Origin of the sequence: Arcticibacter svalbardensis MN12-7, assembly GCF_000403135.1 — a bacterium.
GTDB classification, from domain to species: domain Bacteria; phylum Bacteroidota; class Bacteroidia; order Sphingobacteriales; family Sphingobacteriaceae; genus Arcticibacter; species Arcticibacter svalbardensis.
The window spans coordinates 1-41676 of sequence record NZ_AQPN01000047.1 but is presented as its reverse complement, the minus strand read 5'-3'; the positions used below and the strand labels follow the sequence as shown (position 1 = coordinate 41676).

Below are 41676 nucleotides of genomic sequence, written 5' to 3'. Positions count from 1 at the left end.
GTCAGGAGTTTGTTAATCAACATGGCCGTTTAGGACGCAGTTTAGGTTGTCCTGCTTTACCAGAAGCATTGACACCTGCTATTATCAATACGATTAAGAATAGAACAACTCTTTATATTAGTGGCCCTGCATCTACAAACTATGCTTCAGACTATTTAAATGAAGAATCTGCTCTTCATCAGTTTCTTCCGAGTGAAGAGCAGATTCTTGCAGCAGGCGTTTAACCTCTTTTTTACCCTCTTTTTGCCCGCTCATACTGTTCAGGCCACTTAATGGTGTCACCCAGTATTTGGGCTGCATGCATTGGAAAGTAAGGATCCCTTAACATTTCCCTGGCGAGTAAGATAAAATCAGCCTGTCCCTTTTGCAAAATTTCTTCTGCCTGTTCAGGCTTGGTGATAATACCAACAGCGCCGGTTATGATATCTGCCTCTTTTTTTATTTTTTCGGCAAATAACACCTGGTAATTAGGTCCTGTTGGAATAACAGCATCGGGCACATTTCCGCCAGATGAACAGTCGATAACATCAACTCCTTTTTCTTTCAGTATACGGGAGAGCTTGACAGAATCATCCACATTCCAACCACCTTCTACCCAATCTGTAGAGGAGATCCGCACAAATAGGGGGTATTCTTCGGGCCATGCCTGACGAACGCCTTCAACCACTTCAATCAAGAGACGAATTCTATTTTCAAACGATCCTCCATAATTGTCAGTTCTGAAGTTTGACAGCGGAGAGAAAAACTCGTGTAAAAGATATCCATGTGCGGCATGAATTTCCAGCACTTTAAACCCTGCTTTTACGGCACGTTTTGTGGCGGCATGGAAGTCAATAATGATATTTTCAATTCCCGTTGGACTTAATGCATGGGGTAATTCATCGTCTTTTGAGAAAGGAAGAGCTGAGGGACCTACCGTTTTCCAGCCCTGTTCATGTTCAGATAAAAAAGTCCCGCCTTTCCATGGGGCAAGCCGACTTGCTTTTCTGCCGGCATGAGCCAATTGAATTCCTGCTACTGCACCTTGCTCATGAATGAAGTCAGTAATTCGTTTGAGTTGATCAATGTGTTCGTCGGACCAAATACCAAGGTCGCCAGGAGAAATCCGGCCTTCAGGAGATACTGCCGTAGCTTCTGTGATAATCAATCCTGCACCACCTACAGCTCTGCTGCCTAAATGAACGAGGTGCCAATCATTTGCGAAACCATCTTCTGCCGAATATTGACACATGGGCGAGACGACTATCCGATTACGAAAGGTGATCTCTCTTAATTTTATAGATTGAAATAAAAGTGACATGTTTGTTTTATTTTAAGAACAGTGCTAAGGTACATGTGTTTGTTTTATCCTGGTCAAATAGCTGTCAATAGAGTGCCATGATTGTTTTTTTAAGTCAAATTACATTTTATAAAGGAGACATTTGCAGGATGGATCAACCCATAAAGTTAAGTGTACTGGATCAATCGCCAGTTAGGAAAGGCGGTAGCCCATATGAAGCCTTGCAAGAGTCAGTTGCATTAGCCAAACGGGCAGATGAGCTTGGTTATCATCGATACTGGTTATCGGAACATCATAATACAGGAAGCCTGGCGGGATCGTCACCCGAAGTGCTGATTGCTCATCTGGCAGGACAAACTAAAAATATCCGTTTGGGTTCAGGAGGCATTATGCTTCCTAATCATAGCTCCCTTAAAGTAGCTGAAAGTTTCAGAACGTTGGAAACACTATTTCCGGGGAGAATAGATCTGGGGATCGGAAGAGCACCAGGTGGTGACAGGATAACTTCTATGATTTTGAACCCATCCAATTCGTTCAGTGAGGAGGATTTTGTACAGCAGCTTATAGACTTGCAGCATTACCTTGACTTACCGAATGAGTATGAGAAGCAGTATCCTAAAGTGCAGGCCATACCATTGGCCGATACGGCTCCTGATCTTTGGATCCTGAGTTCAAGTGGACAAAGTGGTGTGTTTGCGGCACATTTGGGTATGGGTTTAGCTTTTGCTCATTTCATTAATCCAACGGGTGGACCAGAAGCTGTAGCGCTATATCGGTCGCGCTTTAAGCCCTCTGAAACGTTAAAGGAACCACAGGTATCTGTTGGCGTGTTTGTGCTCTGTGCGGATACAGAAGAAAAAGCGTTGGAATTGCAAAAAGTTATGGATTTCCAGATGCTCAAGATAGAACGTGGAATATCTGAGGGAACGAGTTCTTATGAAGAAATAAAAGACTTCCATTATAATGAAGCTGAAGAACAACGCATTGCCTATAATCGTCAGCGCATGATTTATGGTAATCCAGAGCAGGTAAAAACAAAGTTAACTGCCCTGGCTAATCGTTATCAGGTAAATGAGATTATGGCGGCTACCATAACCTATGATTTTAAAGACAGGATTCACTCTTATGAGTTACTGGCTAAAGAGTTTGGACTTTAAAGTCCAAACTTTACCCAACCCTCACCTTCGTATCCGAAGGTAAATTGCTTAGAGTTTAGTATTTCAGCAATCATTTCTATTGTATCAACTACTCCGTTTTCAGATCCATTGAAGTAACGTGATGCATCTGCGATATACAGATTTCCGCTTTTAATAGCGTCAAGCTCGCTGCAACCGGGAAAATCAAGCAACAGGTTGATCTTTCGTAGTGTTTGTTCAATGGTACATCCCTTTAAGGCTACAATGATATAAGCAGGATTCGATAAAGTTAAATCCGTTTGCACAACTGCAGTACCACCGGCAATTGTGATTAATTCAGGCATCCAGTTCCCTGCTAGTTGTATAGGGTCTAGATCTTCCAGGCAAGCCACTGTTGGCTTTAGTTCAACAAACATTAATTTATGTCTCACTATATCAATACGATCCTGGAGTTCTTCCAATTCAGACTCATTTGATGCAGGTAAATACGACAGGATGTTTTGCTCAGCCATTAGAAATTATTTTTTGCAAAGGTACAAAAAATCAATTCCCTGTACCTTGCTGACCTGAATCTTGCTTTAAATCATCATTGTTAACCCCTATTTTTTTCCTGGGTTGCAGGCTGATAATTGGCTTAACTTAAAAAAAGGCTGCTGACATGAATGAATGATCAGCAGCCTGTATAGCTATTACACTACAATATTTACAATTCTTCCCTTAACCACAATCACCTTTTTAGGGGTTTTGCCGGCTAAGTATTTTTGTACATCAGCATTTTCTAAAACCAACCGTTCTATATCAGCAGGTTCTAATGACAACGGAAACGTGAGGTTCATTCTCATTTTACCATTCACGGAAACCGGATAAGCAAACTCATCCTCTACCAGGTAGGCGGGAACAAATTCAGGGAATTTAGCAAACGAAAGCGTTCCTTCTGCATTGCCCAGTAAGGTCCAAAGCTCTTCCGTAATATGAGGGGCATAAGAAGTTAGCACGACAACAAGGTCCTGCAAGATGCTCCTTTTATTACATTTAAGATCGGTAAGTTCATTTACGCAGATCATAAAGCTGGATACGGAGGTATTGAAGGAGAAACGTTCTACATCATCCTCCACCTTACGGATTATTTTATGCAAGGCCTTGAGCTCCGCTTTGGTAGGTGCTTCATCAGATACCTGAAACTCAAACTGATCATTATGATATAACTTCCAATACTTACGGAGAAACTTAAATACACCTTCTATTCCATTGGTATTCCATGGTTTGCTTTGTTCAAGCGGGCCGAGGAACATTTCATACAGGCGAAGTGTATCTGCTCCGTAGCGCTCTATAATATCATCCGGGTTCACTACATTGAACTTAGACTTAGACATTTTCTCCACCTCAACACCACAACTATATTTACCATTTTCAAGGATAAATTCAGCCGCTCCGTATTCTGCTCTGGATGTTTTAAACTTTTCCAGATCAAGCAGATCGTTCTCCACAATATTCACGTCAACGTGTAAGGCTTTAGTTTTATACTGCTCTATCAGACCATGGGAGACAAAAGTGTCGGTATCTCCACCGTCTTCATTTAATACGCGATAAATAAAGTTAGACCGTCCCTGGATCATACCCTGATTAATCAGTTTTTTAAAGGGTTCTTCCTCGTTTACATAACCAAGATCTTTTAGAAATTTGTTCCAAAAGCGGCTGTATAAAAGATGGCCGGTAGCATGTTCAGAGCCTCCGATATATAAATCGACATCTTTCCAATATTCAATGGCTTGTTTAGGGGCAAAAACAGATTCCTTTCTATCTTCCGGAGAGGCCATATAACGGTACCAATACCAGCTGGATCCTGCCCATCCTGGCATGGTGCTCAGTTCATAGGCATACGTTCCTTTATATTTCCAGTCTGTTGCTCTTCCTAATGGTGGGTCTCCTGCTTCTGTAGGCAGGTATTTATCAATTTCGGGTAATACAAGGGGAAGTTCCGATTCGTCAATTAAATACGGTAATCCGTCTTTAAAATAAACGGGAACCGGCTCTCCCCAATAGCGTTGACGACCAAAAATAGCATCGCGCATCCGGTATTGTACCTTCGCTTTTCCTGCATTCAGTTCCTCGAGCTTTTTAACCAGAACGGGAACTGCTTCAGCATAGGTCAGCCCATTGATAATGCCTGAATTGATATATAAACCTTCCTTGGTAGCATCGGCTTCTTTTTCTATATCTTTTTGTCCGTCTAAGATCTGAATAATAGGCAAACCATATTGCTTGGCAAAAAGCCAGTCACGCTGATCTCCTGAAGGCACAGCCATTACAGCACCGGTTCCATATCCTGCAAGAACATAATCGGCAATCCAAACAGGGATCTTTTCTCCATTCAGTGGATTTAAAGCATAGGTTCCGGTGAATGCGCCAGATACGGTTTTAATATCTGACATGCGGTCTAGTTCCGACTTCTTCTTCGTTTTAGCTATATAATCATCAATATCAGCCTTTTGTGCTGGAGTAGTAAGGGCAGATACGAGCTCATGTTCAGGAGCAATAACTACAAAACTCACTCCATATAGGGTATCTGCACGGGTGGTAAACACTTCAATGATCTCCTCCCGGTTTTCTACGTTAAACTTAATGGATGCTCCGACGCTTTTACCAATCCAGTTGCGCTGCATTTCTTTAAGCGGATCGGGCCAGTCTACTACATCGAGACCTTTCAACAGGCGATCGGCATAAGCGGTGATGCGCATACTCCATTGCCACATTTTCTTCTGCTCTACCGGATAACCGCCGCGTTCGGATAAACCTTCTTTTACCTCATCGTTAGCCAATACGGTACCCATTGCTGCGCACCAGTTAACGGTACTCTCTTTTAGGAAAGTTAAACGGTATTTTAAAAGTTCTTCTTGTTGAGTTTGTTCGGACATATTCGTCCATTCCTCAGCAGTAAACATATTAATATCTTCATCGCAGACTGCAAAAACACCTGCACTTCCTTGTGTTTTGAAATGGTTTATTAGTTTTTCAATAGGTTGCGCTTTATCTAATTTCTTGCAATACCAGGAATTGAACAATTGCATAAAGATCCACTGTGTCCATTTATAATATTCGGGATCACTGGTACGCACTTCTCTGCTCCAGTCAAATGAAAAACCGATCTGATCTAACTGACGACGGTAGGTTGCAATGTTATCTACCGTTGTAATAGCAGGATGTTGGCCGGTTTGAATGGCATACTGTTCGGCAGGAAGTCCAAAAGAATCATATCCCATGGGATGTAATACATTGAACCCATGTAATCTTTTAAACCTGGCATAAATATCAGATGCGATGTAACCAAGCGGGTGGCCTACATGTAGCCCTGCTCCCGAAGGATAAGGAAACATATCCAATACATAATATTTGGGTTTATCAGACGTATTATCTACTTTATAGGTTTGATTTTTTGCCCAGAACTGCTGCCACTTATTTTCAATGTCTCTAAACTGGTAATCCATGTGATTTAAATTCTTTGGATTGCGAAAATAGCAAAATTGGTTTACAGTCGTGCGTGCAATGCTTCCATACTACCAAACTATTTCCTATTTTCGCATATCTTTAAAAAGCATTATGGAAGAATTTGAAAGCAGCGCTTATTCGAAAAAGACAAAGCCTGTATATATATCTACAGTAATCAGCATCGCTTTGGTGTTGTTAATGATTGGTCTTTTGGGACTTATTCTTGTTCATGCCCGCAATTTGTCTAATTACGTCAAAGAGAATATTGTACTGAATATCATTGTAAATGATGGTGCAAAAGAGGTTGATATTCTTGCATTACAGAAGCAACTTGATGTAAATCCGTTTGTTTTAAAAACGCAATACGTCAGCAAAGAACTAGCAGCCAGAAACTTACAGAAGGATTTGGGCGAAGAGTTCGTTCAATTTTTAGGCTATAACCCTTTGTTGTCCTCTATAGATGTTTACATGAAAGCGGATTACGCCAACAATGCAAGTATTGAGAAATTAAGCGGACAACTATCAAAAAATACGCTTGTTAAAGAAGTGATCTATCAGAAGTCGTTAATAGATATGGTAAATCAGAATTTAAAAGTGATTGGCTTCGTTATATTAGCATTTGCTGCAATTTTGATGATTATTGCGGTAGCACTTATTAATAATACCATACGTTTAGTAATTTATTCGCAACGTTTTTTAATCAAAAGCATGCAATTAGTTGGGGCAACAAAAGGATTTATACGAAAACCTTTTATTGGATATGGCCTTTTACATGGGTTTATAGGAGGTTTGATTGCTGTCATTCTGCTTCTTTTAACACTTTATGTGGCGCAGCAACAAATACCGGAGCTCGTTATTTTAACGAACTGGTTTGAGTTTGGCATCGTATTCCTGATCGTTATTGGTGCAGGTATGTTAATATCAACAATGAGTACTTGGTTTGCAGTGAGCAAATATTTGGGTTTAAAAATTTACGATCTTTATAAATAATGGCAAAGAAAACTATACTGGAAACTTCGGAAAACAAACAGGCACAGTTTATTTTCGACAAAAGTAATTACCGTCTGCTTATTTTAAGCATTGTAGTAGTAGCATTTGGCTTTCTACTCATGAGTGGTACTACTGATATTTACGACTTTCGCAAAATAGTTGTAGCCCCTATCGTAGTGATTATCGGTTTTGTAATTGGTTTTTTTGCCATTTTAAAAAAGCGTAAATAAGCATAGATGAAACTTATTGAAGCAATCATCCTGGCTGTCATAGAGGGCCTGACGGAGTTTTTGCCTGTATCATCCACAGGGCACATGATTATAGGTTCTTCCTTAATGGGAATTGAACACGATGAGTTTGTTAAATTATTCACTATTGTGATTCAATTAGGAACAATTTTATCGGTAATCGTACTTTATTTCAAAAGGTTCTTTCAAAGCTTTGACTTTTATTTTAAATTGATTGTGGCTTTTATACCGGCTGTTATTTTCGGCTTATTGCTGAGTGATACGATTGATAAATTGCTTGAAAGTCCAATGACTGTAGCTGTATCTCTGGTAGTGGGAGGTGTGATTTTGTTATTTGCGGACAAATGGTTCAATAACCCTACCATCGATTCATCAAATGACATCAGTTATACTACAGCCTTAAAAATTGGTTTATTCCAATGTCTGGCAATGATTCCGGGAGTTTCCCGTTCAGGCGCAAGCATTGTAGGAGGTATGTCTCAGAAGTTATCACGGAAAGCCGCTGCAGAGTTTTCTTTTTTCCTTGCGGTACCGACCATGTTTGGTGCTACAGCAAAGAAGCTTTATGATTTTTATAAAGGTGGATACCATCTTAGTTCAGATGAAATCAATCTGCTTCTTATTGGAAATATCATAGGGTTTATTGTGGCGATTATCGCCATTAAAAGCTTTATTGGCTTTGTTACCAAACATGGTTTCCGTGCATTTGGGTGGTATAGAATTGTAGTTGGCGGGATTATTGTAATTTTGCTACTCGCAGGTATCGACCTGCAAGTGATGTAATGGATATAATAGAAGAAAAGAAAACGGAATTCCCTGCCTTCAACTTTATTGATGGTGAGTTACTCCTGGTGAACAAACCTTATCGCTGGACCAGCTTTGATGTGGTGAGTAAAATAAGGAATTCCTTAAAACCACTGAAGTTAAAAGTGGGTCATGCAGGTACATTAGATCCATTGGCAACCGGGTTACTCATAATCTGTACCGGAAAACTGACCAAGAAAATTGACGACTATCAGGCACAGGAAAAAGAATATACAGGCACCATGGTGTTGGGTGCTACCACTCCATCTTATGATCTGGAAACAGAAGTAAATGAAACTTTCGATATAAGTGCAATAACAGAATCTGCTATTTACCTGGCCTGTGCGGATTTTATTGGCGAAATAGCTCAATTTCCGCCTGCATTCTCCGCGTTAAGAGTGGATGGAGAAAGGGTTTACCATAAAGCAAGAAGAGGTGAAGCAGTAGAACTAAAAGCAAGGGACATTACCATTACCTCTTTTGAAATTACCCGAATCGAATTGCCTGAATTAGACTTTAAAGTAGTTTGCAGTAAAGGGACCTATATCAGGTCGCTGGTGTATGATTTTGGTAGAAAATTGAATAACGGGGCTTATTTATCCAGACTAAGAAGAACAAGAAGCGGCGATTTTTGTATTGAAAAAGCATTTGAAGTAATGGAGCTTTCCGGACATATCAAAAGCCTGCGGGATAATGAAAGTTTATAGACATATTGATGAGTTTGTTAAGCTTGATAATGCCATTGTTACCATAGGGACATTTGATGGCGTTCATTTAGGACACCGTAAAATTATTTCCCGATTGGTGGAAGAGGCAAAACGTCTGAATGGTCAAAGTGTGATTCTTACATTTTTCCCTCATCCACGAATGATTCTGCATCCTGAAGATCAAAGTCTGAAGCTGATCACTACGATTGATGAGAAGATTCAGCAGATGGAAAAACTGGGTGTAGACCACCTGATCATCACTCCATTTACACGTGATTTTTCTAATCTGTCGCCCGACGAGTATATCCATCAAATCCTGGTTGATAAGATTGGAACAAAAAAAATCATTATTGGTTATGATCATCACTTTGGGAAAGACCGCCAGGGAAACTTTTTAAAACTAGAGGAATGCGCACCGTTATATCATTTCAGTGTAGAAGAGATTACTGAACAGGATATACATGATGTTGCAGTAAGCTCGACAAAAGTAAGACAAGCACTTACAGCAGGTGACGTTAAAACAGCCGAAGAATTTCTGGGATATGCATTTCAGTTAACCGGTCAGGTGATTAAAGGAGATCAAATAGGCAGAACCATTGGTTTTCCAACTGCAAATTTATATGTGGAAGAAACGTATAAATTGATTCCTGCAGATGGAATTTATGCGGTTTTAATCGAATTTCCAGAAGAAGGAACTATACTTCAGGGAATGGGATATATTGGCAACAGGCCTACTATAAATGGCATGAGTCGAAATATAGAAGTAAATATCTTTGACTTTAATAAAGATATCTATGGGAAGAAGATCCGTATTCATTTTTTACACTTTATTCGGGGAGACTTAAAATTTCATTCGCTGCAGAAACTAACGGAGCAAATTAAACAAGATCAAATCACAGCTCTTCAATTATTAAATTAACCCAAACTGCTGGTTATCAAATAAAATCTTCGGTTTACGACACCCAATAAACCTAAGAGGATGCTTACAAAAGATAAAATTACAGGGATATTTTGTTGTATATGAAGAACCTAAATGTGGACAAACAGGAGGCTCAATTTCTTGATGAAACCATCAGCTATTGGGAAAAAGAGGGCCTGATTGATCAGGAGAAAGCAGCCGGGTTACGATCGTCCTATGAAGTTAAACAATTTGATTGGCGCAGACTGGCACAATATTCTTTCTGGATTGCGTTGGCTTGCGGATTGATTGCTGTGGCTTCATTGGTTATTAATGACGCCATTATCAACCTTTTGCAAAGCCTTTACAATACGCCTGATGTATTAATCAGCGCAATAGCAGCAGGGATAGCCGTATGGATGTATTACTACGGTCAAAGGCAAAAAAGAAAATATCCAGAACGATTGTTTAGCAATGAAGCCACTTTATTTTCAGGTGTACTTTTTACAGCCATTAGCATTGCGTTTTTAGGAAAAGCACTGGACAATGGTTCGGGCCATTTTTCTACTTTATTTTTACTCTCCGTTTTTATATATGGGATTCTTGCCTGGAAGTTTCAATCGAAGCTGATCTGGGCCTTTGCACTGATTTCATTAGGAAGCTGGTTTGGAACGGAAACCGGGTATCAGACTAATTGGAGCAACTATTTCCTGGGACTTAATTATCCGCTCCGCTTTGTGGTTTTTGGTGCGGTGCTTACTGCTGTAGGGCTAATACTCGAAAAACTAAAAAAGCTGGAGGGTTTTAATACACTGACGTATATAATGGGCTTGTTCTATTTTTTCATCTCCATATGGATCCTCTCGATCTTTGGGAATCTGGGGACTATTGAAGATTGGTTAAAAACCAGTCAGATATCACTGGTGTATTGGGGAATATTATCATCAGGTGCAGCACTTTTGGTTATGCTGTATGGATTAAAGCAGAAAGATGAAATAGCCCGTGAATTTGGGATCACCTTTCTGCTGATTAATATCTATACCCGATATTTTGAATATATGTGGGACCGAACTGATAAAGCTATATTCTTTGGCATATTAGCCGTATCGTTTTGGCTTATCGGACGTAAGGCCGAAAAAATATGGAACGTAAAATAAGGTTATTCGATATTGATCGTATAGCTGATTTTCACTCCACCTGCTGCCAGCATATCGTGCACTGAACAGTATTTTTTCACTGCTAGTTCTGCTGCTTTCTCTGCTTTTGCAGGATCTATATTACCTTTCAGGTTGAATGTCATACGGATAGCGGTAAATACCGCCGGTACAGCATCTGTACGGTCAGCTTCCACTGATATAGAGATATCCTGAATATCCTGACGTTGCTTTTTTAATATAGAGATGAGATCTAAAGAACTGCAAGAGCCTAAGGCCATTAAAACTAATTCCATCGGACGGACGCCTAATCCCTGACCACCAATTTCGGGTGATCCATCAATATGAACTTTTACAGTAGATGAAGGTGCCGATGCTTCGAAATGCACGGCATCATTTACCCGGTTTATTTCTATCTTCATTGTGTTATTTTGAACGCTCTAAAGCTTGTTTTACATCATTAAGAATATCGTCTACATCTTCTAGTCCTACGGAAATACGAATAGAGCCGGGGTAAATACCTATGGCTTGTCTTTCCTGCTCGGTTAATTTAGAATGAGTGGTAGAGGCCGGATGTGTACCTATTGTACGGGAATCGCCAAGATTTGAAGTAATCAGGATCATTTCCAGTGCATCAAGGAATTTCTTAGCACGTTCAAAACCTCCTTTAACGATAAAGGTCACGACTCCTCCGCCTTGCTTCATCTGCCGTTTTGCTAATTCGTATTGCGGATGTGAGGGTAAATGTGGATACCGTACTACTTCAATTTCTTCGTGAACATCCAGTAACTCTGCCAGTTTAAGTGCTGAACTGCAATGCCTATCCATACGAATAGGTAATGTTTCGAGACTTTTTGAAAAGATCCAGGCGTTGAATGCAGACATGGCAGGACCTGTATGCCTGATGAAAAACATAAGTTCTTTAATGAGATCGGCTCTTCCAGCAACTAATCCGCCAAGAACACGACCTTGTCCATCCATATATTTGGTAGCAGAATGAGATACAAGATCAATACCATACTTCAGCGGCTTTTGCAGGTAGGGTGTGGCAAAGCAATTATCAACGTTTAGGATAATATGGGGATATTTCTTCTTAAGTCCTCCGAGCCATTCCAGATCAACTAGTTCAAGTCCGGGATTAGAAGGAGTTTCCAAAAAGATCATTTTGGTTTCGGGACGTATTGCGGCTTCCCATGTTTCAGGTTCCAAAGCATCCACATACGAACTGGTAATTCCCCAACGAGGTAAGAGTTGCGTCAGTAACTGATGCGTAGACCCAAAAATAGAGCGGCATGCGAGCACATGGTCGCCACTTCTAAGTAATCCGGCAAGGGATGCAAAAACAGCAGCCATCCCTGATGAAAAGGCTAAACCAGCTTCTGCCCCTTCGAGCATACATACTTTGTCAATAAATTCGGTGGTATTCGGATTGGAGTAGCGGGAATAAATGATTCCTTCTTCTTCATCAGCGAATACTGCTCTTCCTTGTTCTGCATCATCAAATACAAAGCTAGATGTAAGATATAAAGGAACAGAATGTTCTCTGTTTTGGCTACGTTCAGCCTGGATACGAATTAATTTAGATTGTTCGTTCATTTCAAATTTGTCGATCATTAAAATAAGATTCTGATTAAATCGCTCAGAAATCCAACAATACTTTTAAGTGAAGCCAATATAACGATTATTCCAACAGCTACCATAATGGTCTTGGCTGATATTCGGTTGGCCACTCGGGCAGCAATAGGGGAGGCAATAGCACTTCCTAAAACTAATCCTCCAATGGCTTCCCAATGAAGTCCATTTAACATAGTTACAAACGTAAGTGAGCTCATAAAGGCAATAAAAAAGCGGGAGAACTTTACGGCACCGAGGGAGAAACGGGCATTGCGACCTCCTGCAATGAGTGTTGACAGCACAATTGAGCCCCAGCCTCCTCCACCTACAGCATCAATAAAACCGCCAAAGAGGCCAAGTGTCCGGATACTTTTAATCTTTTTAGGTTTTGCGTCCTTATTATTTTTACGGGAAATAGTAAATGATTTTTTCAGAATTACGATCCCCAATATTAATGTATAGAGCGATATAAAGGGTTTGGTATAATGACTGTAATGTTCCAGAGAGGAGAGCAAATAAGCCCCTGTTACAGAACCGATTATACCAGGGACAACGAGCAATCTGAATAACTTCATATTGACATTACCCATTTTGTAATGCATTACGCCTGCGATCCCATTACTTAGAATTTCAGATAAATGCACAGCAGTACTTGCAGATGCGGGAGGAATGCCCATAGCCATACTAAAGGTTGTTGAAGTAACCCCATAAGACATCCCTATTGCTCCATCAATCATGGCAAAGATGAATCCTGCCAGTAAAAAATAATAGAAAGTAACCGGAATTTCTTCGAAGCTGGCCTTAAAAGCAGGTACATAATGCCATAGTAAGAAGAAACTAATTGTTATGATAGGAAGTGAAAACAGCCAGTATAACCACTTTAAAGAGGTATTTTCTTTAGGAGGACTATCCAGTGTATTTAATTCGTCGGCAAAATCCTCCTCTTCTGTCTGTAAGTTCATTTATGAATGTATCAAATAAGAAAATGCAAATATACCAATACTCTATCAAATCTATCTATTTTAAAACACCTTTTAAAAAGGCTCCGGTATAGGATTCTTTTACCTGTGATAAATCTTCGGGTGTGCCCTCAAATACGAGGTTGCCTCCCCTGTCTCCTCCCTCGGGACCGATATCGATGACCCAATCGGCACATTTAATCACATCCACATTATGTTCAATGACAAGGATGGTATTTCCCTGGTCTAAAAGCGCATTGAACGACTTTAAAAGTTTTTTGATATCATGAAAATGAAGACCTGTAGTAGGTTCATCAAATACAAAGAGTGTACTACTTCTATTGTTTCCTTTGATAAGAAATGAGGCCAGTTTGATTCGTTGCGCTTCACCACCGGATAACGTGTTGGAAGACTGACCCAGATGAACATAGCCAAGACCCACATCCATTAGCGGTTGTAGTTTGGCAGCGATTTTAGGTTCATCTTTGAAGAATTCCAAAGCCTCTTCAATGGTTAGAGCAAGAATGTCTGAGATATTCTTCTCCTTGTATTCAATATCAAGGATGTCCTGTTTGAAACGTTTACCCTGACAGGCTTCACAAGGCAAAAAGATATCAGCCATAAACTGCATTTCTATTTTAACCTCACCTTCACCCTGACAAACATCACAACGTCCACCTTCCACATTGAAGGAAAAAGCAGAAGGTTTTAGACCTGTAGCTTTAGCTGCAGACTGAGAGGCAAACAGATTGCGTATATCATCGTAGGCTTTAACATAAGTCACTGGATTTGAACGGGAAGAACGTCCAATTGGATTTTGATCTACGAGTTCGACATGTTCTATTTTATCGAAACTACCCTCTAGAGAATCATAGGCCCCTGTTTGTTCACCAGAATAATTTCCGATGACTTTTTGTAGTGCAGGTTGAAGAATTCGTTTAACGAGAGAGGTTTTACCTGATCCGGATACACCTGTTACACAGGTAAACACATTTAAAGGAAATTTAACATCAATACCTTTCAGGTTATTTTCACGGGCTCCTTTAATTTCAATAAAGTCTGTCCATTTCCTTCTGCTGGTGGGTACTTCTATTTTCTCTTTACCGCTTAGATATTTTCCGGTAAGGCTATTTTCGTCTTTAAGTATTTGTTGATAATTGCCTGCGAATACCAGGTTTCCTCCATGCGTTCCAGCTTCGGGACCTATATCGATAAGGTAATCGGCAGCCTTCATCATTTCTTCTTCGTGTTCGACTACGAGCACGGTGTTTCCAACATCCCTTAATGACTTAAGCACACCAATAAGGCGATGCGTATCTCTGGGGTGAAGTCCTATGCTGGGTTCATCCAACACATAAACAGAACCAACAAGAGAGCTTCCTAAAGAGGTGGCCAAATTTATACGTTGAGATTCGCCTCCTGATAATGTATTGGACAAGCGATTGAGTGTAAGATAACCTAAGCCTACTTCATTTAAAAAGCTAATGCGACTTGTTATTTCGGCAAGTAACCGTTTTGCGATTGTTGCTTCATTGCCTTCAAGATGCAGCATATTAAAAAACACAAGGGCTTCATCCAGGGGAATTAATACCAGGTCAGTGATCGACCTGTCGGCGACTTTAACGTAGGTTGCATCTTTCCGAAGCCGGCTTCCCTTACATTCAGGACAGTTTGTTTTTCCTCTGTAACGGGAAAGCATCACGCGGTATTGTATTTTATAAGACTGCGATTCTAACTCTTTAAAAAAGTCATTCAGACCTTGAAAATACTTATTGCCTTTCCAGATTAAATCGCGCTCTTGATCAGTAAGCTGATTGAAGGAGCGATGAACAGGAAAATCAAACTTTAACGCATTTTTAAGAAAGGTTTGTAACCAGGTACCCATCTTCTCTCCTCTCCATGGAGCTATAGCGCCGTCGTAAATGGACTTTCCTTTATCGGGAATAACAAGATCTTCATCAATTCCTATTACTTTTCCAAATCCTTCACAACGTTTACAAGCTCCATAAGGGTTATTAAAGCTAAAAAAATTGGGTGTAGGTTCTTCAAATCGGATCCCATCTAATTCAAAACGATCGCAAAAGAAGTGAAGCACATCCTGATGCTCAACAAAACAATCACCCTTACCTTCAAAAAATGCAGTTTGAATGGAATCGCCCAAGCGACTCAATGTTTCCTCTTCCTGGTTGACGGTTATGCGGTCAATGACAATCTTTACCAGATCGCTATCGTTTAGCTTTTCATTTTTAACAGTAGGATCTGCTAGTATATCTTCGATTTTGAAAAGTGCATTATCTTTAAATACCCGCACAAAACCTTTTTGTAGTAATACAGCAAGTTCTTCTTTTAGCGTACGGTTATTATGGGGATGGAGGGGACATAAAATGGTAATCTGGTCACCTTCAGGCAGCTTTGTAATAAAATCTATGACAGTGGTTACCGAATCACGTTTAACTTCCTGACCGGAAACAGGCGAGATCGTTTTACCAACTCTGGAAAACAGCAGTTTTAGGTAGTCGTAAATCTCCGTTGAAGTACCCACTGTAGACCTTGGATTACTTGAAATAACCTTTTGCTCGATGGCTATCGCAGGGGCAATTCCTTTGATATAATCTACATCGGGCTTATTCATTCGTCCCATAAATTGACGCGCATAGGAAGAAAGGCTTTCAACATATCGGCGTTGACCTTCAGCATAAAGTGTATCAAATGCCAGGGAAGACTTACCGGAACCTGATAGTCCCGTAATTACCACTAATTTATTTTTAGGAATATTAACGTCTATATTCTTTAAGTTATGTACCCGGGCACCCTTAATTATTATGTTATTTTTAGGGTCCTGTTCTGATTCAATATTCATGAAACCGATTATCGTTTAAAACACAAAGGTAAGGCTTAATAATTCAACGTTAAATCAGGAATTTAACATAAATTAACACTTTAATTAAAACCGGGTATGAATTATGTGCGTATATTTATAAAATAACTAATCGTTAAGCTGATTACATAGAAGCATGTAATTATTAAACTAGTTTGTTACATTATTATTGTTATTATTCGAATAATATTTATTTATATTTGACATTAATAAGGTTGAGAAGCATTTAAACACACATAAACAAAGATAATTTGGTAATACTCTACTCTACTATTTAGTATTTATTTAAATCAAAATTAAGAGGGAGTCCTATGAAGCTTCAAGAGAAAAGTGACCAAGAACTGATACATTTGTATATAGAAGGTCAAGAGACGGGTTTGGAAGAATTAGTGAGCAGACACAAATCCAAAATTTACACATCTATTTATATGCTGGTTAAGGACCAGTATTTGGCTGAAGATATTTTTCAAGATACCTTTATCAAGGTAATTAATACACTTAAAACTGGTAAATACAACGAAGAAGGTAAGTTTCTGCCTTGGGTGTTGAGAATTGCCCATAACCTGGTAATAGATTATTTTCGTAAAGAAAAGCGTACCCCGGTTATTACAAACGGCGATGGTTTCGATATATTTGACGTATTAGGATTCTATGATGAGAGCATTGAGGATCAAATGGTGAGAGAGCAAACTCATCAGGATTTACGTAAAATGATACAGCTTTTACCTTCGGAACAAAAAGAGGTCTTAATTATGCGCCATTATGGCGATATGAGTTTTAAAGAGATTGCAGATATCACCAATGTGAGCATTAATACGGCTTTAGGACGCATGCGCTATGCTTTGAACAATCTTAGAAAAATGTTTGAAACTAAGGAAATGAGCATTAAATTGCTCTAATCAAAATAAAGTTTTAATTCCTTAAAATAATACATCAATCCAAACCGTTAGTTTACAATAATAACTAATGGTTTGGCTTATGATACAATTTTCTACCCTTTCATCCGGCTTATATGCAGCCGAGGACTTCAAAAACGAAGTGTCTGAAACTTTTAATGAAACAGACCTATTCTTCTATCAGATGATTAAAAAAAATCTAAACAAAGAACTGAAGGAACCTTCTCCTGAATCAATCCTTTTCATAAAAGCTTATTCATTAACATTAAGAGCTTAAATCAGTATTTTCTTATTTTTGTACATGCTGAAAAAAGATCGGTTCAAAGCGTTTGTTGAATATTTTTCATCACATCAACCTGACGCTAAGACAGAACTTCATTATTCAAATTCATACGAGCTGCTTGTAGCGGTTATTTTATCAGCACAATGCACAGATAAGCGGATCAATTTGATAACACCTGCTCTATTTGAGCGGTTTCCAGATGCTTATGCACTTGCGATATCTACAGCTGATGAGATATACAACTATATCAGAACAGTCAGTTATCCTAATAATAAGGCTAAACACTTACTCGGTATGGCCAAAATGCTTGTTTCTGATTTTAGAGGAGTGATTCCATCGGATATAGTAGAACTCCAAAAGCTTCCTGGAGTAGGACGAAAAACAGCTAATGTGATAGCCTCTGTTGTTTATGCCACGCCTGCAATTGCTGTCGACACGCATGTATTTAGAGTAGCGAATCGATTAGGTCTTACTAATAAGGCCACTACTCCTCTTGCTGTTGAAAAACAATTAGTTCAGTTTTTACCTAAATATACATTAGCTATTGCTCATCATTGGCTCATTTTACATGGTAGATATATTTGTATAGCCAGAAATCCAAAATGTGGCATCTGTCCACTGACATCTTTTTGTAAGTATTACGAGCAAAAAAATCGCATTCAACAAAAAATCGCAGCATTGTAATTAATTACACGTTATGTGAATTCATTTACAGATACTTGTATGACCATTACATGATCTAAACAGTTATCCGTTAATGATAACTTATTGATAATATTTTTAGCATTAAAATATTTTATTATCTTTGATACACTATATAAAACTAAATAAATGAGCAACGTAGATAAGTTGAAGGCACTTCAGTTAACCCTTGATAAACTTGAGAAGTCTTATGGAAAAGGCACGATAATGAAATTGGGGGACAAAGCGGTTGAATCAGTTGAAACCATATCAACTGGTTCAATTGGATTGGACATTGCTTTAGGCATTGGAGGACTTCCTAAAGGCCGTGTTATTGAAATATATGGTCCAGAATCATCAGGTAAAACAACGTTAGCAATACATGCAATAGCTGAAAGTCAAAAAAAGGGTGGCATTGCAGCTTTTATTGATGCTGAGCATGCATTTGATAAATTTTACGCCCAGAAACTAGGTGTAGATGTAGAGAATTTATTGATATCTCAACCGGACAATGGCGAGCAAGCATTAGAAATAGCCGATAACCTAATACGTTCAGGTGCTATTGATATTATCGTCATTGATTCTGTAGCTGCTTTGGTTCCTAAAGCAGAGATAGAAGGTGAAATGGGTGAGTCAAAAATGGGATTACAGGCCCGGTTAATGTCGCAGGCTTTAAGAAAACTAACTGGTACCATCTCCAAAACAGGATGTTGTTGCATTTTCATCAATCAGCTACGTGAAAAGATTGGTGTGATGTTTGGAAATCCAGAAACAACAACAGGTGGCAATGCCCTTAAGTTTTATGCTTCAATACGTTTAGATGTGCGACGTATTTCTCAAATTAAAGATTCTGATGAAGTATCTGGAAACAGGACAAAAGTTAAAATCGTAAAAAACAAAGTTGCTCCCCCTTTCCGTATTGCGGAATTTGATATCATGTTTGGATTAGGTATTTCAAAAATAGGGGAAATAATAGATCTAGGAGTTGAATATGAAATTATCAAAAAGTCTGGATCTTGGTTTAGCTACAAAGACACCAAATTAGGACAAGGAAGAGATGCTGTTAAACAGTTATTAACAGATAATGTTGAGTTAGCTGACGAACTTGAAGCACTAATTAGAGAAGCTGTATCTGGTGTTACCGCTTAATTAAAAATAAAAATTCTGTATTAGTATAATTTCATGCAGTATGACATGTTGTTACTAATACAGAATTTTTTTTTAAGATATTAATAAAGCTGAAATGGGATCGAAATTGTATCTACTTGCCATTCATCATTAAGATCCAGCCCAATACCCACTGCCATCAGATCCGTCAAATTTGCACTTATAGACCTCATCTTGTTTCTTTCCATTTTTATGCTACCAATAGTTTTACTTTTAATGACACCCCCGGCAGCATCCAATGTACTTATTTGTATGGAAAGAAGCTGTTGATCATTCATGATATATTTCCCTATACTAAAATTAGACCGATTCGCGGTGGTCACATCTTTAATAACGGTTGACTTTTCTATTATATTTAAATCAACAACTTCAGTGGCACACCAAAAATAAGGGGCCTCATTAATAACAGAAAATGAAATTTTCGATACAGTACTAGCAATTGCAGATGTGCTTTTTAATTCCAGGTAACTCACAGGCCTTTTCAAAAATAACTTTTGAATCAAACCTTCGGAGGTAACAGTAATATCACTTTTAATAAAAAAAATATCACCGCTCGCTGAGATAGCTTTAAACTTTGTAACGGAAAGTGTAAGTGGAGCATTTGAAATTAAAATTTCTCCAGTACTCGCAGTTACAACAATTGTGTACTTTCCAACTTTAAGCTGATCAGAAAAGACACCGAAATTAGGAGACGCTCTTAACTGTTCTACTTGATGTAAAAATTTACCTGTCTCATCAAAAACTGAAAAATATAAAACGCCTAGTTTATTTAGCGCTGTATCGGCAGTAGAAGAAGTTATTGTCCCTGGGCTACCCATATCTTTGAAAGGACTCACATCAAGAGCCACTTGAACCTGTACAGGATAAAGAATATCAGGCTTATCAATATTACTTTTATTACATGCAAAGAGAAAAAAAACCATACTGGTTAGAAGCAATATATTTTTCATAATTATTAAAATTGGTTGAACAAATCTTAACATATGAAACCGAAAAGTAAATTTATTTCTTATTAAATGACGAAGATCATTATTTAGCGTAACCTAAGGTAAATGTAATACCATACTTATAATTCCTAAACCGTATTACTATCTGATTAATTATGAACAAAAAAGGGGGCACACCATTAGTATACCCCCTTTTTGAATTAATTATATAGTTTTATTGACCTATTGAAGCACAAGCTTGTTTCAACATATCAAGATTATTTACTGAATCATATTGTCCAAGATTCTCTCCTACACCATCACCTACAGTTGTAGAATTGTTAGCAACTATTGCCTTATCACCTACAGTTTTAGGTGTACTTTCCCAAATACCTCTAAAGTCATATCTTTTTGTTACATCTAAACTAGTAGTTGAAATGTAACCTTTTACAACTTCACCCAAAGGAAGGAAAGATGCGTTCGATCCTGTCAAGCGATAATACAACTGGAATGTTGGCAAAGCGGATACTGTAACCGTTTGACCGGGACACCTAACAAACAACTGCATAGTTACTATCGGTTGCTGCGCAACAGAGGTTAATGTAGCGGAAATCACTGAACCACAGTTAACAGTTACAGAGCCATTAAAAAGGACTGCTCCTGTAGAAGAATGTGTAATAATTAAGGTTGAAGTTCCAGTAGGCACAACCGGTAGAGGAATTAGTGTGTTAGTACTCGAAACATTCAATATCTGATCCTGAATGACCTGATTCTGAGCATTCATAAATTTAATATTTAATGGATAGGATACTCCTTGAGTCATCCAGGTAGCATTCAGCTGAAGGCTGGAGCTTGAACAAGCACCCTCAACATACCCTGCTATATAAGCGGTTAAGTGATTTATTGGATAAGTGACAGCTAATTTGCCATTATTGTGACTAATAACAGAAGCTGTTCTTTCAAACTTAAAAATACCAGTTGTAACTTCATAACTGAATATTTCTAAAAGATCACCAACCTTTACTATGGCACCTGTTTTAGGATTAATGTAAGATGGATTAATATCCTGAATCATCATTACATCTTTACTAAAGCCTTTAACTTCGAGGTCATTAACATAAAATTCTATATCAGTTATAGCAGCTGGCACAAATGTACCTGATATAGTTTGACCTGCAGCATTCACAATAGCTTCACTTGTCAAACTTCCACCAGGAAAGAGAGCAATACCAGCTTGGGTACTAGGATCCAAATTAACCAAAACTGAAGTAAATCTATCACCAGACAATACTTGTCCTGCCGCATTTAAAAACTGAGTCCCGGTATAAATGTTCATAGTAGATACCAAAGACGACGTTGTTGTATTTGTACTAATTGTAACATCCTGTGTAGCAAGAGTAGCTACACTAAACGATGGTTTATTTACCGATGCTCCAGAAGGCGGATTATTTATATTAAGGATTTTAATAGGTTTTAACTGATATCCCTGGCCGGCAGTAATAGTAAATGGAATATTTACATTCAGAATTGCATCCCCACTAACTTTTACATTGAATTCTAATGGGGAACCACTTGTAGGATCCTTATGAGGATCGATACCCATGTAAATATAGCCATCCTGAACAGTAAAGCTTTTATTCCCTGCTGGTGTATAAACCGCACCTGCATCCGGACCTGCAATCTCTATCACAAGATTTGAGGGTAGAGCATTTCCTGCCGCATCATCTACTTTGATCGCAGTCGTGTAATTGAAAACATTAGGAGTGATTATAATTCTTATATCATCCGCCGGATTTTTACAAGCAGTAAAAACACTTATAAAAGTCATTATTGATAGGTAAAATATTTTTTTCATAACAAAAGGTATTAATAATTATAAGCGAATTTAATTTCGAACTTAGGAAGCCACTTGTAATCTTTAAGATTTCTTCTTAGAATAGGTTCATTAACCTCAGGATTTGAAGAAAGCCAATTTGTTGCTGTCATTTTAACATCCGGATCTCCAATATAATAAGCACCTAAGTTAACTCCCATATTAAAATCTCCAGCTAATACAAGATTATGCCAACCTAAACCTGCGTAAGGAGCCCAGCCTTTCCAGTCTACAGTAGTGTTTAAAACGCCAACCTCTTCTGGTGAAAATGCAATATCACCAACATAGTAAGGTTCGTTTAACATAACTTTGGCATTACCACCACCTTTAAAAAAGTAAGCCCCACCTGCGCTTAAAGCAAATTTACGAAACAAGACTCCGGCGTTTGGAAAGGGTTGCCAATCAATAAAACCACTGAAGTTCATAAACTCAACCTTAAAATCAGCCTTATAATCAAAGTTACTGTTGAATTTCTTTACAACATCACCTTTATAAGGAAGCAAGGTTGTGGACAACCTTAGATTAAATCGGGTGGATAAAGGTGTACCAACCTCTACTCCGACTCCTTGAGTACCCACAGTAAATCCTACTGAGTTTGTAAATGCGGGATGACCAAGTGTCCCATCTGGCAGCCATTCCTGTTGAGCGTAAGTTGCAGTGCTAGCCAGCATTCCGCAGCTTGTCAAAACCATTAAGAGCGTTGATTTCATATAATTTATTTTAAAGTTTGAAGATGTATGGAATTTCAATACAATAATAATGTGTAAGAAATCGTACAAATATATGATATAAAGCACGTTATAACAAGTAATATATCACAAAATATCATGTTTTATTGCACATGTGAAATTTCTAGTGATTATTTATCTATTCAATATTTAAACGCTTGTGGGCCCACTTTACTAAAAGTATAGAATCAAGGTATACTTTTTCACATTAGTAGATTTAGTTTCCTTTTGAAAAAAAATACCACCCCAAAACATTTTCATTAAGATCACATAAAATAACTAAAAAACTTACTCTAATTTGCCAATTTGCTCTATCAGGATATATCCTTAAGGAAAAGTAGTTGATAAAACATATCTGTTATTTATTGTTAATGGGATAGAGCATTAAATTTTCATCAGTTTGCAACATTATATGTACGTGAAACAGATATAACAATACCTGCTATTTCCTGCGAAGTAATAAAATTAACATCCACTCTCAGGGCATAAAAATCCAATCCAATAATTCGGGATATTTATAATTGAAAACATTCAGACTATAAGGTTATGCATTCTTGACAAAAGAAACAGCGAGAGCAGTTGAGAATACTGGCATACATTCTAAAAAAATCCCTTATACAAAAAAAATCTTATAAATTAATCCTAGGGTTAATTTATAAGATTCCTATAAGTAATGCCTCTATAAATGGAGCAAACACTTTAACATATAATATTAATAAGCGTTATCCTCGCCTTTAAACATATTAATAACCGTCATAAAAATTATCTTAACATCTAGCATTGAGCTCCAGTTCTCCATATACCATATATCATGCTCAACACGCTTTTCCATTAAACGGGGATCTTCAGTTTCACCCCTAAAACCATTAACCTGTGCCCAACCACTGATACCTGGTTTCAAAAATTGCCTAACCATATAACGGTCAATAATGGCACTATACTGTTCTGTATGTTTAATCATATGAGGTCGCGGACCTATTATACTCATATTCCCAAGCAAAACATTGAAAAATTGAGGGAATTCATCCAAGCTGCTTTTCCTAAGAAACTTCCCAATTGGAGTAATCCGATCATCGTCTTTACTAGCTTGTTTCTTGTCGCTATCATTATTCATCTTCATACTCCGGAATTTATAACACCAGAATGGCTCATTATTCCTTCCACTACGCAATTGCCTGAAGAATATTGGACCTCTACTTTGACTTTTTATAATGATTCCAATAATGGGAACCAACCAGCTCATTACAAAAATCACCACTAATGAACTAAAAATAATATCAAAGACTCGCTTCTTAAAACGATTTTGCATATTTTCCAAAGGCTCATGGCGTAAACTTATAACGGGAAATTCACCCATGTAGCTCATTGTAAAAGGAGCAGTCAGCGAACCTGTTAAATCGGGCACAAATTTAAGTCTCACACATTGACGCTCTGCTTCCTCTAACAGATACTTCGCTTCAACCATCCTATCAGGAGTCAACGACACATAAACATCCTTAATACCCCGACTAGCAGCGTCGGCAATATGCTTACAAGTCGATGGCAATAAAGACCCATCCTCTTTAACAAAAAGTGTATCTTCCTCATCATTATGAAGAAACCCTTCAAATTTAAAGTTTTGACTTTTCTCCAGATAACCTGCAAGACGTAGTCCAGTATTGTTTTTACCTAAAACAGCAACAGGTTTACTTACTTTAAAGTGCCTGTATAACACAAATTCAAAAAATGTTCCAGCAAAACGGCTTAATAAAAAAGCAACGCTGATTGCCAGGTAAAGTGTTATTATAAAGGCCCTTGAAATGGTATAATTATCTGAGAATGTCAGATAAAAAACAAAAAGTACAGCATGGAAGGCAACTGCTCTCCAGCTAGCTCTATAAATACTTACAATTTCAGCTAATGATTCATTACGGTATAGTCCGCATACGTTAGATGAGAAAAACCATATCAGATTACAAACAAGCAGATAATTCTTATATGACCCTTCCAACGGTGATGCTTGTATGCCAAATACGGCATAGAATGCCAAAAAGAATGATGCGTTTATTAAGATTATATCCGTAGCTAAAAGCACAAAACGCAATAAATATAAGTATCGTGTTTGCATAAATCCCCAATTAATGTTACAACAAATATAAAAATAAAATCATTTAATTAAAACATTAACAATAATTTAACACAATCAAAGCAAATATTATAATCATATTTAAAAACATAACACATGATAATTAGTATAGTTTTTTATATATTATCATACTGATGTATAGCTACTTACCATTCCGTTTTGTATCCCTCTATTAAATTGCCATCCAATCTGGTTTTATCTATCAAATATGTTGGTATTTATGGACAATTAGACTTCAAAACACATCAGATATTTAAGTATACGTAATAAAACATGCCTTGGTTCTATTTATTAATCCATGAAGAGTCAAAAGATTATTTCTTGAAGAAAACTACTTTCTTATTTCAGTCATATCTCAAGATATAACTGAAATAGTGTTTTAATAAATTTCATATATATTCCTTCCGGAGCTTTATCTGGAACATAATTTTCACTTCCTACATAGTCAAACGCGCCAAAAAGCATTTAATCTTAGGCGTTAACTTGAAATAAACTCATTACCTACATAGTCATAAACATCTAAAACATTTAATCCTATACTTTAACTTGAAAATCAACTCATTGCCTACTTATTTATAAGCGCCAAAAAACATTAATCATGCACTTTGACTTGAAAATCATTCAATTACCCAAATAGTTACATGCATCGAAAAACATTCATTCCTATGCTATAAATTAAAAATCAGCCCATTTCCTATATAGGCATAAACATTGAAAAATTTAATCCTGCGCTTCAAATTAAAACCCCAATCAACCAACTCCCCTTACTTCAAAATTGAATTGATCAAAGCAAGCTCCTCCTCGCTAAAAGCAGTATTACCTAGTGCCAGTAATGAATCGGTAATTTGCTCTGGCCGACTCGCTCCTATTAATACGGATGTAATCCGCTCATCCTTTAATAACCAGGCCAAAGTCATATGCGCAAGTTTTTGTCCCCTTGACTGTGCAACTTCATTTAACTGCCTAATCACTACTCGAACCTCTTCAGTAATATTACTCTCTTTCAAAAACACCCCACTAGTAGCAACTCTTGAGTCTTGAGGAATTCCATTCAGATATTTATCAGTAAGCAGACCTTGAGCCAAAGGCGAAAAAGCAATACAGCCCAAGCCTTTATCTTCCAGCAAATCTAGAAGCCCATCTTCCGCCCATCGTTCAAACATTGAATATTTGGCTTGATGAATCAGACAAGGAGTACCCAATTCTTTTAAAATTAATATGGCCTTTTCTGCTTCCTCAGGCTTATAATTTGAAATTCCCACATAAAGCGCTTTACCCTGACGTACGATATGATCCAGCGCCCCCATAGTCTCTTCTAAAGGCGTATCCGGATCAGGCCGATGAGAATAAAAAATATCCACATAGTCCAGATTCATTCTTTTCAAACTCTGATCTAAACTCGATATCAAATACTTACGTGAACCCCATTCTCCATAAGGTCCGTCCCACATATTGTATCCGGCTTTAGAAGATATAACCAGCTCATCACGACAACCACTCAGATCAGTATGTACTATTTTACCAAAACGCGTTTCCGCAGATCCCGGAGGAGGTCCATAGTTGTTAGCCAGATCAAAATGCGTAATTCCAGCATCAAATGCTGTTGTAATCAGATTGCGACTGTTTGTCTTATCTGAAGCATGGCCGAAATTATGCCACAAGCCTAGCGACATAGCAGGGAGTTTTAACCCACTGTTTCCGCAGCGGCGGTATTCCATATTTGAATACCGGGAAGAAGAAGGAATATATACCATTAGTTTCTATATATTGAAAATAGTAAGAACTTTGAGGTCATAAAACGAGAATGATTACATACGATCTGTTTATCTACATCACGAATCAGTAAGAACTTTGAGTTTATAATAGGCGAAGAATCATACCATATACTTTGTAAATATGAAATACCGCAGAATACAAAAACGCGTATCACCTTTTATCCTGGTGAAATTAGTAAAAATTCCATTCTTTAAGCAATTACCCTTACAATCAGCCAAATTTTGTATTTTGCATCAGGCTATTTAAAATTTACATGAGATAACTTATATAGCCTATATTGAAAAATCATATTTTTACATCACATACACGAGAAAATCGTATATCAAATTTAATACTATACTACAGATGATTAATCAAACACAAAACAGCAATTACTATGCTGTTATTATGGCAGGGGGAGTGGGAAGCCGTTTTTGGCCTGTTAGTCGCACCGCATATCCTAAACAATTTATTGACATTGCGGGTACAGGCATGAGTCTCATCCAAGCAACCTATGAGCGTTTCAAAGATATCGTTCCAACACAAAACATATATATATTAACAAACGACAAATACAGGGACCTCGTCAAAGAACAGTTAAAAGGAATTCAGGACTACCAGATTCTTTGCGAACCAGTTATGCGTAATACAGCTCCATGTATCGCCTATGCCTGTCACAAAATCAGCGAACTCAATCCTAAGGCATCAATTGTAGTCGCACCTTCTGATCACTTAATCTTAAATACACGTCAATTTACACTGGATGTCAGCAATGCTTTGCAAACTGCCGAAAGCAACCCTTGTTTGATTACGCTTGGCATACAGCCATCCAGACCCGATACCGGCTATGGGTACATCCGTTACTCCAATCAGGAATTAGGTAATGGCTTTAAAAAAGTAGCTCAGTTTACCGAAAAACCCGACAAAGAGCACGCGGAAAGCTTTTTAAAGAGTGGTGATTATTTATGGAATGCAGGGATTTTCATATGGAGTGCTGCAGAAGTATTAAAAGCCTTTGAAACACAATTACCCGAAATGAATAAGCTATTTCTTCAGGGAAGAAACGTTTACAATACCGGAAATGAATCCACATTTTTAAAAGAGAACTATCCAAACTGCCAGAATATCTCAATTGATTATGGAATAATGGAGAACGCTGAAAATGTATTCGTTTTACCCGTAGAATTTGGATGGTCTGATTTAGGAACATGGGCATCCTTATATTCCCTGGCTGAGAAGGATGAAAACCAAAATGTAGTTATTCCTTCCGAGGGAACAATTCTGCACGACACTTCCGGCTGTATGATCAACATTCCTGAAGGCAAAAAATTAGTGATCAAAGGATTGCACGACTATATAATTGCTGAAGCAAACGATACGCTGATGATTATCCCCCGCGAAAGCGAACAGGAAGTAAAACAGATCGTTGCCGATGTAAAAACCAAGTATGGCGAAAACTTTGTATAATCAAAGCTACGATTTTAATAATCCAGGAAAATAAATTATAATACTTTAGGGGTGCCCATAGGCTGAGATCAAGACCCTTTGAACCTGATGCTGCTCGTACAGCCGAAGGGAAAAGTTATATATAATTATTCCGGAATGCCTAACATTCTAGCAGAGGAGCCAGAAAAAAAGCTTCTCTTCATTTTAAACAGGATGCCGATTCTGCAACTATCTCCGAACACTAAACAAAATAAAACTAGCTTAAAATTAAAAAGTTAAAAACTAACCAATTAAATTAAACACTTCCAAAAACAAGCCAATTAAATCAAACAGTTCAAAACAAATATTCTATCTGCTTTTTCTACTTGCCGCTACAAAAACCCAATGCTTTTGAAGAACATAGTTGAATAATAGCGAGACGATCAAATCTACAACAAGCCGACTGATCCTATAGTCCAGTCGTAGTAGTTCAGTCAATGAATAAGTACCTGAAATTTTCAAGCAAATACTACCACATACAACCAAACAAAATCTGAATAACTGGGCATTAATCGATTTTTGATCTTCATTATTAACTTTGAAAGTCCAGTATCTGTTAATGGTAAAATTAACAACGGCTCCTATAGTTCCACCAATAAATATAGAAAGGGTATAATGAAACCCGACGACTTCAGTAAAAAAAATCATAGTCAGGTAATCAGCTATGCCTCCTGTAAAGGCGGAGAACTGAGCCCTAATAAAAATCTTTAATGAAGACCGATTGATCATTTATTATTTTTATTGGCGGCTTTATCCTCAAGGTCACGCTGATCCCCCAGAGCCAATAGATCCTTGGTATCAATCAAATTAATAATAAACAAAGCAAAACACATCATCATGGCAAGCCAGTCAATAGAGCCTGCAAAGAAAATTTCACTAATCAGAAGGGCACAAATAAGAAGGCGAACTTCTGTAGGGCCAAATATCCCTGAATCAATAGTATATTTATCTGTGATTTTATACCGAAGTTGAGAAATAATCATTGCCCAGCCATAAAAAGCCACAAAAAGAAAAGCAACAATTTCAAAGTCCCCTTTAATGTAAACTAAAAAGCCCAGGCCCATCAGAATCGTACTGATCCAATCCATAATGATATCCAGTGAAAACCCATACCACTTCCTTGGAATATTTCTGTAATAGGCAATTCTACCATCCAACGAATCGCCCAACCAGTTTATAGCAAGTCCCGCTACCCCAACCAAAAGATAGGATACATGAAAATGAGCGGCTAAAAGAAACCCTACAAGAACAAGAAAACTCCCAAACATTCCGAGTCCTGTAAGCATGTCAGGAGAAATAAAAGCCGGCATTTTACTCACCAGCCATCCAATTGCATTTTGTTCGGTACTCTTTAATATATTAGTTCGCTTTCTATCCTTAAATGTTCGTTTTCTATCCTCGTTTTTCTTAATCAATATAGAGGAGGAAAGGGTATCTTTATCCATGCGTTACAGCCTTATCTTAAAAAAGGTGTGCAAAAGTAAGAATAATAGGGTTAAAATTAACAGCGTGTTATCTTAATGTCAATTAATTAACAAATCATCGAGTTTTATTAAAAAACAGCCCTTTAAACCTAAGATCCGGAACCTTTGAAAGTAATTTTCGTACAACCAAGCTAATATGCAACCGTGCAGAGCATTAAGGATTTTATAAGTATCAATTGGGTTAAGCTTATTGGAAGTAAAGAACACTTCTCATTGGAACAGCGCATCTTTCATGCGGCTTGCATTCTTCCATTATTGATTTGCCTTTTAAATATATTCGTAAACCTGTATTTGCAACTTTATAACCTTGCAGCCTTAATGTTTGCTCTTCACCTGATCATGTTGTTCCTGTATTACATTTCCAGGGTCAAAATGAAGACGGGAACAAGCATTACTGTCTATTGTATCCTTGGTAATGCAATGTTTGCTATTAACTTCTATTTTAATTCAGGAAGTAATGGACCAACAACCATACTATTTTTAATTCTATTCTTAATAACAATCATCATTGCACAAAAAAATCAAGCTAGGCTGTGGATAATCCTAAATCTTTTAACCATTGTGGCTCTACTGCTTTTTGAAAATTATTATCCCAATCTGATAGAATATACCTATAAAACCCGAAATGATCGCTACGCCGATATTATTTACACCTATATTGCTGCCATCTTTATCATGTCCTTCATAATAAAATACATGCTGGATAGCTATAAATCCGAACATAATAAAGTAAAACAAAAAGCCATTGAACTAGATCTGGCCAATAACACTAAAAATAAATTATTCTCTATCCTCGCTCATGACCTCCGGTCTCCTTTGAATAACATCCATAGTTATCTCGAAATAATTTCCCAAATACAGCTGCCTGGTGATGAAAGGCAAACGTTAGAAAATGACCTGTTAAAAACCACAGAAAACACGCAGCAAATGTTATCTAATTTACTATCCTGGAGCAGTTCTCAGTTGGAAGGGTTTAATGTAAAACTACAGAACACACGGCTTAATGACGCATTATCCACCACATTTAAAGTTCAAAAAAATATAGCTTCTCAAAAGAAAATAGATCTGGATATTCAACTGGATCCTGATGCGTGTATTTTGGCTGATCCAAATATGCTGGAAGTTATTGTCCGCAACATTATTAATAATGCTATTAAGTTCACCCCCTCTCCAGGTAAAATAACCATTCAAACCATTGAAAATCCATTAGAATGGATCATAAAGATAGCAGACAATGGCATAGGAATTAAAATTGATCGCCAGCACACTCTTTTCACATTAGAAGGAGAGACTACCTATGGAACAAACAATGAAAAAGGTGCGGGATTAGGATTAGTTTTATGTAGGGATTTTGCCAAACTTCAGAAAGCTAAAATCTGGTTTGAAAGTATTCCAAATGAAGGAAATACTTTTTACGTAAGCTTCAATAAGTGTCAGAATTCATCAGATTCAGTAGATAAAAACGCTCCTTTTTACTAAACAATTCCACTTTTTAAAGGTTAACCTAATACATTTTATCAACCTTTAAAAACAATTTACCATGGCAACTACGTCAAAAACAAGCACTAAGGATGCATCCAAAAAACCAACAGGCCTTACAGGAAAAATGGAAGACTCTGAATTCCACAAATTCTTTGTAGACGAATTGAAGGACATCTATTGGGCCGAAAAACATTTAGTAAAAGCCCTTCCTAAAATGAAAAAAGCAGCTACCAGTACGGAACTTGCTTCTGCATTTGAAAAACACGCATTAGAAACACAAGAGCACATTACCAAACTCGAAGAAGTATTCGCTTTAGTAGAAGAAAAAGCATCAGCAAAAAAATGCGATGCAATGGAAGGTTTGTTATCTGAAGCAGACGGCATCATTGAGGATACAGAAAAAGGAACTATGGTACGTGATGCTGGATTAATACTTGCTGCTCAAAAAGTAGAGCATTACGAAATTGCTACCTATGGCACGCTAAAAACCTTTGCCGAAAACATGGGACATAGTGATGTCGTAGCCATCTTAGAACAAATCCTTGAAAATGAAAAAGCTACCGATGTTGCTTTAACTCAAGTTGCAGAAAGCTTTGTGAACGAACAAGCTTCTCAGGAATAATCAACACCGTTATAAGAGGCTCTATTCTGAATTGAAATTCTACATCATAATGAATTCAAATTAGTCTCTAACGCTAAAAAAAGTTAATAAAAAAGCGGCAGTTCTCAAATAGAGAATTGCCGCTTTTTTTAGGAACTTTTGGACACTATATCTAAAGCAAAAAACCTTTTAACATATTCTTCGCCTGCGGTCCCCATCGTTCAATAATGTCATTTAATTTTGCATTTAACGCTTTATTATTTACAGGTTTACCTTTCACAGGGGCCTTCAACACCGTCTTATCTATTGTTTTGTCAGATACCAAGGTGGCAAACCAAGTCATGTTCTCATGTGGAAGAGCGACTCCAAGAATCATTCCCGGCAAACCGCTAAATGACTCCGGTCCACCTGATACCAGGATCTCATCTGTATAAAAAGCAACCACATAGATCGAATCCAGCATCACCGCATTAGCCCGTCTACACTGATATCCCGCTATTTCACGTGTCTCATCAGTCATTTTCCAGGTAATTTTCCTAATTGAATCCTTTACGATAAAGGTCTCTTCAAAAACCTTTTTTTGCACGATGCTCAGTCCACTTAAAAAATCGGTGAAGATTGTATTCGGCTGACTATTATTCGGATCGTCCCCAAACGCGCTATTCTGACTCGTTACAGTTACAGGAATAGGTGTATAAAGCGATTTATCTTTTGAAAATAACAAGGTACTTTTAACAGTCCTAAACTGAGGCTGTGTTTTCACATACTGATCATACATTTTGGACATGTATACCTCATTCTTTTCTGTGATATTTTTCTTCAACTGAGCAAACATATTTATCTTCTTTTCAAACTCAATTGATCCTTCCGAAATGAACCTGGCATGCTGTGCATGGAGACCACACTCAGCAAAAACAGAAAACATAAATAACAATATAACCTTTATCTTCATTTTTTAAGTCCCGCAGACCCTCCCATTTTGTTAAAATCCCAAACAGCTGAAAACATAAAATAGCGTTTTATAGTCGTGTAGCTATTCTGTGTGATCCTATTATTATATGCACTTCGGTCAAACCCCTTATTCTGATTTAAAATGTCATTAGCACTTGCAACAAGCCTAAAACTCTCCGCCTTAAAAAACTTTTTCTCCACACGGGCATTCCAAAGCGTACGTTTAAAATCCTCATCAAAAGAAGCTGTCTTTTCCCTGTACTCATATCTAATATCAGAACTTATCTGAAATTTCAAAGGTAAATAAACGGAAAACGACCCGCTTGAATTAAAAGTTAACCCGTTGTTATTGATGTCTTTTTGTAACGATGACTCGCTGACATTATAACCAGGGTTCGCTGACACGGAGAAATCATACTTCTTTTGTTTATACTTAGAGATCCGAAGTCCCCCAGAATAACTGTACGAAGTCGTTTTGTTTAATATGGTATTGGCATAATTATAATACGTATTGCCGTTAGTACCCAGATCTATGCCCACTTTAAGCCCCCCTAAACTAATCTTCCAGCCATAATAAAGATTCATATAAAAATTAGACGGTTGTTTATTATTTAAATTGATATACTGGTACAAATTTTTACCCGCTGAATCGGTCTGTGTATTACTTACAATCTCATTTAAAGTAAAGTTATACGAACCATACAAGTAAATATACTGCTCACTCAGAATTTTATACGAATTAAGCTGCAAGTCAAATCCATTACGGAAAGAGGGCTTAAGGTCAGGATTACCAACCGTTATATTAAGTGGATCATCATTTTGAAGAATAGGTTGTAATTGATTCAAAGAAGGCTGCGAGCTATTACCACGATAACTCAACCTAAATGACTTTTGTTGAGAGAATTTATATTGATAGCTGGCTTGCGGATTCCAGTTTATGAAATTACGCGAATAAGTTTTATCTGCATATAAATCCTTTTGCTTAAAATCCACTGCACTTGCTTTTGTACCAAAGTTGATGGTATTTTTATCCTTTTTATAATTAAACACCATTCCTACCTGGTTTCTACTCTCATCCACTTCAAAGTTATTACTGTATAAAGAGTCCAGCACATTATAATCTCCCGAAGCTGATTGATTAAACGATCTGCGATCCGCAGAACTATTATTCAGTATATACCCATAGTTTAAAATCACAGAGAAGGTTTTACTAAAGGGTTCAGTATAGGTAATGTTCGTATTTAAAGATGCGCTATTACTTTTATTCAATTTATACTGGTCAATACTGTCCAAAACAACCACACTATTAAAATATTTGTTCGCTGAATTTAAAGATCCCGTTGTTTTATTATCACGGAGGGTTTGACTAACAAACAGAGATAATGTTCGACTCGTTTTCTTCAACTTTTTATTATAAAAAGCACTGGCAAAGAACGATTGCTCCTTACCATCATTCCTGTTATCACGGATGCTATTATTTACCAAACTCCCATCGCCCCTACTACTTGTGGTTTTAAACTGTTCACTACTCTCTGTATCTGCCAATGAGCCATCCACCACAATCTTCAAGTTTGATGTAGTATCCAGCTTAATTTCATAAGTAGCATCCAACTTCTGACGGTTGTTACTAGTATTAAAATCACGATCCGAAACTTCATTGATCACTCCAGTTGGAAGATTATTCTGTGTCTGGGTATTTGAAGTACCATCCACATTCAGATAAGAAGTTTTAAAATTGGTATTGATAGTTTCTTTATCCAGATTCCACTTCGCATCATAATGCAGTCCACCCGTTCGTGCAACAGGAATACCCTGACCATTATAATCTGATCCTCCACCCGAAAAATAAACGCCACCATTGTCAGATACCTGCACCCCAGCGCCATATTTACCGGCATCTTCCCAACCCAAGCCCACCGTACCATCGTTTCCTGCAATTGCATAAGCCGAAAACTTGCGCTTCCCTTTAAACACATTCAGCATTCCCTGCCCCTTATAAAACTCGTCAGATCCTGCCCCAACATCTACTTTTCCGAAGTACCCACTCTTTTTATCTTCCTTCAGTTTGATGTTCAGCGTTTTAGTCTTTTCCCCGTCATCAATACCGGTAAAAGTAGCCTGATCGCTCTTTTTATCATACAACTGCACCTTATCCACCATATCCGCACGGATATTTTTAGTTACCAGCGTAGGGTCATCACCAAAAAATTCTTCCCCATCAACCAGCACCTTTTTAACTACCTCCCCTTGAGCCGTAATTTTACCATCCTTATCCACCTGAATCCCCGGAAACTGTTTAATTAAATCCTCAACCCTTGAGTTGGGCTGAATTTCAAAACTCCCGGCGTTAAATTCTGTCGTATCCCCTTTTATCCGTACAGCTACAGCCTTAGCTTTCACTAATACTTCTGCCAATAGATTGGCTTTTAAAATCAGCTTAATGTCCCCAAAATCTTTATTCCGGTGCAGGGAGTCCAGATTAAAACACTCTACATAATCCGCATACCCCGGATAAGTAACTAAAATAAAAAACTTCCCTGCTTTTAGTTTATCTACAGAAAAAGATCCGTCTGCTTTAGCTCTCCCAAATGCAGCAAGGGTGGAGTCCTTACTATTCATGATACTCAATGAAGCATTTAAAAGTTTTTCGTTTGAAGCTGTATCTGATACCAAACCCTTAACTGAATATAAATTCTGAGCGTTCACGGTGTAGAAAAAGAAGGAGAACAAGAACGCAAAAAAGGAAAATTTCATATAGGTTAATTAGGTTTCCCAATGTTACATATATTCTTAATTAATGCAAAAAAATATTTGTTAACATTATGTTAAATGTATGATTTTAAATTACACCCATATTCAACACCTTGAAAATGCACAGGAGTTTCTTGTAACCGGTTTAGTAAAAAAGCAATCAGTTAAAATGAGTATCTATTTTCAGACCTATTTCATCAGCAATAGACTGGTCAAGGTCACTTTCCTCCCATTCCCAATTAATAATGTTATGTCGTTTTAAATTACCAAGTTTCTTTCCATCAAACAGAACTTCAAAGGAAGCTTCGGTATTGATTTTATTATAAACTGGCGTAATGAATAAGCGTAGTAACTCACCACCAACACGAGCATTAACATGAAAAGGCTCATCAAAGTTTGTAATCATCGTCCTGATAACAAGCGTTTAACAAACTTGTTTGCTTTGAAATTTTCCATATGCTTCATAAAACACTTTGCGATATATAACGCTATTTATTTTCTTGCATAAGGATATCAACCTCCGCTTTTAATTTCGGTAAATGGTTCATAACGACACTCCAGATAACAATGTTATTTACATTATCGTATGTATGGATGACTTTGTTTCTAAGATCAACCATCTGTCTCGCATAAGAAATTTCGATAGCTGGATTAATTTTTAACAACTTGTTAACGGCTTCATCGATAATTTCAAGCTCTCGCTCAACTGCTCTTCTTTTGGTTTTATTATTAATATATTCTTCAAGAATTCTACGTCCTTCAAGATGGTCATCAATAGATGCAATGCCAACAACAATATCTGTTAAGAGTTTCTTTTCTTCAGTCTTCATAAAACAGCGATCTTTTGCTTGTTTATGCTTTGAAGTAAGTATGGGTTAGTAATAGTCTCTTCTGCCACGAGGTCTACATCTTTTTTAAGCAGGTTCTGTAGTGCGTAAATGAGCTGAAAGTAGTTGTTTCCGTAATCGGTATAACTTAGATCAGGATTAAATTTTACCAAAAAGTCAATATCACTACTATCTGTCATGTTTCCATTAGCTGCACTCCCAAATAAATGAGCTCTAATGACACCATATTGAGTCATTAGAGTCTTTATCTGCAATAAATTTGATTTAACTAAACTATTCATATTTATTTTTTGCACCTAAGTGATAATTCAAATTTACAATTAATAGTTTTAAATCAATTTATGTTAAATAAATGCTTTCATGTGCATATCGAAATTTGCTTCCATGTCTACAATTAAACTTTCTTAGACCCCTTAAGTTAATTTCAAACTGATTAAACCCTTTAAAATGCAAATCATTTCTTAAATGAAACGCGCTGGCCTAGTGTAATACCCGAACTCGTTTCATTAAGTCTTGCTGTAAGATTTACCTTTTGGGCAGTCTTGCTTGCCGTACTTCCATGCAGGTCAATCCTTAAACCCAGCCCAAGCATCAATAAATTACCTACATAAACCATATGATGCAGGTTCCCCTGCTCTACTGGATAATTTGCAGCACATTGATTTACTGCTGCTTTTGGACGATCCGAGGCAGTTGTACTTTGGAATGCCCCAATAATAGCGCAAGGACTAAACTCCTTGGAATTGATTAAAATTGCTTCCTCATCCAACCCGATTGCATTATAAACGAGCAAAGACATGCTCAGCATCAAGATACCAGAAGGACTTGGAATACTATCAAAGCAAACCGCCTGCTCATCCACTGTTTCGTAACTCCCAAAATCAACATCCTTCACCTCCAGGTGTTCATAATACTCTTCCCGGAAGTTAAACGCCACCAGCATCAGTCTAACCCGGTATTTAAGCTTTCCGGCCGACAGCCCTTTAGGCCTCTTAATACCACTTTGGGTGTTTAAACTTCCCAGTTTAACACGTACACGACCTTCAGAATCCTGCTCCACCTGGTGACTCATCTGAAGCACTTCCGACAGCTTGCTGTCCGCATTAAACTCCATGCCATTCAAATGACTCAGGTCTGCATCATGCAAATCCCGTTCCCCAACACTTCCACTAAACCCGTTACGGATGCTTCGGTAGACCAACTGCGTACTGCGACTCACAGCTGTTCCATCCCGATGCAAATAAGCAGGTTCAAATGCCTGGCGAATAATTGCAGCCGTAGAACTCGATAAACCGAACTCTGTGGAGGTTTTGATACTTTCCTGGGTCTGTTTGAACTTTGCAGGTTTTCCCTGTATAATGTTCTTGTCCCGGTAAGTACGGTAGACGACCGACCCTGCGGTTCCCCGTACTCTTCCTTTATTATCTATAGTGGCCATAATATATTTGCTAAGCGGGTAAGGTAATCATTTCAAGAATCTTAGCAGTGAAATTTCTCTTATATTTTGGGACAAAAAAGAGAAAGCGGCTCTATACAATCTGGAGAGGGATTTTAACATATCATGAATATTGATTAAAAATCAAACGATAAAGAAACAGGTAATAACCGATCATAAGTCCCATATATCAATGCATAAGTCGGACTTATCATGGGATCAACGCTGGTCCTTATCGGGAAATTATATAATGTATTAACCCTAAAATAACAAAATCTTACATGTTAATTACTGGCCTCTTAAACAATCTGCTACCTTCAGTTGTCTCTGATCATACTTACCTATAAAATGATGAACAACTCCCGCCCTCAGCTTTTTACCTGGCATATCCATGGCAGTTACTTATATTATCTATCCCAAGGTAATTACGACATCTATATCCCTGTCAAAGAAGAACAATCAGAAGGATATTACGGACGAGGAGAAACTTTTCCTTTTGGTGACAATATTCATGAGGTTCACATAAATGACATTCCACAGCTTGATCTGGATTGTATCATTTATCAAACCAATACCAACTATCTGAAAGATCAGTACGAGATCTTATCTGAAGATCAAAGAGCATTACCTAAGGTCTATATTGAGCATGATCCGCCACGGGTTCATCCCACAGACACCAAACATGTAGTGAATGACCCCGATGTTTTGCTGGTACATGTTACACATTTTAACCGCCTGATGTGGGATAATAATGGCATCACAACAAAAGTGATTGAACACGGTGTAACCGTACCTGAAATCCCTTATACGGGCGAAATTGAAAAAGGCATTGTAGTGATCAATAACCTCCCAAGTCGCGGCAGGTTATTGGGCCTTGACATTTTCATGGAGGTGCGCAAGCATATACCACTTGACCTGATCGGGATGAATACCGGAGAACTGGGATTAGGGGAAGTGTTGCACCCTCAATTACCCGAATTCATCAGTAAATACCGGTTTTTCTTTAACCCCATCCGCTATACCAGTCATGGTCTGGCCGTTTGCGAAGCCATGATGTTAGGGATTCCTGTGATAGGAATGGCCACTACGGAGATGCCTACCGTAATTACCAATGATGTCAATGGATTCATCCATACCGATATTTCGGTTTTGGTTGATAAAATGAAGACGCTATTGGTGGACAAACAACAAGCTATTCAGCTCGGTATTGAGGGACGGAAAACGGCATTGCGCAGATATAACATTCAACGTTTTGTTCAGGACTGGGAAGAAACGGTAGCACAGGTAATCGAGGCGCAGGTCAGCAAATAGATGATGCATAAAGCGGTATTTATAGATAAGGACGGCACATTAATTCAGGATGTACCTTATAATGTGGACCCTGCTTTAATAAAACTGGAAGAACATGCTCTTGATGGATTGAAACGCATTAAAGAATTAGGCTATGAACTGATTGTGATTTCCAACCAGTCCGGTGTAGCACATGGATACTTTGAAGAATCCGCATTACAAGGAGTAGAAGCGAAGATTAAAGAACTTCTCCATGCACACCAGATCACTTTAGATGCTTTTTATTATTGTCCCAATCATCCGGAAGGAAAAATAGAAAAGTATAAACTGGACTGCGATTTCAGAAAGCCAAAGCCCGGCATGATCTTGCAGGCTGCAGTAGAGCGGGGTATAGATCTTTCACAATCCTGGATGATCGGGGATATTCTGCATGATATAGAAGCGGGTCAGCGCGCAGGCTGCAAAACCATCTTAATTAACAATGGGAATGAAACGGAATGGATCATGAACGACTTTAACCACCCTGATTTTACTGTAAAAAACATCAATGAAGCTGCAAGCAAACTATAAAAATATTCTATGCATCCGTCCGGATAATCTGGGCGACCTATTGATGAGCTCTCCGGCCATTCGCGCATTAAAGGAAACCTTTAATGCAAAGATTACTGTATTAACTTCTTCTATGGCAGCTGGGGTAGCGAAACTTATTCCTGAAATAGATGAGGTCATGATCTGCGACTTCCCCTGGGTAAAAAATGCAGCCAATACCTCTTCTGATCATTTTCTCGATATCATTGGTGATCTTAAAAAGAAAAACTTCGATCTGGCGGTCATGTTTACCGTGTACAGCCAGAATCCCTTGCCCGCTACTATGCTGGCCTACCTGGCGGAGATTCCGGTGCGACTGGCTTATTGTCGTGAAAACCCATACGATCTGCTTACGCATTGGCTTCCTGATCAGGAGCCTTATAAACTAATTAAACACCAGGTAAGAAGAGATCTGGATTTAGTAAAATCTATCGGTGCTACGCCATCACAAGAAAACTTAGCACTTATCCAAACAGATGAAGCCTGGAATAAAGCACAAATAAAATTGAACGCATTACCTATAGATCTGCAAAAGCCATGGCTGATTCTCCATGCCGGCGTGAGTGAACAAAAACGAACTTATCCTTTAGAACTCTGGGTTCAAGCGGCACAAAAACTGATGCTGAAAAATGATTACCAGATCCTTTTTACCGGAGGGGCGAAAGAAAAAGCATTAACAGACCAGTTAGCAGAAGCTTCCGGAGGTCAATCCTTCTCTCTTGGAGGTCTGTTTTCTATTGAAGAGTTTGTGGCTTTGATTAGTAAAGCACCATTAGTCATTTCCGTAAATACAGGAACGATACATCTGGCAGCAGCAACAAAAACACCTGTAATCGTTTTATATGCTTTATCAAATCCACAACATGCCCCGTGGAAATCATACGGAAAGGTATTACCTTTTACTGTGCCCAATAATCTGCAAAGTAAAAATGAAGTGATCCGATATGTAAATGCCACGTTTTTCTCTAAAAAGATAAAAACAGTATCACCTGCTGACATCTTTCAAGCGGTACAAAAGATTCGAAACGGCAAGACCTTAATAATTCCTGAGATACCGGAAAGCTTTATTAACTAAGCACTTTTGCGGAGACTTCCAGCTTAGTTTTTAAGTGTTGCTGAACAAGAGCAAAATCCGGATTCACGGTCCAGTCAATTACATAGTGCAGTTCTCTGTTTAACGGTGCCCAACGATCGGGTTCGCCGTCCATACTGATGACAATACTCGGGGTTTTAAAGGCAGCAACCATGTGCGACACACCAGTGCAATTGGAAATCAGCATAAAGGAATTCTTTATCAGCACACCCATAGCGCCTATATTCGTTTTTCCAGCAGCAATAATGGGGTCTAACTTCATTTTCCGACTCACTTCTTCCACAATGCCCAACTCGTCCTTAGTACCGGTAAGTACGACTTGAAATCCTTTTTTGATGCAATAATCTGCAAGTGAGGCAAAGTGTGCGGTAGGCCATTGCCGCCATGCCCCTCTTGATCCGGGATGTATACATATATATTTTTGAGATTTTAAAAGTGGAAGATGTATAGCCATCAAATCTTCCTCATCTTCAGTCGTTAAAGGAAATTCCAAAGCGGATCCTTGTGGTGAAATGCCTAAATGTTCCATCAACAGGAGATGACGTTTAATCTCTGAGCCATGATTTGGATACTGCAGAAATAACCCATTGTCCGGTGCGTAATCATCTTTTTTGCAAAATCCGGCAGTAAAGTTGGCATTAAAAAGTTCCACCATCGGATTCACGATCGAGCCATTTCCCTGCATCTGTAAGGCCAGGTCAAACTGCTGTTTTTGCACTTCCGCTAAAAAAGCGGTAAACGCAAGCGGATTGACCTCTTGTTCGGGTAAACCCGGATAACCTGGAAAATGAATAAAAGAATCAAAGTATTGCGGAAACCTGCTAACAAGAGATTTTGCCCATGGCAGTCCTGCTAAAGTGATTTTCGCTTGTGGATAAGCCTGTTTTAACGCGCGGATTGCAGGTATCACACATAACATATCCCCTAATTGCAGGGCTCTGAATACGATTATTTTCTTTACATTTTCTACAGGTAGCATCATATAAGAAGAGAATTGACTTATACTAACAATATGTATAGTAGTATGTTTACTAATTCATCTTCCTTTTTAAATAAATAACACCCTGAATTTCAATGCTCC

Annotated in this window: 39 protein-coding genes and 1 riboswitch; of the genes, 18 read left to right on the top strand and 21 right to left on the bottom strand. The window is 38.0% G+C overall.

The features are described 5' to 3' along the window. Positions 1-224: murein L,D-transpeptidase catalytic domain-containing protein (locus ADIARSV_RS05900; protein WP_040299245.1), on the top strand; the 224-nt coding region annotated here is incomplete at its 5' end. An 8-nt stretch (positions 225-232) separates the two neighbouring features. Here ADIARSV_RS05900 and namA read toward each other — a convergent pair. Then, entirely contained in the window at positions 233-1300 is a 1068-nt protein-coding gene (namA, locus tag ADIARSV_RS05895; RefSeq protein ID WP_083936531.1) for an NADPH dehydrogenase NamA, read from the bottom strand. Positions 1301-1428: 128 nt separating this feature from the next. Here namA and ADIARSV_RS05890 point away from each other — a divergent pair, with 128 nt between their 5' ends. Next, entirely contained in the window at positions 1429-2436 is a 1008-nt protein-coding gene (locus ADIARSV_RS05890) for an LLM class flavin-dependent oxidoreductase (RefSeq protein WP_040299254.1), read from the top strand. Here the strand turns inward: ADIARSV_RS05890 and ADIARSV_RS05885 are convergent. Beyond that, a complete protein-coding gene (locus ADIARSV_RS05885; RefSeq protein WP_016194510.1) occupies positions 2433-2927 on the bottom strand; it encodes a substrate-binding domain-containing protein in 495 nt (164 codons plus the stop codon). The genes ADIARSV_RS05890 and ADIARSV_RS05885 overlap by 4 nt on opposite strands. Before the next feature lie 177 nt (positions 2928-3104). Continuing rightward, entirely contained in the window at positions 3105-5900 is a 2796-nt protein-coding gene (gene leuS, locus ADIARSV_RS05880) for a leucine--tRNA ligase (protein ID WP_016194509.1), read from the bottom strand. A 112-nt stretch (positions 5901-6012) separates the two neighbouring features. On the opposite strand from leuS, the gene ADIARSV_RS05875 reads away from it, so the two are divergent. The 6 genes from ADIARSV_RS05875 to ADIARSV_RS05850 all read left to right on the top strand — a co-directional run bounded on the left by ADIARSV_RS05875 (position 6013) and on the right by ADIARSV_RS05850 (position 10705). Continuing rightward, the gene (locus ADIARSV_RS05875) at positions 6013-6891 is read left to right on the top strand and encodes a cell division protein FtsX (RefSeq protein ID WP_016194508.1); all 879 of its coding nucleotides are present in this window, start codon (positions 6013-6015) and stop codon (positions 6889-6891) included. After that, entirely contained in the window at positions 6891-7121 is a 231-nt protein-coding gene (locus ADIARSV_RS05870; RefSeq protein WP_016194507.1) for a DUF3098 domain-containing protein, read from the top strand. The genes ADIARSV_RS05875 and ADIARSV_RS05870 overlap by 1 nt, the downstream gene beginning before the upstream one ends. A gap of 6 nt (positions 7122-7127) precedes the next feature. Continuing rightward, complete coding sequence (locus tag ADIARSV_RS05865) at positions 7128-7922, top strand: undecaprenyl-diphosphate phosphatase (RefSeq protein WP_016194506.1); 795 nt, start codon at positions 7128-7130, stop codon at positions 7920-7922. After that, a complete protein-coding gene (gene truB, locus ADIARSV_RS05860) occupies positions 7922-8650 on the top strand; it encodes a tRNA pseudouridine(55) synthase TruB (RefSeq protein ID WP_016194505.1) in 729 nt (242 codons plus the stop codon). Before ADIARSV_RS05865 ends, truB begins: the two co-directional genes overlap by 1 nt. Beyond that, positions 8637-9569: a bifunctional riboflavin kinase/FAD synthetase gene (locus ADIARSV_RS05855; protein WP_016194504.1), complete on the top strand. Its 933-nt coding sequence runs from the start codon at positions 8637-8639 to the stop codon at positions 9567-9569. Before truB ends, ADIARSV_RS05855 begins: the two co-directional genes overlap by 14 nt. Positions 9570-9670: 101 nt before the next feature. Then, the gene (locus tag ADIARSV_RS05850; protein ID WP_016194503.1) at positions 9671-10705 is read left to right on the top strand and encodes a DUF2157 domain-containing protein; all 1035 of its coding nucleotides are present in this window, start codon (positions 9671-9673) and stop codon (positions 10703-10705) included. A gap of 2 nt (positions 10706-10707) precedes the next feature. Here ADIARSV_RS05850 and ADIARSV_RS05845 read toward each other — a convergent pair whose 3' ends face one another. From ADIARSV_RS05845 to uvrA, 4 genes are read right to left on the bottom strand one after another with little or no spacing between them, the layout of a single operon-like run. Continuing rightward, positions 10708-11124: an OsmC family protein gene (locus ADIARSV_RS05845; RefSeq protein WP_016194502.1), complete on the bottom strand. Its 417-nt coding sequence runs from the start codon at positions 11122-11124 to the stop codon at positions 10708-10710. 4 nt (positions 11125-11128) lie between these two features. Further along, positions 11129-12316, bottom strand: coding sequence for a trans-sulfuration enzyme family protein (locus ADIARSV_RS05840; RefSeq protein ID WP_016194501.1), 1188 nt, complete (start codon positions 12314-12316; stop codon positions 11129-11131). Next, positions 12316-13278 (bottom strand): sulfite exporter TauE/SafE family protein, encoded by a 963-nt coding sequence (locus tag ADIARSV_RS05835; protein ID WP_016194500.1) that lies wholly within the window; start codon positions 13276-13278, stop codon positions 12316-12318. Before ADIARSV_RS05835 ends, ADIARSV_RS05840 begins: the two co-directional genes overlap by 1 nt. Before the next feature lie 55 nt (positions 13279-13333). Continuing rightward, positions 13334-16135, bottom strand: a complete 2802-nt coding sequence (uvrA, locus tag ADIARSV_RS05830; protein ID WP_016194499.1) for an excinuclease ABC subunit UvrA — start codon at positions 16133-16135, stop codon at positions 13334-13336. Positions 16136-16464: 329 nt separating this feature from the next. On the opposite strand from uvrA, the gene ADIARSV_RS05825 reads away from it, so the two are divergent. The 4 genes from ADIARSV_RS05825 to recA all read left to right on the top strand — a co-directional run bounded on the left by ADIARSV_RS05825 (position 16465) and on the right by recA (position 19162). Further along, complete coding sequence (locus tag ADIARSV_RS05825; protein WP_040299244.1) at positions 16465-17052, top strand: RNA polymerase sigma factor; 588 nt, start codon at positions 16465-16467, stop codon at positions 17050-17052. Positions 17053-17131: 79 nt separating this feature from the next. Then, on the top strand, positions 17132-17326 hold the full coding sequence (locus ADIARSV_RS05820) for a hypothetical protein (RefSeq protein WP_152439784.1): 195 nt from the start codon (positions 17132-17134) through the stop codon (positions 17324-17326). 24 nt (positions 17327-17350) lie between these two features. Next, positions 17351-18016: an endonuclease III gene (nth, locus tag ADIARSV_RS05815; protein WP_016194496.1), complete on the top strand. Its 666-nt coding sequence runs from the start codon at positions 17351-17353 to the stop codon at positions 18014-18016. A 147-nt stretch (positions 18017-18163) separates the two neighbouring features. Next, positions 18164-19162 carry a recombinase RecA gene (gene recA, locus ADIARSV_RS05810; RefSeq protein WP_016194495.1) on the top strand — a complete coding sequence of 333 codons (999 nt, stop codon included), beginning with the start codon at positions 18164-18166 and terminating at the stop codon, positions 19160-19162. 80 nt (positions 19163-19242) lie between these two features. Here recA and ADIARSV_RS05805 read toward each other — a convergent pair whose 3' ends face one another. The 5 genes from ADIARSV_RS05805 to mgrA form a co-directional block, all read right to left on the bottom strand. Beyond that, positions 19243-20130, bottom strand: a complete 888-nt coding sequence (locus ADIARSV_RS05805; protein ID WP_016194494.1) for a FimB/Mfa2 family fimbrial subunit — start codon at positions 20128-20130, stop codon at positions 19243-19245. Between the two features lie 211 nt (positions 20131-20341). After that, entirely contained in the window at positions 20342-21961 is a 1620-nt protein-coding gene (locus ADIARSV_RS05800; protein WP_016194493.1) for a hypothetical protein, read from the bottom strand. Positions 21962-21972: 11 nt separating this feature from the next. Continuing rightward, positions 21973-22689: a hypothetical protein gene (locus tag ADIARSV_RS05795; RefSeq protein ID WP_235048367.1), complete on the bottom strand. Its 717-nt coding sequence runs from the start codon at positions 22687-22689 to the stop codon at positions 21973-21975. A 730-nt stretch (positions 22690-23419) separates the two neighbouring features. Beyond that, complete coding sequence (locus ADIARSV_RS05790) at positions 23420-24814, bottom strand: undecaprenyl-phosphate glucose phosphotransferase (RefSeq protein WP_016194491.1); 1395 nt, start codon at positions 24812-24814, stop codon at positions 23420-23422. Between the two features lie 782 nt (positions 24815-25596). Next, positions 25597-26586: an L-glyceraldehyde 3-phosphate reductase gene (gene mgrA, locus ADIARSV_RS05785; protein ID WP_016194489.1), complete on the bottom strand. Its 990-nt coding sequence runs from the start codon at positions 26584-26586 to the stop codon at positions 25597-25599. 367 nt (positions 26587-26953) lie between these two features. Here mgrA and ADIARSV_RS05780 point away from each other — a divergent pair, with 367 nt between their 5' ends. Continuing rightward, positions 26954-28054, top strand: coding sequence for a mannose-1-phosphate guanylyltransferase (locus ADIARSV_RS05780; protein WP_016194487.1), 1101 nt, complete (start codon positions 26954-26956; stop codon positions 28052-28054). A 37-nt stretch (positions 28055-28091) separates the two neighbouring features. Beyond that, positions 28092-28182: riboswitch (TPP riboswitch) on the top strand. A 199-nt stretch (positions 28183-28381) separates the two neighbouring features. Here ADIARSV_RS05780 and ADIARSV_RS05775 read toward each other — a convergent pair. Next, complete coding sequence (locus ADIARSV_RS05775) at positions 28382-28801, bottom strand: GtrA family protein (RefSeq protein WP_040299240.1); 420 nt, start codon at positions 28799-28801, stop codon at positions 28382-28384. Continuing rightward, positions 28798-29517 (bottom strand): CDP-alcohol phosphatidyltransferase family protein, encoded by a 720-nt coding sequence (locus ADIARSV_RS05770; RefSeq protein WP_016194484.1) that lies wholly within the window; start codon positions 29515-29517, stop codon positions 28798-28800. Before ADIARSV_RS05770 ends, ADIARSV_RS05775 begins: the two co-directional genes overlap by 4 nt. 183 nt (positions 29518-29700) lie before the next feature. Between ADIARSV_RS05770 and ADIARSV_RS05765 the strand changes: the two genes are divergently transcribed. Next, the gene (locus ADIARSV_RS05765) at positions 29701-31035 is read left to right on the top strand and encodes a sensor histidine kinase (protein WP_016194483.1); all 1335 of its coding nucleotides are present in this window, start codon (positions 29701-29703) and stop codon (positions 31033-31035) included. Between the two features lie 61 nt (positions 31036-31096). Continuing rightward, positions 31097-31660 carry a YciE/YciF ferroxidase family protein gene (locus ADIARSV_RS05760; RefSeq protein ID WP_016194482.1) on the top strand — a complete coding sequence of 188 codons (564 nt, stop codon included), beginning with the start codon at positions 31097-31099 and terminating at the stop codon, positions 31658-31660. 151 nt (positions 31661-31811) lie between these two features. Here the strand turns inward: ADIARSV_RS05760 and ADIARSV_RS05755 are convergent, their stop codons facing one another. From ADIARSV_RS05755 to ADIARSV_RS05730, 6 genes are all read right to left on the bottom strand, one after another. Then, the gene (locus ADIARSV_RS05755) at positions 31812-32591 is read right to left on the bottom strand and encodes a GLPGLI family protein (RefSeq protein WP_083936530.1); all 780 of its coding nucleotides are present in this window, start codon (positions 32589-32591) and stop codon (positions 31812-31814) included. After that, complete coding sequence (locus ADIARSV_RS05750) at positions 32588-35344, bottom strand: outer membrane beta-barrel protein (RefSeq protein WP_016194480.1); 2757 nt, start codon at positions 35342-35344, stop codon at positions 32588-32590. Before ADIARSV_RS05750 ends, ADIARSV_RS05755 begins: the two co-directional genes overlap by 4 nt. A 157-nt stretch (positions 35345-35501) precedes the next feature. After that, positions 35502-35747 (bottom strand): hypothetical protein, encoded by a 246-nt coding sequence (locus ADIARSV_RS05745; RefSeq protein WP_016194479.1) that lies wholly within the window; start codon positions 35745-35747, stop codon positions 35502-35504. An 82-nt stretch (positions 35748-35829) separates the two neighbouring features. Further along, the gene (locus ADIARSV_RS05740) at positions 35830-36171 is read right to left on the bottom strand and encodes a HepT-like ribonuclease domain-containing protein (RefSeq protein WP_016194478.1); all 342 of its coding nucleotides are present in this window, start codon (positions 36169-36171) and stop codon (positions 35830-35832) included. Beyond that, a complete protein-coding gene (locus ADIARSV_RS05735; protein WP_040299239.1) occupies positions 36168-36470 on the bottom strand; it encodes a nucleotidyltransferase family protein in 303 nt (100 codons plus the stop codon). The genes ADIARSV_RS05740 and ADIARSV_RS05735 overlap by 4 nt, the downstream gene beginning before the upstream one ends. Before the next feature lie 173 nt (positions 36471-36643). Next, complete coding sequence (locus tag ADIARSV_RS05730; protein ID WP_016194476.1) at positions 36644-37627, bottom strand: hypothetical protein; 984 nt, start codon at positions 37625-37627, stop codon at positions 36644-36646. 345 nt (positions 37628-37972) lie between these two features. On the opposite strand from ADIARSV_RS05730, the gene ADIARSV_RS05725 reads away from it, so the two are divergent. The 3 genes from ADIARSV_RS05725 to ADIARSV_RS05715 are packed head-to-tail and all read left to right on the top strand — an operon-like array spanning position 37973 to position 40577. After that, on the top strand, positions 37973-38935 hold the full coding sequence (locus ADIARSV_RS05725) for a glycosyltransferase (protein WP_200864719.1): 963 nt from the start codon (positions 37973-37975) through the stop codon (positions 38933-38935). Further along, positions 38936-39484: a D-glycero-alpha-D-manno-heptose-1,7-bisphosphate 7-phosphatase gene (locus ADIARSV_RS05720; protein ID WP_016194474.1), complete on the top strand. Its 549-nt coding sequence runs from the start codon at positions 38936-38938 to the stop codon at positions 39482-39484. Continuing rightward, on the top strand, positions 39462-40577 hold the full coding sequence (locus ADIARSV_RS05715) for a glycosyltransferase family 9 protein (RefSeq protein WP_016194473.1): 1116 nt from the start codon (positions 39462-39464) through the stop codon (positions 40575-40577). Before ADIARSV_RS05720 ends, ADIARSV_RS05715 begins: the two co-directional genes overlap by 23 nt. Here ADIARSV_RS05715 and ADIARSV_RS05710 read toward each other — a convergent pair. Continuing rightward, positions 40570-41577, bottom strand: a complete 1008-nt coding sequence (locus ADIARSV_RS05710; protein WP_016194472.1) for a glycosyltransferase family 9 protein — start codon at positions 41575-41577, stop codon at positions 40570-40572. The genes ADIARSV_RS05715 and ADIARSV_RS05710 overlap by 8 nt on opposite strands. Positions 41578-41676 lie beyond the last annotated feature (99 nt).

Coding starts and splice junctions, on each gene's coding strand:
- namA (WP_083936531.1), bottom strand. CDS start 1,300: ATGTCACTTTTATTTCAATCTATAAAATTAAGAGAGATCACCTTTCGT.
- ADIARSV_RS05890 (WP_040299254.1), top strand. CDS start 1,429: ATGGATCAACCCATAAAGTTAAGTGTACTGGATCAATCGCCAGTTAGG.
- ADIARSV_RS05885 (WP_016194510.1), bottom strand. CDS start 2,927: ATGGCTGAGCAAAACATCCTGTCGTATTTACCTGCATCAAATGAGTCT.
- leuS (WP_016194509.1), bottom strand. CDS start 5,900: ATGGATTACCAGTTTAGAGACATTGAAAATAAGTGGCAGCAGTTCTGG.
- ADIARSV_RS05875 (WP_016194508.1), top strand. CDS start 6,013: ATGGAAGAATTTGAAAGCAGCGCTTATTCGAAAAAGACAAAGCCTGTA.
- ADIARSV_RS05870 (WP_016194507.1), top strand. CDS start 6,891: ATGGCAAAGAAAACTATACTGGAAACTTCGGAAAACAAACAGGCACAG.
- ADIARSV_RS05865 (WP_016194506.1), top strand. CDS start 7,128: ATGAAACTTATTGAAGCAATCATCCTGGCTGTCATAGAGGGCCTGACG.
- truB (WP_016194505.1), top strand. CDS start 7,922: ATGGATATAATAGAAGAAAAGAAAACGGAATTCCCTGCCTTCAACTTT.
- ADIARSV_RS05855 (WP_016194504.1), top strand. CDS start 8,637: ATGAAAGTTTATAGACATATTGATGAGTTTGTTAAGCTTGATAATGCC.
- ADIARSV_RS05850 (WP_016194503.1), top strand. CDS start 9,671: ATGAAGAACCTAAATGTGGACAAACAGGAGGCTCAATTTCTTGATGAA.
- ADIARSV_RS05845 (WP_016194502.1), bottom strand. CDS start 11,124: ATGAAGATAGAAATAAACCGGGTAAATGATGCCGTGCATTTCGAAGCA.
- ADIARSV_RS05840 (WP_016194501.1), bottom strand. CDS start 12,316: ATGATCGACAAATTTGAAATGAACGAACAATCTAAATTAATTCGTATC.
- ADIARSV_RS05835 (WP_016194500.1), bottom strand. CDS start 13,278: ATGAACTTACAGACAGAAGAGGAGGATTTTGCCGACGAATTAAATACA.
- uvrA (WP_016194499.1), bottom strand. CDS start 16,135: ATGAATATTGAATCAGAACAGGACCCTAAAAATAACATAATAATTAAG.
- ADIARSV_RS05825 (WP_040299244.1), top strand. CDS start 16,465: ATGAAGCTTCAAGAGAAAAGTGACCAAGAACTGATACATTTGTATATA.
- ADIARSV_RS05820 (WP_152439784.1), top strand. CDS start 17,132: ATGATACAATTTTCTACCCTTTCATCCGGCTTATATGCAGCCGAGGAC.
- nth (WP_016194496.1), top strand. CDS start 17,351: ATGCTGAAAAAAGATCGGTTCAAAGCGTTTGTTGAATATTTTTCATCA.
- recA (WP_016194495.1), top strand. CDS start 18,164: ATGAGCAACGTAGATAAGTTGAAGGCACTTCAGTTAACCCTTGATAAA.
- ADIARSV_RS05805 (WP_016194494.1), bottom strand. CDS start 20,130: ATGAAAAATATATTGCTTCTAACCAGTATGGTTTTTTTTCTCTTTGCA.
- ADIARSV_RS05800 (WP_016194493.1), bottom strand. CDS start 21,961: ATGAAAAAAATATTTTACCTATCAATAATGACTTTTATAAGTGTTTTT.
- ADIARSV_RS05795 (WP_235048367.1), bottom strand. CDS start 22,689: ATGAAATCAACGCTCTTAATGGTTTTGACAAGCTGCGGAATGCTGGCT.
- ADIARSV_RS05790 (WP_016194491.1), bottom strand. CDS start 24,814: ATGCAAACACGATACTTATATTTATTGCGTTTTGTGCTTTTAGCTACG.
- mgrA (WP_016194489.1), bottom strand. CDS start 26,586: ATGGTATATATTCCTTCTTCTTCCCGGTATTCAAATATGGAATACCGC.
- ADIARSV_RS05780 (WP_016194487.1), top strand. CDS start 26,954: ATGATTAATCAAACACAAAACAGCAATTACTATGCTGTTATTATGGCA.
- ADIARSV_RS05775 (WP_040299240.1), bottom strand. CDS start 28,801: ATGATCAATCGGTCTTCATTAAAGATTTTTATTAGGGCTCAGTTCTCC.
- ADIARSV_RS05770 (WP_016194484.1), bottom strand. CDS start 29,517: ATGGATAAAGATACCCTTTCCTCCTCTATATTGATTAAGAAAAACGAG.
- ADIARSV_RS05760 (WP_016194482.1), top strand. CDS start 31,097: ATGGCAACTACGTCAAAAACAAGCACTAAGGATGCATCCAAAAAACCA.
- ADIARSV_RS05755 (WP_083936530.1), bottom strand. CDS start 32,591: ATGAAGATAAAGGTTATATTGTTATTTATGTTTTCTGTTTTTGCTGAG.
- ADIARSV_RS05750 (WP_016194480.1), bottom strand. CDS start 35,344: ATGAAATTTTCCTTTTTTGCGTTCTTGTTCTCCTTCTTTTTCTACACC.
- ADIARSV_RS05745 (WP_016194479.1), bottom strand. CDS start 35,747: ATGATTACAAACTTTGATGAGCCTTTTCATGTTAATGCTCGTGTTGGT.
- ADIARSV_RS05740 (WP_016194478.1), bottom strand. CDS start 36,171: ATGAAGACTGAAGAAAAGAAACTCTTAACAGATATTGTTGTTGGCATT.
- ADIARSV_RS05735 (WP_040299239.1), bottom strand. CDS start 36,470: ATGAATAGTTTAGTTAAATCAAATTTATTGCAGATAAAGACTCTAATG.
- ADIARSV_RS05730 (WP_016194476.1), bottom strand. CDS start 37,627: ATGGCCACTATAGATAATAAAGGAAGAGTACGGGGAACCGCAGGGTCG.
- ADIARSV_RS05725 (WP_200864719.1), top strand. CDS start 37,973: ATGATGAACAACTCCCGCCCTCAGCTTTTTACCTGGCATATCCATGGC.
- ADIARSV_RS05720 (WP_016194474.1), top strand. CDS start 38,936: ATGATGCATAAAGCGGTATTTATAGATAAGGACGGCACATTAATTCAG.
- ADIARSV_RS05715 (WP_016194473.1), top strand. CDS start 39,462: ATGAAGCTGCAAGCAAACTATAAAAATATTCTATGCATCCGTCCGGAT.
- ADIARSV_RS05710 (WP_016194472.1), bottom strand. CDS start 41,577: ATGATGCTACCTGTAGAAAATGTAAAGAAAATAATCGTATTCAGAGCC.